Origin of the sequence: Pseudoalteromonas sp. Ld20, assembly GCF_045064175.1 — a bacterium.
In the GTDB taxonomy this organism is placed as follows: domain Bacteria; phylum Pseudomonadota; class Gammaproteobacteria; order Enterobacterales; family Alteromonadaceae; genus Pseudoalteromonas; species Pseudoalteromonas neustonica.
In genome coordinates this window covers 57672-115342 of the sequence record NZ_JBISHB010000027.1, presented here as the reverse complement: position 1 = coordinate 115342, position 57671 = coordinate 57672, and the positions used below count along the sequence as shown (strand labels likewise).

The following is a 57671-nucleotide window of genomic DNA, read 5'->3' as shown; positions in this document are numbered from 1 at the left end:
AATTAGATATAGAAGAAGTGGCTTTTAATTTACCTAAATTACTCGGTGAAGTAGTCGAATCTTTTGCCTTGAAAGTAGAGCAAAACAATACTAAATTAATTTTAGACGCCACTCGAATAAACGTTAATAAGATCGTTAGTGATCCGAATAGATTACGCCAAATTATTAATAATCTATTAGGCAACGCAGTAAAATTTACCACCGATGGTGAAATTATTGTGATTGCTGACTTAAAAGACACCACCGATGGGACTTTCCTACATTGTTCTATTATTGATACTGGAATTGGGATTAAACTAAATAAACAAGCCACTTTATTTGATTCATTTACTCAAGCTGACACCTCAACTACACGCCAATATGGTGGTACGGGCCTTGGTTTAGCTATTGTAAAGCAGCTATGCCAATTAATGGATGGAGAAATTAATGTTACCAGCGTGCATGGACAAGGAAGCACTTTCACATTCTCCATCAAAGTAAAACCATTGCTCAGTAAAGCCAGTGACTTGCCAAGCCATATCATTAAAAATAAACATATATTAATTATTGAAAACTGCCCATTAAATAGCACGATTGCAAAAAAACAGTTAACGACATGGGGAGCTGAAGCAGAAATCATTAATGATTATTCACTAGTGGTTGAAATAATAAATGAGGAGCATAAAAATCCAGACGCCATCTTGCTCGACTATTATTACTTTAAACAAGTAAATAATCATGATATCCAACGCTTAAAAGCATACATTAGCAAACATAAAATCAAGCTTATCTTAATGGCGCCTATGAGCTTATCTCAAGAAGATGCCAAACTAGAAATCAATGTAGATTGCATGATTTTCAAACCCCTTACTCCTTCAGATTTATTTGACTCTTTAGCAAATGAGAAGTTTATTGAGCAACAGCTTAGTAATAGCTCGCCAATCACTGATATTAAACTAACCAACCAAGGCACTGAAAATATTTCCACCTTATTGCTTGTTGAAGATAATAAAGTCAACCAAGTAGTCGCTTCTGCACTACTCAAACAAGCGGGTGTTAATTTCGATATTGCTGAAAATGGTTTGCAAGCTATTAACCAGTTAAAAGAGCGAGTCAAACAACCCTACCAATTGATATTAATGGATTGCCAGATGCCAGAAATGGATGGCTACCAAGCGACGCAAGCGATTCGTAATGGGGACGCCGGCGAGCTTTATAAAAACATAACGATCATTGCCTTAACAGCAAATGCAATGCAAGGCGATAGAGAAAAGTGCCTAACAGCAGGAATGGACGATTATTTAACTAAACCACTCGATGCAGGCGCACTTAACCCCAAACTACAGCAATGGCTTGGCAAACAATAAACGTGTAAGCTCAGAGTCAGTAATTTGAATTCAGGATAATAAAGCTATCTCCTGCGGCTATTTTAAACGCTAACTGCGTTGAACTCACTTGCAATAGGCCTGCTTAAAGGATAGTAAATAATTAAATCAATGTGTTAATAAATATCTTAACCCCAGTTTAGGTTAAGTAACAAAAAGAGAACATTTATTATGCTACTTAGCGCAATTCAACAACGAGTCATTGGTTGTTTGCTTGAAAAACAAAGTACAACACCCGAACATTATCCACTTTCACTTAATGGATTGACCAATGCCTGTAATCAAAAATCGAATCGCGACCCCGTACTCGCTCTAAGTGAAGCACAGGTGCAAGATGCACTTGATGAACTTACTACACAACGCTTGGTAACAACCGATGAGGGTATTTCTGGGCGAGTAAATAAATACGCTCACCGTTTTTGCAATACCGAATTTGGTAGCCTGCAACTGACTGAACAACAACGTGCAATTATTTGTTTACTGCTTTTACGAGGCCCACAAACACCGGGTGAACTACGAACGCGTAGTAACCGCTTAGCTGAGTTTACTAATGTAAATGAGGTTGAAGCTGCACTTAATGAGTTAATTGGCGCAGAGCATGTTGTTAAACACCCTCGCGAGCCGGGTAAGCGAGAAAGCCGCTACAGTCATTTGTTTGCCGATCAACAAAGTGCACTTGAAGTTCAACCAAGTGCAGCTATTTCACCAGAACTAAAAGGTGATGACCTGAATGATTTACTTACTGAAATAAACGAGCTAAAAAGCGAACTGCAAAAAATAAAACTGCATTTGGGGCTTTAAATCCCCCCTTTTGAATTACATTATAATAGTGACAACCAGCATATTTAATTAGGAGCCCTGCATGCGCGCCCAGATCATGGCAGAAATGAAAGTTCAGCCAAATATTAACGTAGCAACCGAAATTACTCGTCGTGTTAACTTCATTAAAAGTCGCTTAATAGCCGCCCACTCTCGCTCTCTAGTGTTGGGTATTAGCGGCGGTGTGGATTCCTCAACATGCGGGCGTTTATGTCAACTTGCTGTCGATGAATTGAACAACGAGCAACAAACAGACCGCTACCAATTTATTGCCGTACGCTTACCCTATGGCGTGCAAGCGGATGAAGATGAGGCACAACTTGCAGTTGAGTTCATTCAGCCAAGTAAACGCATGACTGTGAATATAAAACCTGCCGCTGATGGTATGCATGACCAAGCGCTTGAGGCTGTTGTTGGCTGTGGTGAAGCACTGCCTGAGCAAGCACAAATTGACTTTATAAAAGGCAATGTAAAAGCTCGCCAACGCATGGTTGCCCAATATGAAATTGCTGGACTGTGTCAAGGCTTGGTTGTGGGCACTGACCACAGCGCAGAAAACATTACCGGTTTTTACACTAAGTTTGGTGATGGTGCATGTGACTTAGCGCCTTTATTTGGCTTATCAAAACGTCAGGTTCGTGCGTTAGCGCATCAATTAGGAGCGCCTGACTTACTCGTAAATAAAGCACCTACAGCCGATTTAGAATGTGATCGACCAGGCCTTACTGATGAAGAAGCGTTAGGTTTAAGCTACGAACAAATTGATGATTTTTTAGAAGGCAAAAATGTAAGTGACGACGTAAACGAAAAGCTCATCGCCATTTATCTGCGTACTCAACATAAACGTCAAGCGATCCCAACTGTTTACGACGAGCTTTAAGCAATCAATACTCAACCAGCATGGCTTCAAGGGCAATTAATAGCAGTGAAAACGAATTAATTGCCCTGTTTTTACTTTTGTACACACTCACTGCCAGTGATTAAAGTGTAATGGCTGATCCCCGTAATTATTTTTTACGTATATCAAATACATCTTTACGCTATAGGTGAAATATTACTGTAATTTAGTTTATAGTTAATGGCACTGAAATATAGCGTTAAACAGAGAACACTGAATTTTATGACATCGCCCATTTTGATAACAGGCGCAGGCCAACGCATTGGTTTGGCGTTAGCAGAGCATTTGCTCGCGACAGGACAAGACATCATCGTCACTTATCGTACTCGTCACTTGTCTATTGATGATTTAGAGCGTAAAGGCGCTACATGCCTGTACGCTGACTTTAGCCAGGATGGTGCTATTTACTCATTCATTAATGAATTGAAGCACCACACAACAAGTTTAAAGGCGATCATTCATAATGCATCAAGCTGGGACTGCGAAGCGAACAACCCTGACAGCGCTGCACTTTTTGATAACATGATGCGCATTCATGCAAAAACACCATACCTAATCAATTTGCAGTGTGCTGATCTACTATTGGCTTATCAAAATAAAAATAATACTCCCGCTGATATTATTCATCTAACCGATTATGTTGTCGAAACAGGCAGTCCAAAACACTTAGCTTATGCTGCCAGTAAAGCTGCTTTACATAATTTAACTAAATCATTTGCCGCTAAATATGCGCCACATATAAAAGTAAATGCCATTGCACCATCGCTGATAATTTTTAATGACGATGACGACGAACATTACCGTGCTAAAACCTTAAAAAAATCGCTAATGGGTATTGAGCCAGGCTGTGGTGAAATAATTAACAGTGTCGAATTATTACTAAATAGTCATTACATCACAGGGCGCTCCTTACCTGTTGATGGTGGCCGACACTTAAAATAAATAATTTAAAAGGATTGAGAGATTTATGCATAACGAATTAAAAAATAGTTACCAAGAAATTATTAGTGCTGTGGGCGAAGATCCACAACGTGAAGGCTTACTAGATACACCAAAACGCGCAGCAAAAGCGATGGAGTATTTAACAAAAGGGTATCGTCAAACATTAGATGAAATCACTAATAACGCCGTATTTACGTCAGATGCGGATGACATGGTGTTAATTCAAGATATTGAACTTTACTCTATGTGTGAGCATCATTTACTGCCATTTGTAGGGCGTTGTCATATTGCTTACATTCCTAACGGTAAGGTATTAGGTTTGTCTAAATTCGCGCGCATTGTAGATATGTACGCACGTCGTTTTCAAATTCAAGAACAACTTACCCACCAAATTGCCAAAGCCGTTGAAGAAGTAACAGGCGCCAAGGGTGTTGGTGTTATTGTTGAAGCAAAACACATGTGTATGATGATGCGCGGTGTTGAAAAGCAAAACTCAAGTATGCGAACATCTGTTATGCTGGGTAACTTTAGAGCCGATCCAAAAACCCGCAATGAGTTTTTACAGCTAATAAAGGGCTAATAGCATGGCGAATGCGATTATTAACGTCACCAATTTACGATTACGCACGTTTATTGGCTTTAACCCAGAAGAACGTGAAAAGAAGCAAGACGTAGTGATCAATCTTGAGATTCACTACCCTGCAGATGAAGCCTGTGAAACTGATGAAGTCGACCAAGCGCTAAATTATAAAGTGATCACAAAAGAAGTAATCACTATCGTCGAGCAAGGGCACTTTTTGTTATTAGAAAAGCTCGTTGCTGAGATATTAGCCGTATGTCATAGCCACAGCAGTGTGAATTACGCAAAAGTACGCGTTGATAAACCCCATGCTTTGCGTTTTGCAGACTCAGTATCTCTGACATTAGATTGGGTTAAAGCCTAAACTAGTGTGTCTAAACCTAGGGCAAAGGCCAGCACCACTAGATAGCGTGCGCCTTTGCCAAGACTTACAATCCACAAAAATGTCCACCAGCGTACTTTAAAAATCCCCCCGACAACGGTCAGTGGATCGCCAACAATGGGCAGCCATGCAAACAACAAGCTATACACACCATATTTTTCAAAGTGAGCTGTAGCCTTATCAATATTTTTCTGCGAAACAGGAAACCACTTACGCTCCTTAAAACGCATAACTTGCGTGCCTAACCAATAATTTACGCAACTCCCTAATACATTACCAAGCGTCGCGCACAACCATAATAACCAAAGCAAATACTCTCCTTTGGCAACCATTGCCGTTAGTATCACTTCCGATGAACCGGGCAGTAAAGTTGCCGAAAAAAACGCAGTAAAAAATAGGGTTATATAAGCCATGCCAACCTTTAAATTAAGCAAATAAAAACCCAGCAATTTGCTGGGTTTTATAATACGACTAATAGTAACTTAAAATAACGAGTGAGCTATGTAATTACTTAATCAAATTTAAGCTCAGCGGATAATTAAACTCTTTTCCATCATTGGTTTTAATTGCGCCAACAACCACCATAATGAACGAAAAGATAGCCACTAGAGGCAATAAGATAACGCCAATTACAGCGAACATTAAAATAAAACATACAATATAAGCAATTAGCATCGTAATTTGAAAGTTTAATGATTTACGACCATGCTCAGCAACAAGTGGCATTTCATCTTTTTTTATTAACCACACTATCAATGGGCCAATAATGCTACCCATAGGCACAATAAACCCCGTTAACGCACTCAAGTGACATAACATCGCCCACATACGCTCATCTTTAGTCGTTACAACTGGTTCAACCTGTTGATTATCTTCCATTATCATCTCCTTGTTTATTTATCCTTTATCCTGAGTGTTTTCTGGCATAATGTCTAGATTATAATCAACATAAATAAAAGGAACTTAAAATGAAACCCCTATTAAGCCATATAGCTGCATTATGTTTAACCTCTTTTGCCTTAACGGCCTGTAGTAATAATGCTCATACACCAGAGCAAATGCCAGCTGCCACTGCAACCACTAACGACAAAGGTTATCAAACTTACATCCACGCAGGTGAACATTTTAAGCAAAACACCTTTACTGATATTGATAATCAAGAAGTGAAACTAGGTGATAATAAAAAGCTGGTTATTTTATTTGCCACATGGTGCTCTGACTCACAGCGGGTTATTAAGCAAATTCAAGCATCGCCACTGATCAATGATACTCAACTACAAATCATTGCCATAGGCCGAGAGGAAACAACACAGTCTCTTACCCAATTTGCACAAGATTATAACCTTGAATTTTCACTCATTGCCGACCCTGAGCGTGCCATTTACAGTCAATATGCAAATAAAGGGATCCCACGCTTAATTTTACTTGATGAGCATAACAAAGTAATAAAAACACTCATTGGTGAAGATCCTAATACCCTCCAACAGGTTGTTTGGTAAGGTTTAACTATACTGTGATAAAAAAGTGATAAGTTTGTGAGGCTTTCATGATGTCGGTATTTGATACTCGTACTCGAATCATCAATTACAGGAACTAAAAATGAAAGCTTCTACCCTATCTCTCGCTGCAATTGCAGTACTAGCAAGTCAATCAGTTATGGCTGCAGAACTTGAATTAAAACTTACTAACCTTACTCAAGGCATTCACTTCACGCCGATTTTAATTACTGCACACAATAACGAAGAGCACTTATTTGAAGTTGCAATGCCTGCATCAACGGCACTGCAAACAATGGCTGAAGGCGGAAATCTTGATCCATTAGTTGCACAGGCAACTGCCGCTGGCAGTGATATGGCAGCTAATCCAGCTGCAGGGTTATTAGCCCCGACCACATCAACAATGACTACACTTATGACAACTGACGGTAATGATTACCTGTCGGTTACTGCAATGTTACTGCCTACCAATGATGGTTTTGTTGGTCTTGATAGCTGGAAAATCCCAACAGAAGCAGGTACCTACACTGTTTATTTAAATGGTTATGATGCTGGTACTGAAGCAAACGATGAACTTGTCGTAGCGGGTTCTGGCGCGCCGGGCACACCAGGTATCCCAGCAGCTCCAGGTGGTAATGCAGGAGCTGGCGGGGCAGGTTTAACCAGTACCGAAAGCAACACGAATGTACATATCCACGCAGGTAATTTAGGTGATGACGATCTAAGTGCTGGTGCCAGTGATTTAAGCAATACAGTGCATAGATGGTTGAACCCTGTTGCGAAACTCACCGTTACGGTTAAGTAGGAGCGCTGTTATGTTACGTTTTAATAAAAGCTTAATTATTATTGCCCTTGGAGCGAGTTTAGCTGCATGTGGCGATTCAAATAACAATGAAGTCGTTACACCGCCGACTCCTGAACCTGTTAGTTATCAATTTAGCGTAGAAGTAAGTAACTTAACCGCTGGGCAACCGTTCTCACCTGTTGCACTCATCGCACACAATGAAGGTAACTTATGGCAAATAGGTGAAAGTTCATCAGCAGCATTAGAGTTAATGGCTGAAGGGGGTGATAATTCAGAGTTACTAAATTTTGCCTCTGCAATTGCTACCAGCTCGGGTGATGCACCGGTAGGCCCTGGCGCGCAAACGACCTTAACAGTCACAACCAGCAGCCTAGAAGAATTAAAATTATCACTTGCGACAATGATGGTGAATACAAATGATGGTTTTACCGGTCTTAACTCTATTGATGTGTCCGCATTAACTGTAGACGAAGCATTAACTCACTTCACATTCGCGTATGACGCAGGAACTGAAGCAAACTCAGAAGCAGAAGGTTCAATTCCAGGTCCTGCAGATGGGGGGGAAGGGTTTAATGAAGCACGCGACGATATAGACCTTGTTTCTATGCATCCAGGTGTTGTAAGCCAACAAGACGGGCTGTCTGGCTCCACCTTAAACAGCGAACACAAGTTTGATAATCCGCTAGCTAAAATCGTTATTACACGGACACAGTAATCATTAAACTGCCTAGCAGTTTAGGGGGAAGTTAGAGCTCATGGATGGGCTTTTTCCATTAGGATGACTGTATGCGCCATGAAAAAATATTAATCGTTGAAGACGATCGAGCTATCGGCCAATTAATTATTACCCAGCTTGAACCACTTAACTTACACATTGAACATGTAGAAAGCGCAGAGTTAGCGCTAAAAAAAATAGCAAAACAACCTTACGGTTTAATTTTACTCGATATTAATTTGCCACAAATGGATGGCTTAAGTTTGTGTCGTAAAATTAAAGAGCACTATCCCACCACGTCGGTTATTTTACTCACCGCGCTAAGCTCAGATATGGATCGAGTCATTGGCCTTGAAATGGGTGCTGATGATTATATCTGCAAGCCTTTTTTTGCACGTGAGTTACAAGCGCGTATAAAAACTCAATTACGCCACCGCGCCCAAATACTTGCTGCAAATCCTAGTGTTGAGGAAGCTATCGCGACTGAAAAAAATATTCAGCTAGGATCGTTAAATATTGAGTTTTCTAGCCACCAAGTATACCTCGCTGAGCGGGCTTTAAATCTCACAGCCACAGAATTTGATTTGCTCGCCTACTTTGCTCGCCACCCAAACCATGTTTTTAGTCGCCAACAATTACTCGATAAAGTATGGGGTTATCAACATAGTGGTTATGAGCATACCGTAAATTCTCATATTAACCGATTACGCGCTAAGCTTGAACTACACCATCAAGCACCTTTTATCGAAACAGTTTGGGGAGTCGGCTATAAATTAAATCCGACTCAACTGAGTAACTGATTAACTGATTAACTGATTAACGAAATAACACAGCTCAAAAAGCAACGGGTGAAAATCACATGAATTTATCTCTGTATCAAAAACTAGCATGGTCTTTAGTGGTTATTTTTTGTTTTATTTGCGCACTTGTTTACGGTTGGAGTAAGCAACTTGAACAAACTTCTCAGCATCATGGCGAGCAAAATTTACATCTACAACTTGCGGAACATTTAGTACAAGATAACCCGCTCATAAAACAGGGTATTTATGACTATAAAGCGCTTGAAAACCTATTTCATACTTTAATGTTATTAGGCCCTGCTTTTGAATTTTATTTTGTTGATCCACAAGGAAAAATCCTCACTTACTCAGCCGAACCAGGAAAAGTAAAGCGTAGCCATATAAACCTCACACCATTAAAGCGATTAATTACCGATCCAACAATTACGCCTTTATATGGCGATGACCCGCGAGATAATAATAAACAAAAAATATTTTCTGTTGCACCTGTTTATAATCAAGACTCATTGCAGGGTTATTTATATGTGATTATTGGTGGAGAAGCCTATGACACCACTCTTAACAATATCAAAGCCAATGATAGTCTGTGGCTGGCTGTACTTTGGTTAGCGGCAGCTTTGTTATTTTTGTTTGTTGCAATGCTGGTTTTATTCCGCTTTTTTACCGCTCCAATTAAGAAGTTAGCAGCCGAAGTAAGTCTTATTGAAGCCGCTAATTACAGCTTAACCGATAGCAAACTATCTGCCTATTCAAATAAAAATAATGAAGTAGATAATCTTGGTAGAGGCATTCAAGCTATGCTCACGCGCATTGATGAGCAATTCAAAGCCCTAGAACAAAGCGACAAGCAACGCCGCGAATTACTCACTCATTTATCACATGATCTGCGTACGCCGCTGGCATCATTGCAAGGGTTTTTAGAGGTGCTAAACCAGCCTCATCGCCAATTAAGCACGCAAGAGCGTCAGCACTACCTTGACGTTTCTAGTGATAACTGTCAGCAGCTAAAACAATTAATAGAGCAAATATTTGAGTTAGCAAACCTAGAAAATGGCCAAGTGAAAATTCACCCAGAAACCCTTAATTTAGGTGAGCTAATTTACGATTGTGTTGCTAAGTTTTGTTTAACAGCCGATCACAAAGAAATTAATTTAAGTGTTGAGCCCGCGATTTGCGATTTTACCGTCGTTGCCGACATCGCCAAACTGGAGCGGGTTTTAAGTAACTTAATTGATAATGCGATTCGCCATACCCCTAGGGGTGGAAAAATCATTGTACATGTGCAGGATGTAGGATCTGAGCAGCTTTATGTGGATGTTAGTGATACGGGCGTTGGAATTAATCAAGATGAATTAACGGCAATATTTGAACCTCATTATCAAGCCAGTAATTCAAATAAAGCGGGCCGTCAACAAGGTGGCTTAGGCTTAGCTATTTGCAAAGGCTTATTGCAACTAATGAACAGCGAGATTAACGTTCAAAGTGAGTTGGGCAAAGGTACTCAGTTTCGATTTAATCTACCGCAAAAAATCAAGGCGTAACCTCTGTCACGCCTTGATTAATCGTTACTTTTTAATACCTGCTAGATCTAACATAAAGGCATAATTAAGCGCCGTATCTTCAAGGCTTTTAAAACGCCCTGATGCACCGCCATGACCTGCTTCCATATCGATTTTAAACAGGAGTTTGTTATCATCTGTCTTAAAGTCACGTAGTTTCGCGACCCACTTTGCAGGTTCAAAATACTGCACCTGCGAGTCATGTAAACCAGTAGTAACCAACATATTTGGATACGCTTGCTTACTTACTTGGTCATACGGAGAATACGACAGCATATAATCATAATATACTTTGTCGTTTGGATTGCCCCACTCGCCGTATTCATTGGTTGTTAATGGCAAGCTTGCATCAAGCATCGTCGTAACTACATCAACAAATGGTACAGCCGCTACCATCCCTTGATAAAGCTCTGGCGCTTGATTTGCCACAGCCCCCATTAATAATCCACCCGCACTGCCGCCCATAGCAAAAATTTGCTCTTCATTGCCATACTGCTGAGTAACTAAGCCTTTGGTAACATCAACAAAGTCATTAAAGGTATTCTTTTTATTTAGTAGCTTGCCGTCTTCATACCAAGGGCGACCAAGCATTTGAGAACCACGAATATGCGCAATTGCAAATACAAAACCACGATCAAGCAAGCTCAAGCGACCACTTGAAAAACTTGGGTCCATTGTTGCGCCATATGATCCATAAGCATATTGCAATAATGGGTTAGTACCGTCTTTTTTGAATTTATCTTTACGATAAACCAAACTTACGGGTACTTTTACGCCATCACGTGCGGTAATAAATAGTCGCTCTGATGCGTAGTTATCTGCGTCAAAATCCCCCATAACTTGTTGTTGTTTTAACAGTGTTTTAGCGGTGCTATTTAAGTCAATATCATACGTTGAACCAGGGGTTGTCATACTGGCGTAATATACACGCAAACTTTGGCTATCTAATTCATTATTGCCGTAAGCATGAATCATATAACTGCTATCGTTAAAGCTCAGTTGTTGCTCATCGCCAGATGTTAAATTACGTATCGTTAAACGAGACTGACCCATTTCACGCTCTTTATACACCAGGTGATCGGCAAACAAGTCGATACCTTCAAGTTTAATGTCATCACGTGCCGGGATCAGCATTCGCCAATTCGCTTTATCATGTGCTTTGTCTTTGTGCACAGTCATAAGCTGAAAATTCACCGCGTTAAGATTAGTGACGATATAATAAGTATCGCCATGTTTGGCAATGTCATACTCAAGGTTTTCTTCGCGTTCGATTAAGCGTGTTGGTTTTGATTTGGCATCGTTAGCATCAATCACAGAGACGCCTGAGGCACTCGTACTACCATGCCAAATATAAATTTCTTGCTTGTCTTTACTTTTACCAAGGCCAGTGTAATAGCTGGTATTTGTCTCTTCGTACACTAATTCATCTTGTGCTTGTGGCGTACCTAAGGTATGGCGGTAGACCTGATAGCCAAGCAACGTTTGTAAGTCTTTTTTAATGTAATAGAAGGTCTTATTGTCGTTAGCCCAGACAATATCGCCATCGGTCCCTTCGAGCTTATCTTCTAGTAATTTACCCGTGTTTAAATCTTTCACTAAAATAGTGTAAATACGACGACTTACCGTGTCCTCACCGTACGCTAACAAATTACCATTTGGGCTTACAGACAAACCTGTAGCCGAATAATAATCGTGATCTTTGGCAAGCTCATTTACATCTAATATAACTTTTTGATCAGTACCTTTAGCATCGCTACTGCGAACATAAGTTGGGTACTCGTTTTCACCACGCGTTTGCGATGAATAATAAAAGTCACCACTTTTAGTGGGCACTGAATCATCGTCTTTTTGAATACGCCCTTTTAACTCTTCAAACAGCGTAGCCTGCAACGTTTTAGTGTGTGCTAGCATTGCGTCTGTATACGTATTTTCAGCATTCAGATGTGCAATAACAGCCGGATCTTTTCGCTCATCATCACGCATCCAATAATAATTATCGGTACGAGTATCACCATGAATTTCCATTGCAAATGGTATTTTATTAGCCACTGGCGCCGTTACACCTGCCATATTAATTTCCTGAGATACGCTAGCTTCACTAGCATTTTTTTGCTCTGGTGCTTTATTGCACCCCGCTAGTACAGCCAAAGATAATGCTGCCAGCGCAAAAGATTGAACAACTTTCATGATAAATAAATTCCCTTAAGTTATATAAACCAATTAGGCAGGCTCTTTAAGCTTCACTGCTATTGAATTGGTCTATTATTTTTATTCCTTAAGCAATATATCTGATTACAGAGAACTTACTATATTGCTTTGTAACAGAATGTAAAAAGGGAGCCTAAGCTCCCTTTTATTTTTTAATTCTCAATTACTCATTAGTAATTGTTAATTATAACTTCTTATTTTTGTTTACGACGACGCATAAATGCGAATGGTGCCGCTAATAAAGTTAACCAAGCTAAAGAACCTGAACTTTTCTTCTTAGGTTCTGGAACCGGTGTAACAACAACATTTTCATCGAGGTCAGTAATATTAACTGTGATAAGTGCAGGTGCTGATACGTTACCTTGAACATCAATAGCAACAACTACTAATTCAGCTGATTGAACGCCTGTTTCAAAGTCAATCATCTCACTGTTGCTAACAACAACTTCACCATCATTATTAACATCAAACCCTTGGTGCGTTTTAGATTTAACGTAAAACTCTGAAATAGCTAAATCTTTATTTGACTCAACAACAGCAATTGTACCAATAACTAAACCGTTTTCAGAATTTTCAACTACGCTAAACGTCGCATTTTCAAGCGTTGGAGCTGAAATGCTAGGAACCGCTAGATCTGCAGTAGTAACAAGCTTAACTACATCTTTTAATGATGTAGATGTAAATGCAAATGGTGCTGTTGCATTCACGACAGCTCTTTCACCTGGAGCAAGTTCAGTAACAGGTGTATTTTCACCATCAAGTGTAGTTAGGCTAACAGGTGCAGAAGTACTGAACGGCGTAGACCCTACGATACTATCTGTTTCATAATATACACCACCTCTATATGATGCATAACCAGCAGATGCTTTAATATTTAACGTATCACCTAAGTTATCTTGCGTTAGGCCAATTAAGTTACTACATGCTGAAAAAGTAATAGTATCTTCACCAGCTGACTGATAAAGAGGTGTTACATACTGTAAGGTTTCCACGCCATCAGCACCAATAGTACCAATTACTGTTCTTGCACGACCTGGAGTTGCCGTAGCACGACCGCGGTCATTGTAGTTTTGCACTAAAAAGTCATAAGCGCCATCGTTGTTAGTATCAATATCTAAACGGTAGCCAGCTTGGAACACATGTGTAAGCTCATCACGCAATTGAATTGACGCTGTAAACAATACGCCTGACTCACACCCTGAAGCAGCCAATGCATTGAATGTCGTAGAAAGAATGTTAAATGGCGCTTCTTCTACTGATTTTTCAACGCCTACAGCTACGATGTTTTCAGCTAATGTAGAGACAGTTGTTGCACCTGTATTTTCAACAATTAGCTGCATTGAATTACCTACAACTTCTGAAGCAAGACTTAGTTCAGTTGCCGCTTTCGGTAGTGCATGGTAAACAATGTGTAAAGCATGATCTGAATCTGCATCGTCTACATCATCAAATACTAATGCACCATCAAACTCAGCTAGCGTCAATGCTGGACTGCGCGCTGTAATATCTTCAGCACTAAATGGATTATCAAGTGTCCATGCATGTAATTTGCTTGGATCAACAGTTAACGTTACATCAAACTTACTAACTTGTCCTGGAACGATTGTTACGCTCGCAGGGATATCCCAGCTAATCGCGCCACTATCTTCATCGTTCGTATAGCGTGCTTCTGTACGTAAGTTATATGTCTTCGCTTTATTTGAAAAATTCTTAACTGTTACAGTTTTTGTGAATGATGTTACTTCACTGAAACGTTCAAGACCAAATGATAAAGCTGCTTGTTGAGTGCTATATTCAACACTATCAACCCATGCTGCTACTGGTAAGTTAACTGCCTTCTCAACGTCAACTAGACCTGCACCGATCATACTGATTGGTGCCAACTCGCTGTCAGGTGCTATGCTAACTGGCTCATTTGTAACATTTAAGTTTGCTGAGTTCATCAATGTTGCTTTAATCTCAAGCGCATTACGCTCTGGGTGCGCTTCACGTACTAATGCGATTGCACCCGCTGTGATTGGTCCTGAGAATGAAGTACCTGAAGCAGGTGCCAACTTATCTTGCGTACCTGTCGCAGCAACCATAATACTTGTACCTGGCGCTGTAATTTCTGGCTTTAATAGACCATCCATAGAAGGACCACGTGAAGAGAAAGTAGCTACTGCACCAGCTTTAATTACTTTTTTACCAGTAAAACTATAAACTGGTTGCTCACCTGCTGCTAATTTTTCTTTTAACAACACACCTACTTCTTGTGTTACAGAAACAGTACGAATTGTTACAGCTTCAGCACCTGGACTTGCGCCCATTCCTGGAGCTTCACCCGCCGTATTGTTGGCTAAAACAACAAACGCAGCACCTTTCTTTTGTGCATTTAATGCTTTAACTGAGAAACCACAGCCGCCACGGTCAATAACCACCGCTTTGCCCGTAAAGTCAACATCATCAGCAAATGCATCACAACCATTTTGATTTGCATCAGGGTAAACTAATTCAGCGTCATCACTACCAAATGTAAATTCACCTTGCGCACCGAAGCTTGCAGAACCTAATTCAACTTCGGCACCATCAACAGTCCCACTTAATACGTCTGATTCTAATGTTGGGTGCGTCATCGCGCCTACAGATAAAGCATTAGGCGTAGTACTTGGTCCACCAACACGGAAAGGATGGTCGCTATCATTACCCGCTGAAATAACAACATTAACACCTAAATCTACAGCTTTTTGGATAAGAAGCTGTGCGCCACCATCAATATAAGTGCCACCAAACTCACCACCAAGTGACATATTTATTACATCAACACGGTCAGAAATATCGCCATCACCATTTGGATCCATTGCAGATTCTAAAGCAGCCGCCTGTGCTGCACCAGAACACCCACCACCACATACTGAATAAACATAAAGCTCAACTTCTGGGGCTATACCTGTTACAGAATGAGAAACCGAAGTACCGTGACTTGTAGGTGCATTTGCCTCCGTTGGTTCAGCCGGATCATTTTCAATTGGGTCGGCATCATCACGCACGTAATCGTAACCACCTTGCACTTGACCTTGTGGCCATGCAACTGATGTAGGATCTGCTTGTGCAGCGTCATAAGCTTCGACAGTACCAGCACCACCAAAGATTTTGTGAGTGTAATCAATACCAGTATCTAATACTGCAACTGTTTGACCCTTACCTGTCACTACACCAGTGCTAACTAAAGGAGAGGCATTTAAATAATCAGCCGATGCAGCTACATGTAATTCATAGTCATACATAGGTAGCACTTTCGCTACTCGTGGATCTAATGCAATTTTAGCTAAAGCTTCAGGAGTTGCTTCTACTATTAGTGTAGGTGCTAACACTTTAGTGCGACCGATAATTTTTGCATCGAAATCAAAGCTGCTAAGTTCAAGTGTTACTTCTGATTGTACTTGCTCAATTTGCGCCATTGTTGCGCGGCTATCACCTGCTTGATAAATACCTTGTGTCATCAAATCTGCAGCTGTCGTTGCATTTAACACAATCATGTGAGCCGAAGGTGACTGCTCTTGCACATTATCAGCTGTATAAGCTGTTGTTGTGTAGTTATTTAATGCAGCTACGCTGTTTACTGTTTGTGCGTTCACAGCTGTTGCCATTAACGCTGATGAGACAGCAAGAGATAAGGCTGTTTTTGTAATTAACTTGTTAGACATAAATTCCCCAGACGAGATTATTGTTATTAAGTGTTCCTTAAAAGGAACTGACAGTTCCGAATACTACACCATCAATAAACAAAAAAACAACATCTAAACAATAAATGTAACAGTCGTTACTTATGATTACAGGTTAAAACAAAAACACCGCCAATTGGCGGTGCTTTAATTCAGGTAAATATTACCTAATAAAAACCAGATTATTTTTGCTTACGACGACGCATAAATGCAAATGGCGCAGCAAATAACGTCAACCAAGCAAGTGAACCACCTGAACTTTTCTTCTCTGGTGTTGGTACAACAACATCTTCGGCTGGGTCTTGTGTCACTGCAATAATGACCTCCACAGCTTCAGATGTATGACCCATAGAATCGACCGCAGCTACCATTACTTTAATCTCAGTTATTGCTTCATAGTCAATACTGCCTGCGACTTTCAGTTCACCTGTAGCTGAAATACTTACAAGCTCACTGCCCGTCACAGTATAACTAGCAATTGGTGTCGCATCCGCATCAGGGTCTGTTGCTGTTACTGAACCAATTACAGTATCCACTGCTGCATTTTCTTGCACAGAGAAACTTTGTTCTGCATCAACAACGGGTGTTACTTCAGCGCCTTCATCTGCAATATTATTTATAGTGACAGTAACCATCGCCGACTCAGAAATATTTCCAGCGGTATCAGTCGCAACGACTTCCAGTTCAACCATCATCAGACCTGCTTCGTAGTTAAGCATATCTTGATTCATCACAGTAACTTCACCCATTTTTGAAACAGATATAGCCGTAGAAGTAGAGCTTAAAACAATGAACTCCGACACTGGATTAGCTAAGTCAGCGCCATATGTTACTTCAAGCATACCGATAACAGTGCCATTTACCGTATTTTCATCAACCGAGAACGCTGCATCAGTAACCATTGGTGCTGTACCACTGTCTGCGCGAGGTGTCGCAACTAAAGGTGCTGAACCTGAACTAGACAGGACCATAAAGTCTTGTCCTGCATTCATCAATGTTCCTGACTCGCCGGGTTGCAACTCAGTGATTTGATTTTCATTACTATCAACCACAGCTGCTAACACGTCGTTAGATGCGTCTCTAAATGTATAAGTACCCATTACGGTATCACCAGAACCCGTCGCGATAGGTGTCCATGTCGCTTCTTCTGTTCTAAAGCGAACATTGGCTGTTACTGTATCGATGCTTTCAGCAGTTAAACCAAATGCACCTAAACAACTTTGCATTGTGAAATGATTATTACCGATAACTTGATAGATATTATTTAGATTACCACTGCCTGAACCATAACCATGTGTAAAGGTAAGTGCACTTCCTGGTTCTACATCGTCAGAAAACCATTCGTTTTTACCATTTTGAACCGTGATGTCATAAGTGCCATCTTGATCTAAGTCAAAATCAGCCATGAACCCACCCACGTATGTGTGAGTAATACCTTCATTGAAGATCATTGTTGTTAGTGTTACAAAACCGTCTGCACATATATCAGTAGAAACTGCGAATGTTTCAATTGATCCACCGACAATATCAAAGCGCTGATCTTCATCAACCTCACCTGTTGCTACAACTGGCGCAAATACTGGTTTAAGCACTGTCGCACCGGTATTTGTCAATTTATGCATTGGACCTTTCTCAGTCATTTCAGGTGTTACCGTTACCTGTGCATTTGCTTTTGGTAATACGTGATACACAAGGTGGAACGCTTTCATATCCCCTTCAGAGAAAACAAGCGCACCGTCTAATTCAAGGTTCGTTAAATCTGCTGTGACAGCCTCAGAACCAACATTAGATGCATCCAATGTCCACTCTGGCAAGGTTGAAGGATCAATTTTTGCCATTACGTCAAATGACATTGTTTGACCTGCAGGCACAGTGATTGTTGCAGGGTATTGCATTGTTAACGAGTTACGCTCTACATCATTTGCATAACGCTGTTCTAATGAAAGTGTATAAACTTTATCAACGTTTGAGAAGTTCTTCACTTGAACCGTTTTAGTCAGCTCTACCATTTCAGCGGCATTAACTAAACCAAACGAAAGCGCAGCTTGTTTAGTGTCTTTAGCCCAGGCTGCAACTGGTAATTCAGCTGCTTTTTTAACATCAACCAAGCCAGCACCGATATAACTAATTGGCGCAAGTTCGGCATCTGGATTAATTGCGCGAGGCTCCATTGTTACATCAAGATTAGCAGCATTCATTAATGTCGCTTTAAGCTCAAATGCATTGCGTTCTGGGTGTGCTTCTTTAAGAAGGCTCATCGCACCAGCGGTTATAGGGCCAGAGAATGAAGTACCAGTAGCACCTGTCAAGCCATCACCTAAACCTGGGTGAGCAGTCATGATATTTACACCTGGAGCGGTAATTTCAGGTTTTAGTAATCCACCCATTGAAGGACCACGTGATGTAAAGTCAGCAATTGCCCCAGCTAGTACAAGGCGCTCTACAGCAAGGGTAAATTCTTTCCCTTCTTTAAGTGCCATACCCGTTTCTAAGTTAACACCAACTGATGGAATCGTTACGGCAGCATCAGAGCCCCCCATAGGTGCCGGTGTACCATCATCTGAATTATTGGCGATAATCACAAATGCAGCGCCTTTAGCTTGTGCTGCCAATACTTTTGTTGTAAATGCACAGCCACCGCGGTCAATAATCACGCCTTTACCTGTAAAATCAATACCCTCAGCAAAGTCGACACACGCAGTTTGATTTTCAGCTGGGTAAACCAGCTCAATATCACCCGTGGCAAAACTAAATGCTGTTTGAGGACCGAAACTAGCTGGTTGCACGGTGACATCTTTACCATCAACCATGCCATTACCGATACCTTGGTCGCCCGTTGGGTGAGTCATTGCACCTACAGACAGTGCATTTTCAGATGTACTAGGTCCGCCAACAATAAATGGATATGCGCCGTCATTACCCGCTGAAATAACAACGTTAGTACCTAGTTTAACCGCTTTATTAATAAATAGACCTACCGCGTCATTTGCAAAGTCACCATAATCACCACCCAGTGACATGTTAATAACATCAACACGGTCGGAAATGTCACCATCTTTATTCGGATCCATTGCATTTTCAAGAGCAAGTAACTGGGCTAAACCAGGACAACCACTGTTACATACTGAATATACGTAAAGATCAACATTTGGGGCAATACCATTTACTGAATTAGAAACGTGTGTACCGTGGTTAGTGTTAACATCGATTGGATCGGCATCATCATTTATATAGTCATAGCCGCCTTTGATTTGCGCTTGCGGCCAATCAACACTTGCTGGATCTGCCACTGCAGCATCATATGCTTCTTTAGTGCCCGCCCCACCAAATGCTGCGTGGGTATAATCAACACCAGTATCAAGCACAGCAACTTTAATGCCTTGGCCTGATGCAACACCACTTTCAACTAATGGTGTCGCCATTATGTAATCAGCGCTATCTGCAACACTTAGCTCGTAATCATATACTGGGTAAATCGCCTCTACTTGTTGATTGTTCAATAAACGTGCTACGTCTTCTTGATTACCGTTAACGACGATTGAACTCACTAGAGTAGATGTTTTTGCAATGACTTGTAGCTGCAAGTCCATAGAAGAAATAGCTTGCTCAACACTTGTTTGCGCTACTAAAGCTTGCGTACGAACAGCTGAAACGTCTGTACTTACTACTTGAGCTGTTGCAGGGGCATGCAGTTTAATCAACCAGCTAGATGCTTCGCCGCGAACCTGTTCTTTTTTTACGCCAGCTGTAGATTGGACATTTTTTTGAGACGTCAGATTATATTTTTCAAAATTATTAGCATGAGCTGATGCGCAAAAAGCACTTGCGACAGCAAGAGCAACCGCCGTTCGCTTAATTGAATTAGAATTCATAGTATTCCCCTGGATATATAATGGTTATGATTGTTTTTATTCGAGACTTTAAGTCATGTACAATATAAAACCATAATGTCGTAAATAACAACTATTTTATTACTTACCGTTTACACTTTGTTTCTACAAACAAAACAATAAATCTCAAAACGCTGATTATAATGAAATTTTAAATATTCACCCTTGTAAATGAATGTAAACACAAACGCAACAATACCCAAAAGAGAAACTAATGAACAATGAAGTTATCAATATATTAACAATGGCTAAGGTAATACAGACAGCTGTAGCGCCGGTATTTTTGATCACAGGTATTGCCGCAACGTTGGGCGTATTATCAAATCGTTTAGCACGAATAACTGACCGAGCCCGCCAACTTGAACGTAAATTGAAGGTCAGTACTGATGAGGAATTTAATACCTCGCTAACCACAGAGCTCAGAGCACTACTAAAACGATCTCGCTTTATCCATATCGCATTTAGTTTAAGTGTATTAAGTGCTGTACTTGTGTGTGCCGTGGTTATGCTGCTGTTTTTATCGCATATTCAGGCAGTTAATTTAGGAGTCACTATCGGTAGTTGTTTTGTCGGCGCCATGGCGTTACTGATTTGTGCGTTTATGTCACTCCTTGGTGAAGTATTCTTAGCCACGCGCAGTATGCGCAGAGGAATGATATTTGCCGACATAGATATCAATGACTAAAAATATGAATCAAAAACGATAACTTAAGTTTAATGGTTAAAGCTCAGTTAAGTTTAACCGCAATAAACTTGAATAATATGACCTACTGATATACAACAACGGTTGTTAACGCTATGAATACAATTAAGGGGCGAAAGGAATGAAATTAAAACAGCTATTTTTAGGCACAGTATTATCAACATTAGCGCTGGGCGCATCAGCTGAATCTGTATTTGAAGAGCCAAGTGATGCGATTGAATATCGCCAAGCTGCATTTTCAATGATCCGTGTACAAATTGGTGATATGGGCGACATGCTAAAAGGCAAAGTAGAGTTTGATGCACAACGCTTTCAAAAGCGTGCAAATAATGCAGCAGCATTGTCTAAAATGCCATGGGAAGCATTTGGCGCTGGCACTGATAAAGGCGATACATCTGCCCTTCCAGCAATTTGGAGTGATAACGAAACCTTTATGAAAAAAGCAACTGCATTTCAGCAATATGCTGATGAGCTAGCCGTTGCTGCACAATCTGGTGATAAAAAGCTAATTGCCAAAGCGTTTGGTCCTTGGGCTAAAGGATGTAAAGATTGCCACACATCATTTAAAGATTAATCTTTGAACCGATAAGCTTTAAACAAAATGGCGCTCAATCAGCGCCATTTTTGTTTTTTAATTGCTAACTAACTAAATAACTTAGCGGCTCTGCGCCCCATGTCATCAATAGTCCACTTAGTAATACAACAAAAATAACAATTGCTAACCAAGGCGATTTGGTTACTTTAACCTCTGTATTAGCTGCTTCTTTGTCCGTATACCCGGTGACCATCGCTTTAACTAACTTTTTGCCTTTAATGCGGTAAATAACAATTGCCACAACGTGTAAAATAATCGCATAAAATAATAAGTCGAAATTTGTGTGGTGCAACCAGCCCGCCCACTCAACCACATTATTAGAGGCATATTGCACCAATGGTCCGTCGGTTAAAATATCGTCCGTGGTCATTAAGCCACTCACTAACTGCACCAATAACAATGCAAAAAAAGCGAGCACCATATAACTGCCCGCAGCACCATGACCCACTGGCTCATTAGTTTGTTTAAACGATTTGATTGCCGCAATAGGAGAATGTAGTAATGCACTTAACTTCGCCGTTTTACTACCAATTAAGCCCCATATAAGACGCGTTAACAGCAGCGCTAATGTAAAAAAACCTGCGATAAAATGCAGTTCCATCATGCCTTCTTCAGCACTAAAATACAGTGTGGCAATTGCTATTACGAGTAGCCAGTGAAAGCTACGAATAAACCCATCCCATACTTTAATACGTTTAACCACTTGATCATCCATCGTAATAACTACCTCTTAAATATATACTCTATAATAATGCCACAGACTGCTTTACACGACTATTTCAACGCGGCGAATAACCGCAGGTATAACGCGCAATTTTTTACAAGCTTTGTATATTGGTTTAGATATACTCAAAGCTATAAGAGCTAAAATAACAAAAGCGGCGCCAATGAAAGATGAACAATCAACTTTTTATCACCATGAGAAATTAGGCGGGTTAGAGGCTTTACAAGCACGCTTTACTCATCAGAATTTTTCACGCCATAGCCATGAAGGCTACACCATTGGTTTAATTGATTGCGGCGCGCAAAAGTTTTATCGCAGTGGCAGTGACCATATCGCACCAAAAAATAGTATTATTTTAGTCAATGCCGACCAAATTCATAATGGCCAAACAGCAACCGAAGCAGGCTGGTCATACAGAGCAATGTATCCGCATCCAGAGCAATTTGACGCACTTTCTCAAGAGTTAATAGGTATTCGCTGTGGCGCACCTTATTTTGATTTTGCTGTTTACAACAATCGCTCACTTACACACGAATTAAATCAACTACTTAATTGCTTAACAACTACAGTGAAAAATAATAACCAACTGCATACTGAAAGCTTATTTTACAGTGTGATGACTCAGTTAATGCTGTCATTTAAACAAGATTGCCGACAATTAAAACAACTAAAACCCAAAGCAAACCTTACACATGCACAGCAATACCTTGATGAATATTGCTGTGAAGAGATAAGCCTTGAGCGAATAGCCGCCCTGAGTCACATGAGTCCATTTCATTTTATTCGTCAGTATAAAAAACAATATGGTTTAACTCCTCATGCATACCAAATACAGCGCCGTATTCGCCATGCAAAGACATTGTTAAAACATGGTTTAAATGTCAGCCAAACAGCAAACGAATGTGGCTTTCATGATCAAAGTCACTTACATCATCACTTTAAATCTCGCATTGGCATTACGCCTGGCCAATATAGAAATCTATTTAGCAGTTCATTAACGAAGGATACACAGTGAAAAAGGCATTACTTAAAGGTTTTTTAGATATGCTACCGCTGTGTTTAGCGGTGATCCCATGGGGGATTTTATGTGGATCGTTAGCGGTACAGAATGGTTTTACAGCTCTCGAAACACAAGCTATGTCACTATTGGTTTTTGCAGGCTCAGCGCAACTGGTTGCCATTGAACTAATGGCTGGTAATACGCCGTTATTAACTATTTTATTTACTACTTTTATTATTAGTTCACGGCATTTTTTATATGGGTTAGCGGTACGCCACAAAGTAATAGATCAACCTTTGCGTTGGCGCCTACCTGTAAGCTTTGTACTCACTGATGAATTATTTGCATTTTCTCACCACCGCAAAGCCTACCGTACAAAAACGCGTTTAACCTATGCGCTAAGTGCCGGATTTAGTTTTTATATAGCGTGGAATTTATGGACTTTTATTGGCATTGTAGCAGGGAGTTTATTGCCCGATTTAACCACCCTCGGGTTAGATTTTGCCATTGCCGCAACATTTATAGCGCTGGTTATTCCTGGCATAAAAAACCTTGCAACCTTAGCAACGGTTGTAACCGCAGGCATAGTTGCTAGCGTTTTAAAAAGCCAAGGGTTTGAGTTGTGGTTGGTTGTTGCTGCACTGAGTGCTATGACCGTGGGGTATATTATTAGCCGTGTTATTAGTCGCACAAATAGCCAAATACATATAAAACAGGCGCCTAAATCATGATGACAACTATTTTATTAATGGCCTGTATTACTTTTTTTACCCGTTACTTATTTTTACACCGCGCTTTGCCCTTTAAAGTCGGACCAAAAATGCAGCAATTTTTAAGCTTTAGCGCCCCTGCAGTGCTCACTGCTATTTGGGTGCCTATCGTATTTGTAACAGATAATGGTATTAACCTAAACTGGCAAAACCCATACCTCAGCGCTGCAGTTGTCGCAATTATTGTCGCGTATAAAACGCATAATATTTACTACACAACGCTGGCTGGTATGGGCCTGTTTTTAATTTTGAATTAGCGCCAGATCAATGCGCCAATTCAATTGCCGATACTGGCGCTAAACACTGGCAAGTAAAACAGCGCGGCTCTTTTCAAGAGTAACCTGCTCTCGCTCACCGAGCGCCGTCATGCCGTGGCGCTCAAGCTGCTTAACAATTATATCTGCCACTTCTTCACCTAAGTTGTAATCACTTAGACGAGTTGGCATGTTTACACTATGGAAAAACGCCTCTGTTGCAGCAATTGCTTGCTCAATAGCGGCATCTTCATCGCTAATATCAAGGCCTAAAACACGTTGTGCATATTGTAAAATTTTACCGCGTTTCGTTTCTTTTTGCTCAGCCATCATACGTGGCAATACAATCGCTAACGTTTGTGCATGATCAAGGCCATACACTGCCGTCATTTCGTGCCCTAGCATATGCGTTGACCAATCTTGCGGCACACCAGCACCAATTAATCCATTTAAGGCCATCGTTGCCGACCACATAATATTAGCGCGCACTTTGTAGTTGTCTGGCTCACTGAATGCTTTTGGGCCTTCTTCAAGTAAGGTCATTAAAATACCTTCAGCAAAACGATCTTGTAACTTAGCGTCTACATCGTACGTTAAGTATTGTTCCATAGTATGAACAAACGCATCAACAATACCGTTAGCTACTTGGCGTTTAGGCAATGAGTAAGTCACTGCAGGGTCAAGCACAGCAAATTGCGGTTGTACAAATGGGCTAGCAAATGGCAATTTGTCATGACTATCAAGGTTAGATACAACACTAAAGGTATTTGACTCAGACCCCGTTGCTGGCAAAGTTAGCACTACACCTAACGAAATCGCTGACTTAATTTCACCACCTTTAGCTAAAATATCCCACGGTTCACCTTCATAATTTGCCGCTGCAGCAATAAATTTACTGCCGTCAATAACAGAACCGCCACCAACAGCTAAAATATAGTCAATCTGTTTCTCTTTAACTAAAGCAACCGCTTTCATGCACGTTTGATAACTTGGGTTTGGCTCGATACCTGCAAATTCAAACCAAGTATGCTCACTTAACGCATTACTTACTTGTTCATAAATACCATTTTTTTTGATGCTGCCGCCGCCATACGTAACCAGTACTTTTGCGTCAGTTGGGATCTCACTTTTAATTAATGCGATTTGTTGTTCGCCAAAATGAATTTTTGTTGGGTTTGCAAAACTAAAATTTAACATGCTTGCTCCATTAATTGATTATGCATAATGCGTGGTGACCAAATGATTGTAGACTTTTAACGTTTAAATTAAAGATTAAGATCAGGCAATCACTTTTGCACAGCTGCAACAATGAATGATATAAACTATAATTACTTAATATTTTGAGAACATAATATATGTGGCAAGGCCTTGATGAATTTTTACATGTCGTTGAACATGGCAGCTTTACCCATGCAGCAAAAGCTATGGAAGTGTCAACATCTCATATTAGTCGCCAAGTACAACAATTAGAAAACCGCTTAGGCTCAGTGCTGTTTCAGCGTACCACCCGTAAAATAAGCTTAACTGACGCAGGGCGTGAATACGCAGTTAAACTCAAAGCCATAAAACAAGAACTTATAGACGCTAATAATCAATTACAAGGCGAACAACGCAGACCCAAAGGCCTTATTCGCATTACCGGCGCGGGGGAATTTGTCGCAACTAATGTAGCACCCAAAATTGTTGAATTCGTAAAACGCTACCCTGACGTGGAAGTCGATATGGACTTTAATAATCGCAACGTTGACCTCGTAGAAGAAGGTTTTGATTTAGCCATTCGTTTTGGGCGTATGCAAGACTCGAATTTAATCGCGAGACCACTATGCCCTCGCATCATGACGCTCGTTGCAAGCCCTGACTATTTACAACAAAACCCCGCTCCTACAACACCTCACCAGCTCACTAAACATAATTGCTTAGTGGCAATGGGTAAACGCTGGCGATTTAATTTTAATGGCGAAATCAAAGAAGTAAAAATTACTGGAAACTGGCGCAGTAATCATCCACGCGCATTACTCAGTGCAACATTGGGTGGATTAGGGATTGCCCACTTAGCTTGCGATATTGTTGAACAATACGTGCAACAAGGCCAATTAGTAACGCTGCTTGATGAATTTCAAGTCACTGATAATGCATCTTGGTTAGTATACCCACGCAAAGATTTAATGCCGTATAGAGTACGTTTATTGATTGAATATTTACTCACAAGTTTTAGGGCGTGTTGACCTTTGCAGATTAAAATTCGTTCAATCCAAAGGCGATTTAATCGCGGCGCGAGGTTTGTAACCGAGTGGGCTAAGTAAAAATCGAGCAAAGCTAGATTTAAGCTGTATGTCTGTCACAACTCAGGATAGAATTTACCAAACAACAATAATAAAGTGAGCATCATGAACGACTTTCACCAACTTTCAGCCACAAACTTACAGGGCCAAACATTTGATTTTAGCAACCTTGAAGGCAAAGTGGTTTTAATTATTAATACCGCCAGCAAATGTGGCTTTACACCGCAATACGAAGGCCTGCAACAATTGCATGCAAAATACGCCGAGCAAGGATTGGTTATTATTGGTTTTCCATGTAATCAATTTGGTCAACAAGAACCTGGAAACGCTAAGGATATCGAGCAGGGCTGTTTAATTAATTATGGCGTTGACTTTGTGATGATGGGCAAAGTAGATGTAAACGGCGAACATGCACACCCCGTGTTTAGGCATTTAAAATCAGCCTTACCAGGGTTTTTGAGTCGTAAAATAAAATGGAATTTCACAAAATTTTTAATCGGCCGCAATGGCGAACCTATTAAACGTTTCGCTCCTTTTACCAAGCCGCAACAAATCGAAAGCACGATCATTAAAGCACTTAAAAACTAAAAGCAATAAAGAGGCATACGCCTCTTTATTTTAAACTGTTGCTTAGTGATTCATGTACTCATCAAAGTCATCATCACCTAAGTTTTTACGCAAGCGTTTTTGCTCCAGGTAGTCTTCCAACTTTTTCTTCACCTTTTGCTTATTCTTGTCGTGTTGATTACGCCCAACCATTTCGTACTCGTCTTCAACAAAAGCGTCATCTAGCGCATCGTAACTAAATGTCTTACCCACAACCCACTCCATAAAGTGTTTGAGACCAATGTAGGATTTTTATCACTGCCATTGGTAAAATTAAAATGTTCAGTGCGCTTATTCAACATAGTGAAGCGCACCAAAGTAAAGCCACAACCCATTCTAAAATGATGTTATGTCAGTAATGTGAATAAATAGCGTTAAATTTGAATTCTGGAAAGTGAGACTTTTTTATCGAAACGATAAACATTATTTATGCTTATAAATTTTTTAGTCATTTTGACTAAAAATTAGTTTTTTTATCATTTAATAGACCAATCAAAAAATAAAGAAAAGACCCTAACAACATGATTATTAATATTAATTTTTTTTGGCATCAAACTTGATAACAACTAAGTAAGCATTCGTTATAATCAACACATTAGCAGGATATAAAAATGAAAAAATTACTTTTAGTAGGTTCTTTATTTATTGCCACAGGGGCAATGGCGCACAATGATAACGACTCGCATATTTCATTTAGCGGCGATTCGTGCAAAGTAGAGTTTCAAAATGATGTTCGCATTAAACCAAACGAACTCGAAATTTTTACCGCTAACGATCACACCATGACTTTCACTAACAATGGCGAGCTCATTGTTGATGGCCAAACATTGGCATTAGATGAGCAGCAGCGTCAAGCAATCAGCGACTACTCAGACAGCCTACGAGGCCAGCTACCTGAAGTTGCTAACATTGCACTTGAAGGTGTAAAAATTGCCGGCGTTGCAATTGAAGAAGTCGCCAATGCATTTAACATCCAAGGTCTAGACAGTATTAATGACCTAATGGCAGAGATTCAGGTTGAGGTAGAAAATACCTTTTATCAACAAGGTGCCTTTGTAATGGGCCAGCAAAGTTTCAATGACTTTGGCGAAAATTTTGAAAGCCATTTTGATGAACAAATTGAAAGTGCCGTTGAATCAGCAATGATGCAATCAATGGGCAGTATTTTGATGGCATTAGGGTCTGAGTTAATGGGTGCCGGCGGCGATATGCAAGCCTTTGAACAGCGTATGGAAAATATGGGTGCACAAATAGAAGAAAAGGTAGAACTGCAAGCAAACGCACTGGAAAAACGTGCTGATGCATTATGTGATAATTTTTCAACGATTGCAGCGCAAGAGCAGCAACTTGTTAAATTAGTACCAGAGCTAAAAAATTATCAATTATTTAGCTACAAACAAAACAACTAAACTCATATAACAATTTGATATCCCTTTAGCAGCACTCTTTTAAACGTGCTGCTTTTTTACTTTTTAGCTAAATGTATTAACTCACCAAGTTTAATAATTGCTTGCTCGACTCGTTCATTCCAAGGCAAGCCATAACTTAACCGTATACAGCTGCGATACTTATTCGTTGCCGAAAATATATAACCCGGTGTAATACTAATACCATTTTCTAACGCGAGTTGAAATAGCTTAATACTGTCAAAGCTTGGCCCTAAATCAACCCAGACCACACAGCCACCTTGCGGATCACTAATACGTGCCGTGGCAGGAAAAGCTTGCTGCAAACACCAAATCATCCGCTCTTTATTGGTACGCAGACGCTGCCTAAGTAATTTTAAGTTACGCTCATAATCACCACTGGCCACAAACTCATATAACGTCCATTGATTAATTAAAGATGTTGAGCAGCTTAGTGCTCGTTTATAACGCCTTGCGCGCGCTGCAAACTTTCCCGCAATTAACCAACCAACCCGATAACTCGGAGCCGCTGTTTTTGAAAACGAAGAACACGTTAACACGAGCCCCTTTTTTGAATACGCTTGTGCAGGTATGCCTCGCTCGGGAGTAAAATGCAAATCGCCGTACACATCATCTTCAATAAGCACTACATCTTGTGATTCTAATAGTTCAACCAATTGTTTACGCTTATGATCCGGCATAAAGCTGCCAACCGGATTGTTGATCGAAGTTGAAAACACACAGGCTTTAATATCGTGATCTTGCAAAGCTTGGTTCAGATCATCAAGCCAGATCCCATCATCAGGACATAGCGGGATCTCCAGTGCTTTAAGGCCTAAACTCTCGATCAATTCAATGATCCCAAAATAACAAGGTGACTCGATCGCAATCACATCCCCCGGCTTTGTCGCACATTTTAACGCGATCGCTAGAGCCTCTTGTGCGCCATTGGTGATCACTAATTCATGGCTATCAACCCCAATACCAAAATCTAAATAACGATGGATCAACTGCTTTTTAAGCGGCGCAAAACCATCCATCGCCCCATAGTTTATTGCACGACTCCCTGCAATCGACATTACCCGACGCATGGTCCGGCTAAGCATTTTATCGGTTGGGGCTGCCGCAACAGGGTTTGCAATACCAAAAGGCACCACATTCGCTTGATGGATGGCATCGTATACTTGCTCAATTAACACCTGCATATTAACTGATACAGGCGCGCGACTCAGCTTTACCCGTTTAGGCCGAGCAAGTTGTGTATTAACTGTTTTTAAAAAGTAACCAGACTTTTCCCGCGCTTCAACAAGACCTTGTGCCTCAAGAGACTGATAAGCCAATTTTACAGTCGGGATGCTCACATTGAGTTTTTCGGCCATTTTGCGTAATGAAGGCAGTTTCTCACCAGGGAGCAGTGTGCCCTGCTCACTTAAATCGCGAACAAGTTGCATGACTTGCTGGTATAAAAAATCATGATTAGTTTTACTGATCACTAACGACATTGCATTTACCTTTCACTCAAAGCACCCCAAATCTGTATAGGTTGCATTTATAGTTTTCTGTGTATGTTAAGTATACAGAAGCGAACTAAAATGAACACTTCATCTTCACACTTGGACCAAGGCCATGAAAAGTATCGCGCTGTACACTCTCACCGTTTTGATTTGGGGCTCTACTTGGCTCGCTATTGAATTTCAATTAGGTGACATCGCCGTTGAAGTTTCGCTATTCTATCGCTTTAGCCTTGCAGCTATTTTGATGTGGATGTGGGTGGGCGTAAAAAAACTCCCCATGAATTACACCCGCCGAGACCATGGTTTTTTTGTTTTATTAGCGCTGTGTAATTTTGGACTTAATTATTTGGTTCTTTACTGGGCACAAAATTACTTAACGTCAGCCATGACATCCATTGCTTTTTCAATGCTGCTCATAATGAATATTATTAATACCCGCTTATTCTTTGGTAAACCTATCGCCAAACGTATTTACAGCGGCGCTATTTTAGGTGTTTTAGGCATCATTTGCTTGTTTTGGCCACAGTTACAGCAGTTCGACTTGAGTAACGGGGTGTTGGTCGGGTTACTACTTGCTCTAAGTGGTACCTTTGTGGCTTCATTAGGGAATATGGTCAGTGTTCGCAATTCTCACCAGCAAATAGGTGTTATGCAAGGTAATGCGTGGGGCATGCTATATAGCGCGATTGGGCTATTATTTTACGTCATTATTAGCGATGCTCAGTTTAGCTTGTCGGCACCTGCAAGCTATTGGTATTCATTAGTTTATTTATCTGTATTTGGCACTGTTATCGCATTTGCTTGTTACTTTGCATTACTAAGAAACATAGGCCCAGAACGCGCCAGTTATGTGATTGTATTATTTCCTTTAGTTGCCGTTGCACTGAGCACATTATTTGAAGGGTTTATCTGGCAAACGAATACGTTTATAGGCTTTAGTTTAGTGCTGGTAGGTAACGCCATTGTACTAACCCCAACAAAACGAATTAAAGCATTTTTTGCAGCGCGGTCATTGCAGCAAAAAAGCTCCATCCCCGGTTAGAATACGTTTTAAACGTAACTAACCCCAAAGCGCCTACTTGTTAGGCGCTTTTTTTATTTTTAACTGCATACTTTTTTTATCTCTAACTGTATAGAGGTACACGTTGGCACACAAAAACGTAGGGCTCGTGGATGCACTTGAATAGAAGCAGGTGTTACACCAATCAACTCGCCATCGGCTTCAATAGGTAAATTAGGTGTATTAATGGTTGCAACCGTCACGCGTTGATACTCAAGCCCTGTCATTGTATGGTGATTGCGTAGTAATAAACGCATAAAACTATATAGGTTGCCCAACAACCCACGCGCAGGCATGGCATAGCATTCCAAGTAACCACTGTTCAATCGTGCCTTAGGTGCAATAGCCAAGCCACCACCAAAATAACGATGGTTCGCAAATACAGTGATTAGATTTTTATACGCATACTCACGCCCTGAAAAATCACTGGTGATATGCGTACCTTTATAACCTAATAGATATTTAAATCCTGCCAAGCTATAACCAAGCGAGGACCGAGCAGGTTTTGTCTGCAATGCTTTGACAACATGAGCGTCAAAACCAACCCCTGCAATATTCACAAAATAACGGTCATTTATTTGCCCAACATCTATTTTGACATCACCTTGACTAAAAACCGCCGTGCGCCACTCTTTATCAGAGCAGCCAAAGCCTCGTGAAAAATCATTCCCTGTACCTAATGGCAATAACGCCAACGAACACGAAAGTCCCACAAGTGCATTAACAGCTAAATTGAGTGTACCATCCCCTCCAACCACCACTGCACGTTGATAATATTCCGCGCGTTGAGTTATTTTTTTGCAATCTGGATGAAAATTTCCCGTGGTATATATTATTTCAGTACTTATTTGTCGTTGATTGCACTCATGGAGTAACCAATCACATACTTTTTTATGATTTTTATTTGTACTTGGTTTAATAATTATCAACATCGTAATATCAATCTACCCACCCATTTAAAAAAACACATTAACAAAAGATAAATTAATCTGAATAATTAGTCACTTTTTTTATTTCACAATGCATAAAAAATAAAAAATAAAATTAAAAGCCTTTAAATACAGACAAAAAACAACAACCAACCTTCATAACCATGCAGTTACCACAGATCATAAAATCTGAACTGCACGTTAAAAAAATATATTCAGATTAGTTATTTCTATCCGACCACCCTAATTTTTATCGTTTTATTTTTGTGCAATTAAGCGTCAGAATAGCCCTGTTGTCAAAACAGACATAACCCGGAGCAAAGTAATGAACCCAGTAAATACATTAAATGAAAATGCAGCAACGCATGTTGCCGTAAAACCAACCAATCGCAAAGCAAAAATGCTCGCTAAACTTAACCGTTATGGTAAAAAGCTAGCACTTGGCGGCGCAGTTCAATATAAGTAACCACCCAACCATGGTTACTTTAGCGGTGCAGCAAACACCCAACCACTAAATGAAAACACTTATTTAGCTCCCTCGTTTGCTGCAACCCCTTCTTAAAACACCTCAAAAACACTTAATTTCAAAAAAAAACCACTTTTTAGAACAAAAAACCAGCAAACGATCTTTTTCCTATTTACACAGCCCACACACCTAAGTATTATCTTGCGTCAACGGAGAGATGGCAGAGTGGTCGAATGCACCGGTCTTGAAAACCGGCAGGGGTTTATAGCCCCTCTAGGGTTCAAATCCCTATCTCTCCACCATTATTACTTTTTGGTGGTTCACTCGACTATCAAAATGAAAAGTTTATGCGCCGGAGAGGTGGCCGAGTGGCCGAAGGCGCTCCCCTGCTAAGGGAGTATAGGGTTTGTAGCTCTATCGAGGGTTCGAATCCCTCCTTCTCCGCCATTTATTAAATTAAACCGCTTAATTGCGGTTTTTTTATGCCCGCAACCTTTACACCGGTGAAGGAGGGTGAGAATCCTCGACTAGGGTTCGATAAAATGTCAGGAACATTTTAGGCCGCTGCAAGCGTCGCGAAGCGATTGATTACATGGATGTAAGCAAGCCCATCCCTCCTTCTCCGCCATTTAATAACGAAGAAAGCCCCGCAATTTATTGCGGGGCTTTTTTTGTTGTTAAAAATGGCAGAAGGAGGGTGAGAACCCTCGACCAGAGTTCGACCAAACTTTATCGGGAACAAAGTTAAACGCGCGCAGTGCGGTCAAAAAACTAAACTCTAGCTCCTTTCCGCTAAATTGTGTAATGTAATAACAAATACAACGCATCAACTTTTAAACCAAATTCAAAAATCGTTCTCATTTTCTTTTCAGAAACACCAAAATATTTCCTAAGGCTACAAGTTGAGTAACAAAGAGGACAAAGAAAGTGGTATTTTATATGCAGTTTTTACAACTGTATTATTGTACTTCCTTTTCAAAATTACTTTAATTTACACAATAGTTTCAGATAGACATATTTCTTGTCTAAGCTCTCACTGGGACAACATTGAAGTAGTTATTACTCCTTTTTCTGCATTCTTAATTTTAGCAATATTAAGTTGTATTTGGTTGTTCCTTAGTTGTTTAAAATATAAAAAGAAGGTAGGTAAAGCAGCCTATCTAATATTTTTTGTTGCAGCAGTATTCTATTATTTTTGGTTTAAAGGTTTTTACGGCTTTTGGTTACTAATAGAATATGAGCAGGACAAAATAACCCTCTCACAATTTTTTAACCAAACTGGAAGCGATGAGTTATTTAAATTATATGAAGGGCATCACGAAATTCAAATGTTCTGCCAATCATATGATCACAATTCAGATAAAAAATCTGATAACTAAATATTTCACTATAGTGATTAACCGCTGCAAGCGCCTCCCGCGATTGATTACATGGACGTAAGCAAGCCCATCCCCACGTTTGACTCGCATCTCAGTATAAATTCTCCAAGCTTTATGACATTCACGGTGGTAAGCCACTCGCCTACAAGTAGTATCTACCGTGATTCTGTAGATACGTCATTTATAACGAAAACTATGCCCTACCACTTCTTTTTGCTAGTGTGCTTAGATAACTCAATTTAAGCACTAGAAACTATGACTAACACCATGACCGAACTTGAAAAAATGCAGCTGGGCTTATCTTATATAGCCTCAGATCCAGAACTCGCAAAAGCACGTACACATGCAAAGTTACTCTGCCATCAATTTAATTTAGCAGATCCAACAACACCGTATGAGTGAGTTAAAATTCTTGGTGCCTTATTAAAGTTTAAAGGTAAGGCCTACCTTGAACCGATGTTTTATTGCGGTTTTGGTTTTAATATAGAGCTTGGCGATAATTGTGTGATTGGCGCAGGCAGTGTAGTGACAAAAGATATTCCGGCCAATTCGGTGGCCGTTGTAATCCCTGCAAAGTGATTAGGGCGATAAAAACTAAATAGTCGCCCTGGTTGTTAACGCAGGTTAATCTTGCAAACTAAACCCATCTGCATCTAAATGCGCGGGGAAACTTTGCTTAAATAGTTCAAGCGGCTCTTTCTTTAAAGTGGTAATTACAATGTCTGATTCATTGTCTATTGCAGCGACTAGCACATCACCTTTGAAATCATACACTGCAGTGCCGCCATTATGCGCAACGCCATTGCCATCTTCCCCCACACGGTTCACACCAACCACATAGCACTGGTTTTCCATCGCACGCGCCATTAATAGGGTATCCCATACATTACGCCTTGCTGCGGGCCAATTGGCGACATTTATCATCACATCGTAATCGTTACGATTACGTTGAAAAACCGGGAAGCGTAGGTCATAACACACTTGCGGTAAAACCCTAAAACCATTAATGGTGAATATTTGCCGCTGCTGCCCAGCTTTTACAAAATCACCTTCTTTACCCAAACAAAATAGGTGGCGTTTGTCGTAAAACTTAACCTCACCACTGGGCCACACCCAGTAAAAACGATTGGCTTTTTTGTCACCTTGCTCTACTAATACGGAGCCTGCAACCACTGCATTGGCCGATTTAGCTGTCGCGATTAACCAAGCAAGTACTTGACCGTTTTCCGGTTCAGCGCAATCGAGGCTTATCGCAAAGCCGGTGGCGAACGTTTCGGGTAATAAAATAAGATCAACCGCTTTATCTATATTAGCTATTTTATTGCCAAAATTTTCCAAGTTAGCAGCTTTATCTAACCAGTTAAGCGAGGTTTGCACCAAAGCGAGCGTTAAAGTTGACATAAAATCTCCGCAGCTTGCAGCAAAGTTTCATCGCTTTTAGCAAAGCACAAACGAATTACTTTATCGTGACTTGGTTGTTGATAAAACACACTCAATGGGATAGCAGCAACGCTCGCCTGTTCAACTAGCCATTGGCAAAACTCAACATCATTTAACTCAGACACATCACTGTAATCGAGTAGCAAAAAGTAAGTGCCTTCGCTGGGCAAAATAGTAAAGCGGCTACCTTTAAGAGCATTACTGAGCACATCGCGTTTTTGTTGATAAAACTCACTAAGCTCATCCACATGCTCTCCTTGTTGCTCTAACATATCGGCTAATGCATGTTGTGCAGGCGTAAAACTTGAAAAGGTCACATATTGATGGATTTTACGAAACTCCACAGCCAAGCTTGCTGGTGCGATGCAATATCCCATTTTCCAACCCGTACTGTGAAATGTTTTACCGAAACTTGAAATAACAAAGCTTTTTGCAAATAGCGCATCATCACGCAGTACACTTAAGTGAGGCTGCCCATCAAAGGTAATGTGCTCGTATACTTCATCGCTGATGACATATAAATCATGCGCTGAAACTATCGCTTTAAGGGCATTTATATCTTGCTGCTTTAATGTTTTCCCACTGGGATTATGTGGGGTATTTATAATTATTGCGCGGGTGTTTTTATTTACGGCACTGGCAACAGCTTGCCAATCAATCACATAATCTGGCGCATGTAGCGCAATATTAACCGACTTACCGCCTGCCAGCTCTATTGCCGGTTGATAAGAGTCATAAGCGGGGTCAAATATAATGACCTCATCGCCGCGACGTACAATAGCTTGAATTGCAACAAATAATGCCTCTGTAGCGCCTGATGTAACGGTTACCTGCTGATCGGCATTAATTTCTGCACCGTATTTTCGCTGTGCTAATTCAGCTATTTGTTGCTGTAGTCGCGGCACGCCACTTGAAGGCGAATATTGATTCATTCCTTCTAATACATAATGGTTCAGCTGTTTTTTTAGCAGCTCTGGCGCGTCAAATTCAGGGAAACCCTGCGATAAATTAATTGCTTCATATTGATTTGCTAAAGTGGTCATTTGACTAAAAATACTGGTGCCTAAATTTGGCAATTTACTTTCAAACACTGGTTACCCTTAATGATGGTTTTGCGCCCAAAGCGATGCTATCATTGCTTATAAAAGAAGTATAGCCGTCTAAATCGTTTTAGTAGCTCGAGGATTATATGCATAACAATACCGCTATTTCAGAACTTATAGAAGCAGGAAAATGGATCAGTCAACGTGGTTGGGTTCCTGCAACGGGTGGCAACTTTTCAGCTCGTACAACCACCGGATTTGTTGTAACTGCCAGCGGCTTTGATAAAGGTCAGCTCGGAACTCATACCTTTATTCAGTTAGACCATAATGGTGATCGCAGCGCGGGTTCAGCCAAACCTTCTGCCGAAACAGAGCTGCATTTATGCATGTACAAACTCATTCCTTCAGCTAACTTTGTATTGCATACCCACTCTGTTGCAGCCACGGTACTATCGCGGGTAGTTAAAGGCCACAGCCTTGATTTACAAGGCTACGAAATGCAAAAGTCAATTGCAGGCAATACGTCACATTTAGACACACTTAGTATTCCTATTTTTGATAACGACCAAGATATTGATCGCCTAAGCTTATTAGTAAGTGACCATCACTTACACACGCCGATTGAGTATGCAGTGCTTATTCGCGGCCATGGTCTATATGTTGTAGGGCGTGATATTCGTGAAGTACGTCGCCACTTAGAAGGCTTAGAGTTTTTATTTAGTTGTGAGCTTGAGCGTTTAAAATTAGAAGGTATTTCAGCAGAGGCAAAAGTATGATCAAGGCATTATTAACTGATATTGAAGGCACAATTACCCGAATTTCATTTGTTAAAGAAGTGCTGTTTCCTTATGCCGCTGCGCGGTTACCCGAATTTGTAAAAGCAAACCAGCAACAAGACGCCGTAGCTGAACAATTAAATGCCGTAAAAGAATTTATCGAGCAGCCAGATGCCCCTATAGATACGGTTATTAGCACCTTACTCAAATGGGTTGCCGACGATAAAAAAATTACCCCACTTAAGCAACTGCAAGGTTTGATTTGGCAGGCGGGTTACGAAAATGGTGATTTTACTGGTCACTTATATCCTGATGCCTACCAGTTTTTACAACAGCAAAAACTCGCAGGTCAGCAGCTTTATGTGTATTCGTCAGGTTCAGTAAAAGCACAACATTTGATTTTTCAATACTCCGATTTTGGTGACATCCGCCCACTATTTACTGATTACTTTGATACCAAGGTTGGTGCAAAACAAGAGCAATCATCGTATGAAAACATTATTACGCAACTGCCATTTGACGCAAATGAAGTGTTATTTTTGAGCGATGTGGTTAGCGAGCTTGATGCTGCTAAGGCCGCAGGCCTAAATACGTTGCACTTAATCCGCGATGGTCAAGCCTGCTCGGTTGAACATAATTACATTAACGATTTTAGCCAGTTTACAGCGGAGTATTTAGCATGAGCCAATTAACTATTTTTGCTGACTGTAATGGCGAAAATGCGCTTTTTACAAGTCATGACAACAACGAGATAGCCGCAGAGTTAAATAAGGTCGGTGTACGTTTTGAGCAGTGGCAAGCAAGTGCAGTGATCACCGCCACTACTAATAATGAGGAGATCATTGCATCTTATAACACCGATATCGAGCGCCTAAAGCAACAAGGGGGCTATCAAACTGTTGATGTAATTTCATTGGCTAAAGGTAACCCCTCAGCGGCGGATTTACGCGCTAAGTTTTTATTTGAGCACACCCATAGTGAAGATGAAGTACGCTTTTTTGTGAAAGGCCAAGGGTTGTTTTGCCTACACATTAACGACAAAGTTTACCAAGTGCTGTGCCAACAGGGTGACTTGATTTCAGTCCCTGAACTCACGCCGCATTGGTTTGATATGGGCAGCGATCCTGAGTTTACCGCGATTCGTTTGTTCAATAACACTGAGGGCTGGGTTGCACAAAGCACAGAATCAGAGATTGCCAAGCAATTTCCGTTATTAGATTAACGACCTGTTATTTAAAACCAAAAGGCTAAAAATGGAAAAGCTATTCTCATACGGTACGCTGCAATTAGAGCAAGTACAGCTTGATACCTTTGGCCGTTTGCTTGAAGGCCAAGCCGATACACTACAAGGTTACGTAATAGGTGAAGTTGAGATCTCCGATGCCGCCGTGCTGAAAAGCAGCGGCCAACGGTTTCATCCTGCATTAATTAAAACAGGACTGGCGACAGATACAGTAACCGGCACCATTTTTACTATCACCGCAGAAGAACTCGCCAACGCAGACAACTACGAAGTTAATGATTACGTACGAGTTGAAGAGATATTTAGCAGCGGTATTAATGCGTGGGTGTATGTAGCTAAAAGCCTAATATAGCTTACATTAGTTTACAAACACCCAACAAAAATACCCTAAAGACAAACAACTTCTGTTATTATTCTTTGTGATAAAAGCAATATATAATTAAAGGATTAGATATGGGGCTGGCGCGTTTTCTCACTCAAGGAAACTTAATATTAGTTGGCGAGTGGCAACTAAATATTGATCAGCAAAGTATTAGTGACGGTGATAACGTTAGGGAATTAGAACCCCTACTGTTCAAACTATTATGCTATTTTATTGAACATAATGAACGAATAATTCCTCGCCAAGAACTTGCTGAAAATATTTGGCAACAAAGTCATGTAGATGATAATGCTATTAACCGCGCCATCTCTGAGTTAAGAAAAGCCCTCAAGTCAGCAAAACAGCCCGGCCAGAGTATCAAAACTCATTACCGAGCTGGCTACAGTTTATTTATTTCAGTGAACTCAAGCGCAATTAGCGCTGAACCAGAACTTGCGGTAACCAAACCTATTATAACCCCTTTAGTTCCACCAACACTGCAACCGACGAGAACACCGATAAAAGTATATTGGCCTTGGACTATGGTCTTGCTGCTCTTAGTGATTTGCCTTTTTTGGTTTTATCAAGAGCAACCATCTGCCAGCAATGAAACACAAAGCTCCATGCCTTTTCTTACTTTAGAAGCTGAAACTATTTCTTGGCATAAGGGAAGTTACTATAACTTATTGCTTCCCCCTGATAAAAGTAAGCTGGCTTATATGGTTACCACTGCCAAACCAAGCGTAACAAGCGAAACAAGCAACATGTATGTGATGGACTTGGGCAGTAAAAAAGAATATTTGATTGATGCTGGCAAAGTTTATATTCAAGGTTGGTCAAGTGATGGTGAACGATTATTTTACATCAAGTGTAAGAAAAATAATAAATACCAGTGCCAGCAATGGCAAGCCAGTAATTTTATTTCTAAAGAGATAAAAAAGATGCCCCTACCGTATAGCATTACAGGGGGTGAAGAACTAACTCAGTACACGGAAATTGGCGATACAGCAATATTTCGTAGAAATAACTATCGTGGACTTACCCACCTCAATGCACTCTATGCCTATGATAAAAAAACAGGTGAGGAGCTGCGTATTACTACACCCAATATAACAGGTACTGGTGACTACTTATTAACATCGCTCTCAAATCCCGATAGAATTATCTTTGAGCGCCATAACGTTAGCCAATCTGAGATTTACATGGCTAACCTTGATGGGAGTTCGTTGAAGTTATTAACGACGTACACCCACAGAGCATGGGCGGCTACCTATGACAAAGATGACAACACTCTAATTTGGTACAACCGCTTTAATTCGACAATTGAGTCATTTTCGCTCGATACTATGCAGCTAGGGCAAGTGATTGAAGCCCCTGTAAAAGCGGCAAATTACGCATACCCACTTGATAAGCAAACCATATTAATCAGTACCGACTTACACGATTTAGATGTCAATATCTTTGATTTTAAAACGGCAAGCATGGAGCATATTGCCACAGCAAATAAACATGAGCGCGAGGGCGTAGCACTGAAAAATGGTGATATCTACTTTGCCGATGCTTATTACCACGATAAACGCGAACATTGGTTAAAAACGAGCAACCAATTTATCAACATTACTGATCAGTTAGGCACTGATAATATAATTATAGCTGCTGATGCTAATAGCTCGCATTTATTGAGCTACAACAAAAGTAGTTATCAACTCTCCATTTTGAATGCCACTGATTACCATGTGATAAAACAATGGACGATGCCTGGCCATATTCACAGTGCTGTAATGCGTAACAATAAAGTGGCTATAATCTATACGGATGCCACTAATCAAAACAACCAAATAATGCTGTTAAATACTGATAATGAAAACACTGTAATGAGTGACATCGACACTCCACTTGCGCTTGCTTGGCTTGATGACGATCAGTTAATTGTGCATACAAAAAACACGCAATTTTTAATACTTGATAGCCAAACCAATACTTATAAAGAATTTGCAACACCAGATAAACTAACGACAATCAAACCCTCTATAGTGGCTATAGCAAGCAATGATAAAACATTATTTGTGGCAACCGATTTAGAAATATACAGTACGACTTTAGATACAATGCAAGATGTTAAAAGTTTAGTAAAAATGAAGCCAACAAACTATGTAATGAAGCTAAATGCCCAGAATGATAAGTTAGCTATTTCACTTGTATCTACCTACAACCCAAATAGTATTGAACTTTACACAGAGCATAAACCAAATGACTAAAAGCCCCTCAAAGCGCCTCGCTTAATATCAGCTTGGCTATACACTCCAGTATCCAGTACCCAGCCCGTGATAAGCTTTGCGGGCGTTACGTCAAATGCTGGATTGTAAACTTTTGCGTTAGTCGGTGCCCAAAGCGCCTCGCCAAAACTGCCGCTGACACCGCGTACCTCTGCTCCATTACGCTGCTCTATTTCTATCTCTTTGCCGCACGCCGTGTTTATATCTAATGTGGTTAGCGGCGCAACAACATAAAATTCAATATCATGAAAGTGCGCAAGCACAGCTAAATTGTAAGTACCTACTTTATTTGCAAAATCGCCATTGGCGGCGATACGGTCTGCACCCACAAAAATTTTATCCACTTTGCCCGCGGCCATTAAACTTGCAGCCATGTTGTCGCAAATTAAAGTATAAGGGATTTGCCAGCGCTCTAATTCAAATGCAGTCAACCGCCCACCTTGTAACAATGGCCTAGTTTCGTCTACCCACACATGAATGTCACCATGGCGCTGCTGCGCTTTATAAATCACCCCAAGCGCAGTGCCTATGCCTGCAGTAGCTAACGCTCCCGTATTACAATGAGTCAGAATATTATCGCCACTGTTAACGAGTTTTGCTCCGTGAGTTGCCATTTTCTCGCACAGAGCAATGTCTTCGTTGAACAGCTTTACTGCTGTGTTTATAACTTCAGCTACATAATCTTGCTGCTGTAATGCCACCCTTAGTTTCGCCATGCAATGCATTAAATTAACAGCGGTGGGACGCGTAGCTTCAAGGTCATCAATGGCTTGCGCTAAAACAGCTTTGGTTGTGTCTTGTTCAGCCAAATAAGCAATTAATAAACTAGCACCTAAACCAATCAATGGAGCACCACGAATTTTTAAACTCAAAATTAGCTCTCTCATGGTTTTTACATCACGGCATTCATGCCACACCTGTTGATGGGGCAATAAATACTGATCCAATACCATTAAGGTATTATTTTGGAATTTTAAGCTGCTAGCGATTAAATCTTGCATATGAGTTGGACCTACCAATATAAAATCTGCTGCTATTTTACATCAGTTTTAAAAACCCACAAGGCGGAAGTGTAGACTTCCAAACGGTTAAAGGTATAGAATGCTATTGTTCCTGAATTAATAAGAGAAGCCCGATGGCCAAATACTTTGCGTTTAATGCCCAGCATGCGATTGATTATATTAAAAATCTTGTAAAAGAAGAGGGATATGATTTTTTTCAGCCAGATCAAACTTTAACTGCGTATGAGTTTGGTGATGGTAATTTAAACTTAGTATTTAGAATCAGTGATGAGCAAAATAACAGCGTTATATTAAAACAAGCACTGCCTTATGCTCGCTGCGTAGGAGAATCATGGCCATTAACACTTGATAGAGCACGAATTGAAGCTGAAGTGTTAGTTAATCATGGCGCTATTTGCCCTGAACACACAGCCAATGTATTGCATTATAACCCCGTATCAGCGTTAACTATTTTAGAAGATCTGGGTCATTTACAAATTTTACGCACCGCACAAATTAACGCAGAACACTTTCCATTGCTTGGCCAGCATGTAGCCCGCTATTTAAGTTATACGGGATTTTATAATTCAGATTTTTACTTAGCCGCTCAGGATAAAAAAGCGAAAGTCACTCAGTTTACCAACCCTGAACTTTGCCAAATTACTGAAGACTTATTTTTTAACGATATTCTGCGTGAGCATGAGCGAAATAACTACCCTGCACAATTACAAAGCACGGTGAGTAAATTACAAAGTAACGCTGCGCTACATTTAGCAATCGCAAAACTCAAAGCGCAATTTTTATCATGCCCGCAAACTCTGCTCCACGGTGATATGCATAGCGGCAGCATTTTTGCAGATCAAAGCACCACTAAGATAATCGATCCTGAGTTTGGTTTTTTTGGCCCTATAGGCTTTGATATCGGCTCATTTATCGGCAACTTATTATTAAATTACTGCGCTCAAAACGCCCGCATTAGTGAGTTTGTTATTCGCCGCAACTATCACAGCCACTTACTGACTTGCCTGCAAGAAAGCTATAGCTTATTTGAACAACAGTGGCTTGCGCTAATTGTAAAGCAAAGTACTGATTTGAATTTGCAAGCAAATGGCTACGCTGAACACTTTATGCAACAAGTTTTGCAAGATGCTATTGGCTACTGTGGTGTTGAGCTTATTCGCCGTACGATTGGCTTGGCTCATGTTGCCGATATTGATGGTATTGAAGATGAACAAGCCCGCTTAGATGTACAGCGTCACACCTTAGCGCTGGGCGAGCAGTTAGTACTCAACGCCCATACCTGCAATAACAAAGAGGAATTTTTCTCTTTATTAATAAGCCAACTAAATTAAGTGTATAAATATAGCAAAAGGCACTTTATTAAGTGCCTTTTTATCAACCTACTTTGGGCGGGCCCTATTACCTAGCCCCTTTAAATTACTGATAATTTTCATACATTTTATCTAGTGGTTCTGATAAGCCATTTTCCTGCACAACCCGAACATGTTCACGGCTGAGTTCTCGAGCACTAAATACACCACATGAGTGCGCAATTAACCCCGCCCCATAATGAATATACTTGTTGTAATTAGCGACACGCTGCGCCTTGTCAGCTACATCAAGGCCGCGCTGCAAGCGTTCATCGTGTGTTGTTATACCTGTTGGGCAAGTGTCCTTATTGCACTGCAATGCTTGAATACAGCCCAGGGCAAACATATGACCACGTGCAGAAACAACAAAATCTGCGCCAAGCGCCAGTGCCCAAGCCACTTTTGACGGCACAATTAATTTACCCGATGCAATCACCTTAACCCGCTCTCGTAAGCCATGTTTTTCAAGCATGCTAACGACTAAAGGTAGACTCTCTTTTAAGGGTAATCCAACCGAGTCCATTAAAGGTTGAGGTGCCGCGCCGGTGCCACCATCAGCACTATCGATAGTAATAAAATCGGGCGCTGATTCGATACCGCGATGGTTTATTTCTGCAAACAAGGTTTCTAGCCATGCATAAGCGCCTATAACGGCTTTAAAACCGGTAGGCTTACCTGTTGTTTCACGGACTTTTGCAATCATATCAAGTAAGTCTGACGGATTTTTAACCTCTGGATGACCATTTGGGCTGATTGAATCTTGCCCCTGTGGAATGCCCCGAATAGCTGCAATTTCAGCATTAACTTTTTTACCGGGTAGCATGCCTCCTTTGCCCGGTTTTGCTCCTTGGCTCATTTTTATTTCAAACATCTTAACTTGCTCATAAGCCGCAATCTCTTGAAGCTTTTTAATGCTCAAATTGCCTTGCCCATCACGCACACCATACTTAGCCGTGCCTATTTGGAAAACTATATCTGCGCCCCCCTCTAAATGATAAGGGCTTAAACCGCCTTCGCCTGTATTCATCCAGCATCCTGCAAGCTTTGCACCTTTTGATAAAGCACGCACTGCAGGTTTAGATAAGGCACCAAAACTCATACCTGAGATATTAAATAAGGAGTTTGTTGCATAAGGTACAGTACAATAAGGCCCAATTATTACAGCGCTTGGCTCGAGGGCTTCTTCGTCTAAGGTAGGAAACGCACAGTTCATAAACATAACTGTACCAGTGACTTCTAAACTCTGTGTTGAACCAAACGCTGATGTACGGTCAACATTCTTAGCCGCTTTGTACACCCAACTGCGATCAGCACGGTTGAAAGGCATTTCCTCACGATCCATGGCAAAGAAATACTGACGAAAAAACTCGCCTTGGCGCTCAAAAAAATATCGAAACCGGCCAATCACCGGGTAGTTACGCCTAATAGCTTGTTTTGATTGAGTTACATCTGCAATATAAAAATAAATAACCACTAATACAAACAAACCCAATGCCACAATAAATAAACTGGCAAACACATCTATACTAAAAATTATAAAATCACTCATCCAACGCCCCTTGCTGGTTATTTTATTCCAGCAAAGAGCATATAAGCAGATCAAATTTCAAGCAAAGAGTTTTATACCCTAGGACTTCAAATTGTTGGGCCTACACTGAATAACGGTTAGCTTTTCTGTTTAGCTAATTCAGCTTGAATATACAAACGAATTTGTTCCTCAAGAACTGACAAAGGGACTGAACCATGGCGAAGTATTTGATGATGGAATTCACGAATATCAAAGTTCTGCCCTAGTGCTTGCTCTGTTTCTTGGCGTAAACGCTTAATGGTTAACTCACCGATTTTGTAAGATAACGCTTGCGCTGGCCATGATATATAACGGTCAGTTTCTGTTTTAACGTTATGTAACGACAGGGCCGTATTTTCACTCATAAAGTTCATTGCACGCTCACGGCTCCAGCCATACATATGCATACCCGTATCAACAACTAAACGTGCAGCACGCCACATTTCATACGTTAAACGGCCAAAGTTACTATATGGGTCTTGATAAAAACCAGCCTCAAGTCCTAAATATTCAGAGTATAAACCCCAGCCTTCACCAAATGCTGACAAGTAAGCGTCGCGGCGATAACTTGGTAAATACTCTAACTCTGCGTTGAGCGATATTTGTAAGTGATGGCCTGGCACTGCTTCGTGCAAAGTTAACGCCTCTAATACATACAAAGGACGTTTATCCAGCGCATAGGTGTTTACCCAATAAAAACCGGCTTGATCGTCACGGCTTGAACCAGAATAACGTCCGGTTGTATATTTTGGCGCAATACTCGCAGGTACTGGGGCTACACCGTAAGGCATACGCGGTAAGGTATGAAATAGTTTAGGTAATTGTGCATCCATTTTTTTAGCGATAAACGATGCTTCTTTTAATAACTCTTCAGGAGTTGTTGCGTAAAATTGTGGATCCGTACGTAAAAAGTGCACAAATTCGGCAAACGTGCCTTCAAAACCAACTTGCTTAATCACCTCATCCATTTCACCACGAATACGCGCAACTTCTTTTAAGCCAAGCTCATGGATTTCTTTTGGCGTCATATCTGTAGTGGTGTAATACTTGGCGCGATTAGCATAAAACGCCTCACCATTTGGTGTAGTTGAAATGCCTATTTCGCTACGCGCACCCGGTTGATACTCTTCATTAAAAAACGTTAAATACCCCTTGTAAGCGACAATCACCTGATCTTTAATTATTTTTTTGGCTTGTCGTTGTAAAACTGAAAACTCATTATCACTTAATCCGGCAGTGTTAGTTAAAAATGGCTTATAAAATTCCGATTGCGTTACATCGTCAACAATGTAGGCGTTAATTGAGTCTTGATACCCGATTAAGACGGCTTTCGGTTGTGTTAAACCAGCTTGCAAGCCTTTACGCATCCAGCCAATATTTTGCTCAAAAAAGCGGGGAACTTGCTGCAAACGTTTAAGGTAAAGCTGGTAGTCAGCAGCTGTCTTATAATCTGAGCGCGATACCATAAACGACAAACTCGAATGAAAACCATATTCAGATGTCAGTGGCATGTAGTGTGCATTAAACACATATTCATCGACACTGTTTTGCACTTGAGCGCGGATTATAGTGAGGTTTATTCGATTTTCTTCATTGAGTTTATCTTTATCTATCGCGTCTAATTGCGCTAATAGCTGAATATTTCCTTGGTATTTTTTTTCAAGAAACTCAGCTGATAAATTACTTAATAAGTAGCCATCTACTCCTGCGGGGTTACTGTACGGGCTAATACTTTTACGATAGTCAACAATCGCTTCAGCGGCATCCGTAAATTGTTGGTCGCTGTTTATATCGGTCATTTGACACGCACTCAACGAACACACAAGAGCTAGGCTCAATAATGAGTGATGGAAAATATTTGAGCGTGGTTTTTTCATAGTTTTAGAGCTCTGTGGCGTTAATAGTAAGGCTAAGCTAACCCAGTAAGACTAAAACAATCAAAAAAATGCGACTAAGAGGCTTTAAAACAAGGCTAAATTAACAGCAATTATTGCCTAGTACTTAATCAGTATTTTTTTACATTAGTGCTATTGTTGAGAAAATCAGCGATTGGAAAGCAAAAATGCAACTTTTGCTTCTAAATTGTGTTTTTTAGCTTTTAAATTCACTCGATACAGATTAATGTATTGAGGAAATAAATGCTAGGATAGCCCAGATGTCTCATGGATTGAGTTATTTAATTTAGCTGTTACGCGTATTTAGTTGGTATAAACAATGATGTTCCATGATTCCATGGCTATTGCTCAAGAAAAAATGACCAAGGTATGTATCTTTTTAGAACATCATAGTTTACCGCCGTCACCTCTAAATTATCAGGTAGTTTACACTTTCGTTAGCCAAGTCAATTCCGACCTAAGCACAACGATTGATCGCGCAATTGCCCAAGGGCAAATAATTGATTCTGTTTATATCGAACAACTTTATTTTGACTACATCGATCAGGCTCACAAAGCTGAAACCTCCATGGTTCGCAATGTCGATGGTGTTATTAATTCATTGTCGCGCTCAGCACACTCCACTGAAAAAGAAATAATTCGTTTTGCCAGCCAAGTGAGTGACTGCGTTCATTCACTTGATGAAAATAACGTTAAGCAAAGCCGCTTAGCATTAGAGACGCTAAGCAAACAGACTGCCCATTTACTCACACAGCATAAGCAATTTAAGCGAGAGCTTATCAAAGCTAAACGATTACAAGAAAGAACCCAGCAACAACTCCTACAATTACGTAAACAACACATCACTGATCACCAAACTGGTCTGTATAAGCGCCACTACTTAAACCAGCAAACACAATTATGGTTAGGTAAAAACAAATCAGTATGTGCAATCGCCATTCAAATTGATAATTTAGATCACTTTATTGATAACTACGGCGATATGATTGGTGAAGTTATTTTAAATAAAGTTGCTAAACAAATTCAAAAGTACGTATTTGAAAGCGGTTTACCCGGACGTACAGGTAAAGATGCATTTACCATTTTACTTGCTGATATTGACCCAGAAACAGCCAATGTTATAGCTGAAAAAGTCCGCAATGGAGTCGAGAAGTTACGCTTTGTAAGCTCAAAAAATGGTATTAAACTTCCACCAATTAGTTTATCCCTTGGTATTGCTAAGCATCACGACGAGAAAGATTTTAATAAATTAGCGCGCAAAGCATCGAATGCTGCATATAAAGCAAAATCTCTTGGTCAAAGCAGCTTTATCGCTGGTCAATAAACCATATAAAGTTGTTACCTGCGAACAATTTAACCATATTCAAATTGCACCTCACGGTCACAATCAAGTACACTAGTCTTTATTGCCACGATAGAGATTAATCATGAACGAGAATCCAGAAAAGACCGCGCATTTTGGCTATAAAACTGTTGCCGAAACCGAAAAAGCTTCCATGGTCGCCGATGTATTTCACTCCGTTGCGACTAAATATGACGTAATGAATGATCTTATGTCTTTTGGTATTCATCGTTTATGGAAACGCCAAACTATTGCCAGCTCTGGCGTACGTAAAGGTCATTATGTACTTGATTTAGCCGGCGGCACCGGTGATTTAACAGCTAAATTTAGCCAACTCGTTGGTGATACAGGCCAAGTGGTATTAGGTGACATTAACTCATCGATGCTCAAAGTAGGCCGTGAAAAACTGCACAACTTAGGTCTTGTAGGAAATATCGACTACGTGCAAATGAATGCTGAAGCACTGCCTTTCCCTGATAATAGCTTTGATTTAATTACTATCGCATTTGGTTTGCGTAATGTGACCGATCAAAATAAAGCGCTGCGCTCAATGTACCGCATTTTAAAGCCAGGTGGTCGGTTGTTGGTATTAGAGTTTTCTAAACCAGAACATGAGTTGCTCAATAAAGCCTATGATTTTTACTCATTCAACCTGCTACCAAAAATGGGTGAATTAGTTGCTAACGACGGCGAATCATACAAATATTTGGCTGAATCAATTCGCATGCATCCAGATCAAGAAACACTCAAAACCATGATGAATGATGCTGGCTTTGAACAAACAACGTATCAAAATCTAACTGGTGGCATTGTCGCGTTACATCGTGGTTTTAAATATTAAGCGCTAGCTTGGACACTGAAAAAGGTAAAGGTGCTGTTATGTTAACGAATTTTCTAGTCGCTGTAGTTGAGCGTATTTTAAATACAGCGCTAGTGCTTGATAGTACTTTAATAGTCAAGCTAAAACCTGTCACTCAACAGCGTTTATTAATTGATATACGTGACTGGCAACAACAATTTGTAGTGGTGTTCACCGGCCAAAATTTACATTTATACAATACCAAAGAAACACTGTATGACTGCATGATCAGCGCTAATATCGATACCTTAATGGCATTACAAAATCCAGCGATGTTGACGCAGCTGATCCGCCAGGACAAACTCGACCTCCAAGGTGATTTAAATATTGCTCAAGGCTACAGTAATGCTTTTGCTGCAATGGATATTGACTGGCCTGAACACCTTTCTCGTTATATTGGTGATGTCCCTGCACAACAAGTTTGGCAGCTTATTACGCAATTGAAAAGCCAAGGCGATAAAACACAGCTTAAGCTTAACAATACGATTACTCATTTATGCCAAGATGAGTTAGCGGTCACCATTCACCCGATAGAGCTTGAACAATTTAAACAACACACCCGCCAATTAAAAGGCCAAGTTGCTCAGCTTGAAATGCGTATAAACCAATTACTTCAATCTAACTAAATCTGTAAGGATTATTTGTGTCAGCTGCTCGGTTATATTACATCACCCAAACCCTACTCAACTATGGTTTAGATGAACTGATCCCTGCCAATAAAATACCTTGGTATGCTAAAGCTGGCCGCTCATGCTTGTTCTGGCTTAAAAACAAACACACAGATAAACCAGCTGGATTACGACTGCGCTTGGCGCTGCAACAGTTAGGCCCTGTATGGATTAAGTTTGGCCAAATGCTCTCTACGCGTCGCGATTTATTACCGCTCGATATAGCAATAGAGCTTGCGCACCTACAAGATCAAGTACTCCCTTTTGAAGGTGCATTAGCACAAAAGCTCATTGAAGAAGCATTAGAGATCAATGACATTAGTGAATGCTTTAGTGACTTTGAACAAACTCCTTTAGCCTCTGCATCTATTGCACAAGTTCACACAGCGACCTTAATCGATGAACATCAACAACCGCAAGATGTGGTGATAAAAGTAATTCGCCCAGATATAAAAGGCCAAATTGATGCCGACCTAGCCTTGATGGAGCAATTTGCTAAAGTCGTGGCTAAATTAGTAAATGAAGCAAAAAGATTACGCCCTGTAGAAGTGGTTAAAGAGTATAAAAAAACCTTACTCGATGAACTAGACTTAATGCGTGAAGGCGCTAATGCTATTCAATTAAAGCGTAACTTTGAAGGTTCAGATTCGCTTTATATCCCTTATGTTTACAGTGACTACAGTCGTGTTAATGTACTCGTAATGGAGCGTATTTACGGTATTCCAGTTTCGGATACTGACGCATTAGTTGCGCAAAACACCAATATGAAATTGCTAGCTGAACGAGGCGTGGAAGTGTTTTTCACCCAAGTATTCCGTGATAGCTTTTTTCATGCTGACATGCATCCAGGGAACGTGTTTGTATCATACGACACGCCTGAAAACCCCAAATTTATTGGGATCGACTGCGGGATTGTTGGCACCTTAAACAAAGAAGATAAACGTTACCTTGCAGAGAACTTTATTGCCTTTTTTAATCGTGACTACCGTCAAGTCGCCCAGCTGCATGTTGACTCAGGGTGGGTTCCAAAGGATACCAGCGTTGAAGAGTTTGAGTTTGCGATTCGTACAGTGTGCGAGCCGATTTTTAATAAGCCATTAGCTGAAATTTCATTTGGTCACGTTTTAGTCAACCTGTTTAATACAGCTCGTCGCTTTAATATGCAAGTTCAACCCCAATTAGTTCTACTGCAAAAAACCTTACTGTATGTTGAAGGATTAGGGCGTCAGTTATATCCACAATTAGATTTATGGAAAACAGCAAAACCCTTCTTAGAAGACTGGGTAAAGCAACAAGTCGGCCCTTGGTCGGTACTTAAGCAGGTATATGCAAATTTACCTTTTTGGGCAGAAAAAATGCCCGAATTGCCTGATTTAATTTACCATAATTTAAAGCAGCAACAGCAGTATCAAGTACAGACTCCAATCACTCAGCCGTCGCACAAGCCATTATTACTTGGTGTATTTGCGGGAGCTGCAATGATAGTGTCGGGACTATGCTATTTACAGCACGATATGATAGCAGCAAGTATTGCAGCAGTTTGCTCGCTAAGTGGCTTTATCCTCGCTTGGCGCAATGCGTCATAAACTAAGTGCTATTTAGTGCTCGGTGAGTATAATCAATACAATAACTTTAATTCACAGTATTTAATTAAGTGGAGAACATCATGGGTTTTGGCGGTATTAGTATTTGGCAATTACTGATTGTTTTGGCAATCATTGTGTTACTTTTTGGTACAAAAAAATTACGCGGAATTGGTGGTGATTTAGGGAATGCTGTAAAAGGGTTTAAAAAAGCAGTATCTGAAGAAGAACAACCTAAACCTACTGATAACATAGAACAAAGTAATAGTCCCATTCAAAATAAAGAGTCTATTGATAAAAGCAAAGAAGACCATAAGGCTTAATTAAAATGGGCATGTGGGAACTTGTTGTTGTTTTAATCGTTGGGCTCGTTGTACTGGGGCCTGAACGCTTGCCCGTTGCTATTCGCACAGTAAGTCGCTGGATAAAAACTATAAAATCATTAGCTAACTCAGTCAAAGCTGAAGTTAACGAAGAGCTTCGCGTACACGAACTGCATCAAAATTTAAAAAAAGCAGAGCAACAAAGTATGCAAGATTTAAGTCCTGCGCTCAAAAGTTCTGTTGATGAACTGCAAAAAGCGGCCGATTCTGTCACTCATAGTTATAAAAAAGAATCTTCAGATCAAAACAATAAAGTGAGTAACGATGAACAAAAGTGAATTATTTTTGTTGTCTTTGGTCTACTCATTGGTAGCGAGTTAAGTTATGGCTGAACAAACACAATCTGGCTTCGTGAGTCATTTAATTGAGTTACGAAATCGTCTAATGAAAGCTTTATTAACTATTTTATTATTTTTTATTGCTCTCGTTTACTTTGCCAATGATATTTATAGCTTTGTTGCTGCACCATTAGTTGCTCACTTACCAAGTACAGCAACAATGATCGCAACAGATGTAACGGCACCATTTTTTGCACCATTTAAATTAACTTTATTTGTTGCTTTATTTGCTTCTATACCACTGATATTACATCAAATCTGGGGGTTCATTGCACCAGGTTTGTATCAACATGAAAAACGTATGCTGATGCCTATTTTAGCATCAAGCATTATACTTTTTTATGGTGGTATCGCATTTTGTTATTTTATCGTATTGCCGATTATTCTTGGTTTTTTTACCAGTGCCGGTCCCGAAATGATGACACTTGCACCCGATATCAGCAGTTACTTGAGCTTTGCATTAAAGTTATTCTTTGCTTTTGGCGTCGCCTTTGAAATCCCAGTAGCTATTATGCTGCTATGCTGGAGTGGTGCGACAACCACGCAAAGTTTAAAAGAAAAACGACCGTATATTGTCGTTGGTGTATTTGTCGTTGCTATGTTTTTAACGCCACCTGACGTACTCTCGCAATCATTATTAGCGCTTCCGATGCTAGTATTATTTGAAATTGGTTTAATTTTAGCGACTTTTTACACCGCTAAACCTGAACAATATGAGTCTAAGGAATAAAATGAAAAAACAACTACTACCATTATTAGCTCTGTTAAGTGTCCCTATCGCTAATGCTAATGAAGTTAACCTACAAGCATTGCAAGCGTGTACTTTTGTTGAAAATGACTTTAATCGTTTACTTTGCTACGACAATATCATGGCTGGTAAACCATTGAGTAAACCAGTAACAACGTCACAATCGTTAAAAGACGCAGCACCCGCCTCAATAGTTGAGTCTAAAAATACGGCAAAAGCAAAAAATGAAGATTTTGGCTTAGAGCACAAAGAAGCGGCTAAAGACAATGATGATGAAATTACCGCAGTGATTAGCAGCATAGAAGAAGCGCCGTATGGTGAATTAATCATTAACTTGGAAAATGGCCAGCAATGGCGTCAAGTGGGCTCTGATAGCATACGCCTGAGGGCTAACGATACAGTCGAAATCACACGCGGTATGTTCAATTCATTCCTATTGAAAAAAGCAGGTTATAATCGTTCAATTCGCGTTAAACGAACAAATTAATGTCAACAATGCTTATTGATGCGGGTGTAAACCTCACAAATCACCAATTTGATGCTCAGCATGAAGCTATCATCACACGCGCGAAAGCGCATGATGTTGGCCAAATGCTGTTAATTGGATGCGATGTTAGCACCAGCCAACAAGCACTTACGTTAGCTCAAGATTATGATCTGCTTGCTACCGCGGGCGTTCACCCGCATGATGCTAAATCTGTCGATGAGCAGCTAGAGACTCAACTTCGTCATTTAGCAGCAAACTCGAAAGTCGTTGCTATTGGCGAGTGTGGTTTAGATTATAATCGTGATTTTTCACCTCGGGATGTTCAGCGTTCAGTTTTACATCGTCAATTAACGCTAGCAGAACAACTTGATTTACCTGTTTACCTACATGAACGTGATGCTAGCGAGGATATGCTCGCTATTTTAAAAATGTATTCTGTTCGTGGTGTACTCCATTGCTTTACCGGTGATCAGCAGGCATTAGAGCAATACTTAGCACTAGGCTTACACATAGGGATCACTGGTTGGGTATGTGATGAAAGAAGAGGCAAAGAGTTACAGCAGCTAGTGCCATTGATACCACTTGATAAATTATTAATTGAAACAGATGCACCTTTTCTTATACCGCGCACTATTACACCTAAACCCAAATCTCGACGTAATGAGCCCTGTTTTTTACCTTATATTTGCCAAACTATTGCGTCACTGAAAAACATTGAATTTACAGCCGTTGCAGAGCAAACTACACTTAATTTTCAACAATTGTTCAACCGCAAGGGCTAGCAATGAAGTGTGCTTGGTTGTTTTTTGGTGGTTTTACGCTGCTGTTAATATCAGTTGCTTCTCACGCTAAAGGCATCACTTTAGATAAACACTTTAAACACCTTCAAGACATTTCTTTTGCTTACACACAGCAGCCTCTCACGCCTGAGCAAGCTAAACTATTACCCGCTAAATCATGGCAACAACTTAATCAACAGAGCCTAAACCTTGGCATTGCTAATCACGCTGTTTGGATTAAGTTTATAATGACTAACGCTGAGAGTTATGAATTACCAGCTTTGCTCTCTATTGATAACCCATTACTTGATAAAGTAACTGTGTTTCATTATCACAAAGGTAGCACCCTATTATTTAAAGAAATTGGTGATGCACTGCCGCTGGATAATCGCCAAATTAAGAACGAATCTTTACTGGTTAAATTAAGCTTGCCACCATTAAGCAGCAGTGAAGTATTTCTTCGGGTTGAAACTAAAGGCGGTGTTCGCGTTCCAATTAGCGTATGGCAGCACGATGAATATCTAAAATATAAAAGTAAATTTAACCTGTTGTATGGGTTGTTAATTGGTTTTGTTCTATCTCTGGCTATTACATGTTTTGTATTATTTGGTTTTTCTCGAAAAAGCTATTTTGCCTTGAGTGGCTGTATATTAATTACTTTATGGTTGCAACTCGTTTACTTGTATGGCTTTGGTTATCGCTATTTTCACCCATCAATACCGAGCTTACAACAACTTGCTATTCCTTGCATGCTCATAATTACAACAGGTTTGTTCCAACCTTTATTTAATCGCATGCGCCAATCTAACAAGTCTCCTATACAGTCTCTGCAACGATGGAGCAATCACTTATTATTAAGCAGCCTACTGGTTATCTGGCTACTACCAACAAGTTTATTAGTAAGTTACACCCTAATAGCTAGCTCTTTAATCATGTTAATCCATTGCACCGCAATCGTATATGACGTAAAGCAAAGCCGCAGCCATCCAACTAGTGCCCTATTATGTGGTGCCATCTCATTTTTTGCCGCACTGGTTTATCTCAATATTGTGGTTTTTGGTTTGTTTGATTTTAATACCCGCGGCCTGCCCTTCATGTTTATCAGCTTTTTAGTGTGCGCTTTGAGTTTAAGCTTTGCGACCATTAAATACTTTTTAATTGAACGTGATGCACAAATTGCTTCTCAGCAAGCACGTATTGCCCAAAGCGAGGCGCAAGATGCCTTATTACAAGAGCGTATTGAGCTGCAAGAACAGGCTCATTTAGATCTTGAAGCAAACATAGAAGAACGTACTTTTGAATTACAAGTTACCCTGCGAGAGCTAGAAGAAAAAAACCGCGCATTAGAACAGATGAATATGGAAGATGCACTCACGCAAGTAAAAAACCGCCGCTACTTCGATAAAAAACTGGTCATGGATTTACGCCGCTCACGCAGAGAACAAACCCCACTGAGCGTGATAATGTTCGATATAGATCACTTTAAAAAAATCAATGACACATACGGACATTTAACCGGCGATCAGGCCATACAAGCCGTTGCACAAATAATCAAAAGCCATTTAAAGCGTCCGCTTGATGAAGTCGCCCGCTATGGTGGTGAAGAATTTGTTGTATTACTGCCAAACACACCTCTCGATGGTGCCCTTGAGATAGCGCAGAATATACGCCAAGCAATCATGGATGCTGCGATAAAAGTGGCAAGCACAGAGATAAAATTTACCATTAGTGCGGGGGTATACTGTGCCGTCGCTGAAGATATAAATAACCCGGGATTATTCACTGATTGTGCAGATAAAGCGCTTTATCACGCAAAACAAAGTGGCAGAAATCGCGTGGTTAGCTTTCCAATTTTAGACTAGGAGCAAACAATGGCCCAATCAGGTCTCGACCTTTTCCCTTATACACGCATGCGTAGAATGCGCCGTAGTGATTTTTCTCGTCGTCTTATGGCTGAAAATCAACTCAGCGTCAATGATTTAATTTACCCTGTCTTTGTGCTTGAGGGTGAGAACCGCCGCGAAGCAATTGAGTCAATGCCAGGCATTGAACGCCTATCTATCGATTTACTTCTAGACGAAGCAAAAGAGTTGGTTGAATTAGGCATTCCTGCTGTCGCCATTTTTCCCGTTACACCTGTAGACAAAAAATCATTGCTCGCAGAAGAAGCCTACAGCGATGATGGCCTTGCACAACGCACTGTACGCGCACTTAAAGCTGCGTTCCCTGAGCTTGGTGTGATCACCGATGTAGCGCTTGACCCATTCACTGTGCATGGCCAAGACGGCATCATTGATGATGAAGGCTATGTCATTAACGATGTCACAACTGAAATACTTGTTAAGCAAGCACTTTCACATGCAGAAGCTGGCGCCGATGTAGTTGCACCTTCAGACATGATGGATGGCCGTATTGCCGCTATTCGTGAAGCACTCGAAGCGGATGGCTTTATTCATACCCGTATTATGGCTTACTCTGCAAAATATGCGTCTAGCTACTACGGCCCATTTCGTGATGCAGTTGGCTCAGCAGGGAATTTAAAAGGAGCAGATAAAAAAACCTATCAAATGGACCCTGCAAATTCAGATGAAGCTATCCGTGAAGTTGCCCTTGATCTGCAAGAAGGCGCTGATATGGTCATGGTAAAACCTGGTATGCCGTATTTAGACATTGTGCGCCGCGTAAAAGATGAGTTTGGTGTGCCAACTTTTGCTTATCAAGTAAGTGGTGAGTACGCGATGCACAAAGCAGCGATTGATAACGGCTGGCTCGCTGAAGAGGCAACCATAATGGAATCATTACTGGCATTTAAACGTGCTGGTGCTGATGGTATTTTGACCTACTTCGCAAAACAAGCAGCCCAGTGGCTTAAAAAATAAGCTTTCCCTTTGAAAAGAGTGAGCCCTCGCTCTTTTCACTTTCATTTTATTAACATTTTGTATTTTATTTGTCATAAAAAATCCCTAAACTAGTTCCCCCAATTGGGATCCACACACACGGGAATAAAATGATAAATACAAAAATAACACCTCTGGCACTTGTTATTGCAAGTCTCAGTGCACCAGCATCCGCTAATCTAATCATTTCAGAATATGTTGAAGGTGGCTCTAACAATAAAGCTATTGAGCTTTATAACAACTCAGGCGCTGAATTATCTCTTAACGGCTATAACATCTCTCTTTATTCAAATGGGAACGGCGATCTAACCAGTCCAAATAATACACTTGACCTATCTGGTAGTTTAGCTGCAAATAGCACCTATGTAATTGTTAACGCAGGCTCTGTAGACGAACTTAAAGCGAAAGCTGATATTGAAGCAACTGTTACCTATTTTAATGGTGATGATGCTTTAATACTTACTAAAGATGGCACTATCGTTGATAGTTTTGGTCAACTAGGCGTTGATCCTGGCCAAGAGTGGTCTGCCGGCGGTGTTGCCACTAAAGATAAATCACTGCGTCGCAATCTCAGTATTACAATAGGCCGTACAGATGCCACGGCAGAATTTGATCCAAGTGCACAATGGGTGCAGTTTGATAAAGATGACTTTTCAGGCATTGGTTTTCATGGCGAAAGCACAGAACCAACACCAGACCCTGATCCAGAACCGGTTACTCCATTAGAGTGCGGCGCTGCTAAAACTACGATTAACGCCATTCAAG

57 protein-coding genes and 2 tRNA genes (2 of these 59 cut by a window edge) are annotated in these 57671 nt (G+C 40.5%); 44 read left to right on the top strand and 15 right to left on the bottom strand.

The features are described 5' to 3' along the window. The 6 genes from ACJJVX_RS04640 to folX form a co-directional block, all read left to right on the top strand. Nucleotides 1-1346, top strand: the 3' portion of a protein-coding gene (locus tag ACJJVX_RS04640; RefSeq protein WP_405630408.1) for an ATP-binding protein. Its footprint begins 2017 nt before the window's first position; the window shows 1346 of its 3363 coding nt (coding positions 2018-3363); the start codon falls outside the window, past its left edge; its stop codon occupies nt 1344-1346. Nucleotides 1347-1535: 189 nt separating this feature from the next. Beyond that, on the top strand, nt 1536-2165 hold the full coding sequence (locus ACJJVX_RS04635; protein WP_405630407.1) for a YceH family protein: 630 nt from the start codon (nt 1536-1538) through the stop codon (nt 2163-2165). 61 nt (nt 2166-2226) lie between these two features. Beyond that, entirely contained in the window at nt 2227-3063 is an 837-nt protein-coding gene (gene nadE / locus ACJJVX_RS04630) for an ammonia-dependent NAD(+) synthetase (RefSeq protein WP_405630404.1), read from the top strand. A gap of 240 nt (nt 3064-3303) precedes the next feature. Continuing rightward, the gene (gene folM, locus ACJJVX_RS04625; protein ID WP_405630401.1) at nt 3304-4023 is read left to right on the top strand and encodes a dihydromonapterin reductase; all 720 of its coding nucleotides are present in this window, start codon (nt 3304-3306) and stop codon (nt 4021-4023) included. A 25-nt stretch (nt 4024-4048) separates the two neighbouring features. After that, complete coding sequence (folE, locus tag ACJJVX_RS04620; RefSeq protein WP_054205260.1) at nt 4049-4603, top strand: GTP cyclohydrolase I FolE; 555 nt, start codon at nt 4049-4051, stop codon at nt 4601-4603. 4 nt (nt 4604-4607) lie between these two features. Beyond that, nucleotides 4608-4967, top strand: coding sequence for a dihydroneopterin triphosphate 2'-epimerase (gene folX / locus ACJJVX_RS04615; protein ID WP_054205261.1), 360 nt, complete (start codon nt 4608-4610; stop codon nt 4965-4967). Here the strand turns inward: folX and ACJJVX_RS04610 are convergent. After that, entirely contained in the window at nt 4964-5398 is a 435-nt protein-coding gene (locus ACJJVX_RS04610) for a YqaA family protein (protein ID WP_405630398.1), read from the bottom strand. The genes folX and ACJJVX_RS04610 overlap by 4 nt on opposite strands. 94 nt (nt 5399-5492) lie before the next feature. Further along, nucleotides 5493-5864, bottom strand: coding sequence for a DUF4870 domain-containing protein (locus tag ACJJVX_RS04605; protein WP_054205263.1), 372 nt, complete (start codon nt 5862-5864; stop codon nt 5493-5495). An 89-nt stretch (nt 5865-5953) separates the two neighbouring features. Between ACJJVX_RS04605 and ACJJVX_RS04600 the strand changes: the two genes are divergently transcribed. From ACJJVX_RS04600 to ACJJVX_RS04580, 5 genes are all read left to right on the top strand, one after another. Next, on the top strand, nt 5954-6484 hold the full coding sequence (locus tag ACJJVX_RS04600; protein WP_054454444.1) for a TlpA disulfide reductase family protein: 531 nt from the start codon (nt 5954-5956) through the stop codon (nt 6482-6484). 100 nt (nt 6485-6584) lie between these two features. After that, nucleotides 6585-7286, top strand: a complete 702-nt coding sequence (locus ACJJVX_RS04595; protein ID WP_405630395.1) for a spondin domain-containing protein — start codon at nt 6585-6587, stop codon at nt 7284-7286. 10 nt (nt 7287-7296) lie between these two features. Continuing rightward, complete coding sequence (locus ACJJVX_RS04590) at nt 7297-8001, top strand: spondin domain-containing protein (protein ID WP_054205266.1); 705 nt, start codon at nt 7297-7299, stop codon at nt 7999-8001. Between the two features lie 71 nt (nt 8002-8072). After that, complete coding sequence (locus ACJJVX_RS04585; RefSeq protein ID WP_054205267.1) at nt 8073-8801, top strand: response regulator transcription factor; 729 nt, start codon at nt 8073-8075, stop codon at nt 8799-8801. 59 nt (nt 8802-8860) lie between these two features. Continuing rightward, on the top strand, nt 8861-10342 hold the full coding sequence (locus ACJJVX_RS04580) for a sensor histidine kinase KdpD (RefSeq protein WP_054205268.1): 1482 nt from the start codon (nt 8861-8863) through the stop codon (nt 10340-10342). A 24-nt stretch (nt 10343-10366) separates the two neighbouring features. Here ACJJVX_RS04580 and ACJJVX_RS04575 read toward each other — a convergent pair whose 3' ends face one another. From ACJJVX_RS04575 to ACJJVX_RS04565, 3 genes are all read right to left on the bottom strand, one after another. Beyond that, entirely contained in the window at nt 10367-12547 is a 2181-nt protein-coding gene (locus ACJJVX_RS04575) for a S9 family peptidase (RefSeq protein WP_405630391.1), read from the bottom strand. Nucleotides 12548-12762: 215 nt separating this feature from the next. Beyond that, complete coding sequence (locus ACJJVX_RS04570) at nt 12763-16254, bottom strand: S8 family serine peptidase (protein ID WP_405630389.1); 3492 nt, start codon at nt 16252-16254, stop codon at nt 12763-12765. Nucleotides 16255-16454: 200 nt separating this feature from the next. Beyond that, complete coding sequence (locus ACJJVX_RS04565) at nt 16455-20144, bottom strand: S8 family serine peptidase (RefSeq protein ID WP_054205271.1); 3690 nt, start codon at nt 20142-20144, stop codon at nt 16455-16457. A 232-nt stretch (nt 20145-20376) separates the two neighbouring features. On the opposite strand from ACJJVX_RS04565, the gene ACJJVX_RS04560 reads away from it, so the two are divergent. Together ACJJVX_RS04560 and ACJJVX_RS04555 are read left to right on the top strand one after the other, a co-directional pair. Further along, a complete protein-coding gene (locus ACJJVX_RS04560; protein ID WP_054205272.1) occupies nt 20377-20847 on the top strand; it encodes a DUF2721 domain-containing protein in 471 nt (156 codons plus the stop codon). Nucleotides 20848-20986: 139 nt separating this feature from the next. Next, nucleotides 20987-21439 (top strand): cytochrome c, encoded by a 453-nt coding sequence (locus tag ACJJVX_RS04555; protein ID WP_054205273.1) that lies wholly within the window; start codon nt 20987-20989, stop codon nt 21437-21439. 64 nt (nt 21440-21503) lie between these two features. On the opposite strand, the gene ACJJVX_RS04550 is transcribed toward ACJJVX_RS04555, so the two are convergent. After that, nucleotides 21504-22175 (bottom strand): cytochrome b/b6 domain-containing protein, encoded by a 672-nt coding sequence (locus ACJJVX_RS04550; RefSeq protein WP_405630386.1) that lies wholly within the window; start codon nt 22173-22175, stop codon nt 21504-21506. Nucleotides 22176-22347: 172 nt separating this feature from the next. On the opposite strand from ACJJVX_RS04550, the gene ACJJVX_RS04545 reads away from it, so the two are divergent. From ACJJVX_RS04545 to ACJJVX_RS04535, 3 genes are read left to right on the top strand one after another with little or no spacing between them, the layout of a single operon-like run. Further along, a complete protein-coding gene (locus ACJJVX_RS04545; protein WP_405630384.1) occupies nt 22348-23199 on the top strand; it encodes an AraC family transcriptional regulator in 852 nt (283 codons plus the stop codon). A 29-nt stretch (nt 23200-23228) separates the two neighbouring features. Further along, nucleotides 23229-23915 (top strand): AzlC family ABC transporter permease, encoded by a 687-nt coding sequence (locus ACJJVX_RS04540; protein WP_054205319.1) that lies wholly within the window; start codon nt 23229-23231, stop codon nt 23913-23915. After that, a complete protein-coding gene (locus ACJJVX_RS04535; protein ID WP_054205275.1) occupies nt 23912-24211 on the top strand; it encodes an AzlD domain-containing protein in 300 nt (99 codons plus the stop codon). Before ACJJVX_RS04540 ends, ACJJVX_RS04535 begins: the two co-directional genes overlap by 4 nt. 39 nt (nt 24212-24250) lie before the next feature. On the opposite strand, the gene ACJJVX_RS04530 is transcribed toward ACJJVX_RS04535, so the two are convergent. After that, entirely contained in the window at nt 24251-25405 is a 1155-nt protein-coding gene (locus tag ACJJVX_RS04530; protein WP_405630380.1) for an iron-containing alcohol dehydrogenase, read from the bottom strand. Between the two features lie 158 nt (nt 25406-25563). Here ACJJVX_RS04530 and ACJJVX_RS04525 point away from each other — a divergent pair, with 158 nt between their 5' ends. Beyond that, a complete protein-coding gene (locus ACJJVX_RS04525) occupies nt 25564-26433 on the top strand; it encodes a LysR family transcriptional regulator (protein WP_054205277.1) in 870 nt (289 codons plus the stop codon). Between the two features lie 162 nt (nt 26434-26595). After that, nucleotides 26596-27078: a glutathione peroxidase gene (locus ACJJVX_RS04520; protein WP_054454461.1), complete on the top strand. Its 483-nt coding sequence runs from the start codon at nt 26596-26598 to the stop codon at nt 27076-27078. Nucleotides 27079-27120: 42 nt separating this feature from the next. Here ACJJVX_RS04520 and ACJJVX_RS04515 read toward each other — a convergent pair whose 3' ends face one another. Then, nucleotides 27121-27309, bottom strand: coding sequence for a PA3496 family putative envelope integrity protein (locus tag ACJJVX_RS04515; protein ID WP_082355672.1), 189 nt, complete (start codon nt 27307-27309; stop codon nt 27121-27123). A 398-nt stretch (nt 27310-27707) separates the two neighbouring features. On the opposite strand from ACJJVX_RS04515, the gene ACJJVX_RS04510 reads away from it, so the two are divergent. Beyond that, complete coding sequence (locus ACJJVX_RS04510) at nt 27708-28505, top strand: YggN family protein (RefSeq protein WP_054205280.1); 798 nt, start codon at nt 27708-27710, stop codon at nt 28503-28505. Between the two features lie 56 nt (nt 28506-28561). Here ACJJVX_RS04510 and ACJJVX_RS04505 read toward each other — a convergent pair whose 3' ends face one another. Beyond that, a complete protein-coding gene (locus ACJJVX_RS04505) occupies nt 28562-30004 on the bottom strand; it encodes a PLP-dependent aminotransferase family protein (protein ID WP_170173318.1) in 1443 nt (480 codons plus the stop codon). Nucleotides 30005-30128: 124 nt separating this feature from the next. Here ACJJVX_RS04505 and ACJJVX_RS04500 point away from each other — a divergent pair, with 124 nt between their 5' ends. Next, complete coding sequence (locus ACJJVX_RS04500) at nt 30129-31058, top strand: DMT family transporter (RefSeq protein ID WP_054454465.1); 930 nt, start codon at nt 30129-30131, stop codon at nt 31056-31058. A 59-nt stretch (nt 31059-31117) separates the two neighbouring features. On the opposite strand, the gene ACJJVX_RS04495 is transcribed toward ACJJVX_RS04500, so the two are convergent. Further along, on the bottom strand, nt 31118-32008 hold the full coding sequence (locus ACJJVX_RS04495) for a diacylglycerol kinase family protein (protein ID WP_082355671.1): 891 nt from the start codon (nt 32006-32008) through the stop codon (nt 31118-31120). Between the two features lie 322 nt (nt 32009-32330). Between ACJJVX_RS04495 and ACJJVX_RS04490 the strand changes: the two genes are divergently transcribed. The 6 genes from ACJJVX_RS04490 to ACJJVX_RS04465 all read left to right on the top strand — a co-directional run bounded on the left by ACJJVX_RS04490 (nt 32331) and on the right by ACJJVX_RS04465 (nt 34429). Next, entirely contained in the window at nt 32331-32471 is a 141-nt protein-coding gene (locus ACJJVX_RS04490) for a hypothetical protein (protein ID WP_167349695.1), read from the top strand. A gap of 211 nt (nt 32472-32682) precedes the next feature. Beyond that, nucleotides 32683-32773: transfer RNA gene (locus tag ACJJVX_RS04485), tRNA-Ser, on the top strand. Between the two features lie 52 nt (nt 32774-32825). Further along, nucleotides 32826-32918 (top strand) — tRNA-Ser (locus ACJJVX_RS04480). Nucleotides 32919-33373: 455 nt separating this feature from the next. After that, nucleotides 33374-33850, top strand: coding sequence for a hypothetical protein (locus ACJJVX_RS04475; protein ID WP_054454469.1), 477 nt, complete (start codon nt 33374-33376; stop codon nt 33848-33850). Between the two features lie 255 nt (nt 33851-34105). Then, nucleotides 34106-34252 carry a maltose acetyltransferase domain-containing protein gene (locus tag ACJJVX_RS04470; protein WP_405630374.1) on the top strand — a complete coding sequence of 49 codons (147 nt, stop codon included), beginning with the start codon at nt 34106-34108 and terminating at the stop codon, nt 34250-34252. Between the two features lie 54 nt (nt 34253-34306). After that, the gene (locus tag ACJJVX_RS04465) at nt 34307-34429 is read left to right on the top strand and encodes a DapH/DapD/GlmU-related protein (RefSeq protein WP_152960612.1); all 123 of its coding nucleotides are present in this window, start codon (nt 34307-34309) and stop codon (nt 34427-34429) included. A gap of 45 nt (nt 34430-34474) precedes the next feature. Here the strand turns inward: ACJJVX_RS04465 and ACJJVX_RS04460 are convergent, their stop codons facing one another. Together ACJJVX_RS04460 and ACJJVX_RS04455 are read right to left on the bottom strand one after the other, a co-directional pair. Beyond that, nucleotides 34475-35251, bottom strand: coding sequence for an amidohydrolase (locus ACJJVX_RS04460; protein ID WP_169326625.1), 777 nt, complete (start codon nt 35249-35251; stop codon nt 34475-34477). After that, on the bottom strand, nt 35239-36381 hold the full coding sequence (locus ACJJVX_RS04455; RefSeq protein ID WP_054205285.1) for a methionine aminotransferase: 1143 nt from the start codon (nt 36379-36381) through the stop codon (nt 35239-35241). The genes ACJJVX_RS04460 and ACJJVX_RS04455 overlap by 13 nt, the downstream gene beginning before the upstream one ends. Before the next feature lie 98 nt (nt 36382-36479). Here ACJJVX_RS04455 and ACJJVX_RS04450 point away from each other — a divergent pair, with 98 nt between their 5' ends. The 5 genes from ACJJVX_RS04450 (at nt 36480) to ACJJVX_RS04430 (ending at nt 40971) form a co-directional block, all read left to right on the top strand. Continuing rightward, nucleotides 36480-37109 (top strand): methylthioribulose 1-phosphate dehydratase, encoded by a 630-nt coding sequence (locus ACJJVX_RS04450; protein WP_054205286.1) that lies wholly within the window; start codon nt 36480-36482, stop codon nt 37107-37109. Continuing rightward, entirely contained in the window at nt 37106-37792 is a 687-nt protein-coding gene (gene mtnC, locus ACJJVX_RS04445) for an acireductone synthase (protein ID WP_054205287.1), read from the top strand. Before ACJJVX_RS04450 ends, mtnC begins: the two co-directional genes overlap by 4 nt. Beyond that, nucleotides 37789-38331, top strand: coding sequence for an acireductone dioxygenase (locus tag ACJJVX_RS04440; protein WP_054205288.1), 543 nt, complete (start codon nt 37789-37791; stop codon nt 38329-38331). Before mtnC ends, ACJJVX_RS04440 begins: the two co-directional genes overlap by 4 nt. A gap of 31 nt (nt 38332-38362) precedes the next feature. Further along, nucleotides 38363-38704 carry a gamma-glutamylcyclotransferase family protein gene (locus ACJJVX_RS04435; RefSeq protein WP_054205289.1) on the top strand — a complete coding sequence of 114 codons (342 nt, stop codon included), beginning with the start codon at nt 38363-38365 and terminating at the stop codon, nt 38702-38704. A gap of 101 nt (nt 38705-38805) precedes the next feature. Then, the gene (locus ACJJVX_RS04430; RefSeq protein WP_054454476.1) at nt 38806-40971 is read left to right on the top strand and encodes a winged helix-turn-helix domain-containing protein; all 2166 of its coding nucleotides are present in this window, start codon (nt 38806-38808) and stop codon (nt 40969-40971) included. On the opposite strand, the gene mtnA is transcribed toward ACJJVX_RS04430, so the two are convergent. Next, nucleotides 40968-41990: an S-methyl-5-thioribose-1-phosphate isomerase gene (mtnA, locus tag ACJJVX_RS04425; protein WP_054205291.1), complete on the bottom strand. Its 1023-nt coding sequence runs from the start codon at nt 41988-41990 to the stop codon at nt 40968-40970. The two genes, ACJJVX_RS04430 and mtnA, sit on opposite strands and share 4 nt — an antisense overlap. A 134-nt stretch (nt 41991-42124) precedes the next feature. On the opposite strand from mtnA, the gene mtnK reads away from it, so the two are divergent. Further along, nucleotides 42125-43342, top strand: coding sequence for an S-methyl-5-thioribose kinase (mtnK, locus tag ACJJVX_RS04420; RefSeq protein ID WP_054205292.1), 1218 nt, complete (start codon nt 42125-42127; stop codon nt 43340-43342). 85 nt (nt 43343-43427) lie between these two features. Here mtnK and ACJJVX_RS04415 read toward each other — a convergent pair whose 3' ends face one another. Together ACJJVX_RS04415 and ACJJVX_RS04410 are read right to left on the bottom strand one after the other, a co-directional pair. Further along, the gene (locus ACJJVX_RS04415; protein ID WP_054205293.1) at nt 43428-44909 is read right to left on the bottom strand and encodes an FMN-binding glutamate synthase family protein; all 1482 of its coding nucleotides are present in this window, start codon (nt 44907-44909) and stop codon (nt 43428-43430) included. Nucleotides 44910-45025: 116 nt separating this feature from the next. Further along, nucleotides 45026-46804: a DUF885 family protein gene (locus ACJJVX_RS04410; RefSeq protein ID WP_054205294.1), complete on the bottom strand. Its 1779-nt coding sequence runs from the start codon at nt 46802-46804 to the stop codon at nt 45026-45028. Nucleotides 46805-47159: 355 nt separating this feature from the next. Between ACJJVX_RS04410 and ACJJVX_RS04405 the strand changes: the two genes are divergently transcribed. The 12 genes from ACJJVX_RS04405 to ACJJVX_RS04350 all read left to right on the top strand — a co-directional run. Beyond that, on the top strand, nt 47160-48146 hold the full coding sequence (locus tag ACJJVX_RS04405) for a GGDEF domain-containing protein (protein ID WP_054205295.1): 987 nt from the start codon (nt 47160-47162) through the stop codon (nt 48144-48146). A gap of 103 nt (nt 48147-48249) precedes the next feature. Next, the gene (ubiE, locus tag ACJJVX_RS04400; RefSeq protein ID WP_054205296.1) at nt 48250-49005 is read left to right on the top strand and encodes a bifunctional demethylmenaquinone methyltransferase/2-methoxy-6-polyprenyl-1,4-benzoquinol methylase UbiE; all 756 of its coding nucleotides are present in this window, start codon (nt 48250-48252) and stop codon (nt 49003-49005) included. A gap of 38 nt (nt 49006-49043) precedes the next feature. Continuing rightward, nucleotides 49044-49649, top strand: a complete 606-nt coding sequence (locus tag ACJJVX_RS04395; protein ID WP_405630365.1) for an SCP2 domain-containing protein — start codon at nt 49044-49046, stop codon at nt 49647-49649. A 17-nt stretch (nt 49650-49666) separates the two neighbouring features. Then, a complete protein-coding gene (ubiB, locus tag ACJJVX_RS04390; RefSeq protein WP_169326636.1) occupies nt 49667-51277 on the top strand; it encodes a ubiquinone biosynthesis regulatory protein kinase UbiB in 1611 nt (536 codons plus the stop codon). A gap of 80 nt (nt 51278-51357) precedes the next feature. Next, complete coding sequence (tatA, locus tag ACJJVX_RS04385) at nt 51358-51597, top strand: Sec-independent protein translocase subunit TatA (RefSeq protein ID WP_054205298.1); 240 nt, start codon at nt 51358-51360, stop codon at nt 51595-51597. A gap of 5 nt (nt 51598-51602) precedes the next feature. Continuing rightward, nucleotides 51603-51935 (top strand): Sec-independent protein translocase protein TatB, encoded by a 333-nt coding sequence (gene tatB, locus ACJJVX_RS04380; RefSeq protein ID WP_054205299.1) that lies wholly within the window; start codon nt 51603-51605, stop codon nt 51933-51935. A gap of 46 nt (nt 51936-51981) precedes the next feature. Then, nucleotides 51982-52725, top strand: a complete 744-nt coding sequence (tatC, locus tag ACJJVX_RS04375; RefSeq protein ID WP_405630361.1) for a twin-arginine translocase subunit TatC — start codon at nt 51982-51984, stop codon at nt 52723-52725. Between the two features lies 1 nt (nt 52726). After that, nucleotides 52727-53230 (top strand): hypothetical protein, encoded by a 504-nt coding sequence (locus ACJJVX_RS04370; RefSeq protein ID WP_405630358.1) that lies wholly within the window; start codon nt 52727-52729, stop codon nt 53228-53230. Then, complete coding sequence (locus ACJJVX_RS04365) at nt 53230-54012, top strand: TatD family hydrolase (protein ID WP_054205302.1); 783 nt, start codon at nt 53230-53232, stop codon at nt 54010-54012. Before ACJJVX_RS04370 ends, ACJJVX_RS04365 begins: the two co-directional genes overlap by 1 nt. A 2-nt stretch (nt 54013-54014) precedes the next feature. Then, on the top strand, nt 54015-55871 hold the full coding sequence (locus ACJJVX_RS04360; RefSeq protein WP_054205303.1) for a diguanylate cyclase: 1857 nt from the start codon (nt 54015-54017) through the stop codon (nt 55869-55871). A gap of 9 nt (nt 55872-55880) precedes the next feature. Further along, complete coding sequence (hemB, locus tag ACJJVX_RS04355; RefSeq protein WP_054205304.1) at nt 55881-56888, top strand: porphobilinogen synthase; 1008 nt, start codon at nt 55881-55883, stop codon at nt 56886-56888. Nucleotides 56889-57016: 128 nt separating this feature from the next. Further along, nucleotides 57017-57671, top strand: partial view of an ExeM/NucH family extracellular endonuclease gene (locus ACJJVX_RS04350; RefSeq protein WP_054205305.1) — the start only. Its footprint extends 2084 nt past the window's final position; only the first 655 of its 2739 coding nucleotides appear in the window; it begins with the start codon at nt 57017-57019; the stop codon falls past the right edge of the window.

Bases quoted from the DNA above. Each gene is read 5' to 3' on its own strand.
- ACJJVX_RS04465 (WP_152960612.1), top strand. From the start codon at position 34,307: ATGTTTTATTGCGGTTTTGGTTTTAATATAGAGCTTGGCGATAATTGT.
- ACJJVX_RS04500 (WP_054454465.1), top strand. From the start codon at position 30,129: ATGAAAAGTATCGCGCTGTACACTCTCACCGTTTTGATTTGGGGCTCT.
- ACJJVX_RS04405 (WP_054205295.1), top strand. From the start codon at position 47,160: ATGGCTATTGCTCAAGAAAAAATGACCAAGGTATGTATCTTTTTAGAA.
- folX (WP_054205261.1), top strand. From the start codon at position 4,608: ATGGCGAATGCGATTATTAACGTCACCAATTTACGATTACGCACGTTT.
- ACJJVX_RS04585 (WP_054205267.1), top strand. From the start codon at position 8,073: ATGCGCCATGAAAAAATATTAATCGTTGAAGACGATCGAGCTATCGGC.
- tatA (WP_054205298.1), top strand. From the start codon at position 51,358: ATGGGTTTTGGCGGTATTAGTATTTGGCAATTACTGATTGTTTTGGCA.
- ACJJVX_RS04555 (WP_054205273.1), top strand. From the start codon at position 20,987: ATGAAATTAAAACAGCTATTTTTAGGCACAGTATTATCAACATTAGCG.
- ACJJVX_RS04610 (WP_405630398.1), bottom strand. From the start codon at position 5,398: ATGGCTTATATAACCCTATTTTTTACTGCGTTTTTTTCGGCAACTTTA.
- nadE (WP_405630404.1), top strand. From the start codon at position 2,227: ATGCGCGCCCAGATCATGGCAGAAATGAAAGTTCAGCCAAATATTAAC.
- ACJJVX_RS04545 (WP_405630384.1), top strand. From the start codon at position 22,348: ATGAAAGATGAACAATCAACTTTTTATCACCATGAGAAATTAGGCGGG.
- ACJJVX_RS04590 (WP_054205266.1), top strand. From the start codon at position 7,297: ATGTTACGTTTTAATAAAAGCTTAATTATTATTGCCCTTGGAGCGAGT.
- ACJJVX_RS04580 (WP_054205268.1), top strand. From the start codon at position 8,861: ATGAATTTATCTCTGTATCAAAAACTAGCATGGTCTTTAGTGGTTATT.
- mtnC (WP_054205287.1), top strand. From the start codon at position 37,106: ATGATCAAGGCATTATTAACTGATATTGAAGGCACAATTACCCGAATT.
- ubiE (WP_054205296.1), top strand. From the start codon at position 48,250: ATGAACGAGAATCCAGAAAAGACCGCGCATTTTGGCTATAAAACTGTT.
- ACJJVX_RS04440 (WP_054205288.1), top strand. From the start codon at position 37,789: ATGAGCCAATTAACTATTTTTGCTGACTGTAATGGCGAAAATGCGCTT.
- ACJJVX_RS04505 (WP_170173318.1), bottom strand. From the start codon at position 30,004: ATGTCGTTAGTGATCAGTAAAACTAATCATGATTTTTTATACCAGCAA.
- ACJJVX_RS04635 (WP_405630407.1), top strand. From the start codon at position 1,536: ATGCTACTTAGCGCAATTCAACAACGAGTCATTGGTTGTTTGCTTGAA.
- mtnK (WP_054205292.1), top strand. From the start codon at position 42,125: ATGGCCAAATACTTTGCGTTTAATGCCCAGCATGCGATTGATTATATT.
- ACJJVX_RS04550 (WP_405630386.1), bottom strand. From the start codon at position 22,175: ATGGATGATCAAGTGGTTAAACGTATTAAAGTATGGGATGGGTTTATT.
- hemB (WP_054205304.1), top strand. From the start codon at position 55,881: ATGGCCCAATCAGGTCTCGACCTTTTCCCTTATACACGCATGCGTAGA.
- ACJJVX_RS04365 (WP_054205302.1), top strand. From the start codon at position 53,230: ATGTCAACAATGCTTATTGATGCGGGTGTAAACCTCACAAATCACCAA.
- ACJJVX_RS04395 (WP_405630365.1), top strand. From the start codon at position 49,044: ATGTTAACGAATTTTCTAGTCGCTGTAGTTGAGCGTATTTTAAATACA.
- ACJJVX_RS04410 (WP_054205294.1), bottom strand. From the start codon at position 46,804: ATGAAAAAACCACGCTCAAATATTTTCCATCACTCATTATTGAGCCTA.
- ACJJVX_RS04415 (WP_054205293.1), bottom strand. From the start codon at position 44,909: ATGAGTGATTTTATAATTTTTAGTATAGATGTGTTTGCCAGTTTATTT.
- ACJJVX_RS04450 (WP_054205286.1), top strand. From the start codon at position 36,480: ATGCATAACAATACCGCTATTTCAGAACTTATAGAAGCAGGAAAATGG.
- ACJJVX_RS04605 (WP_054205263.1), bottom strand. From the start codon at position 5,864: ATGGAAGATAATCAACAGGTTGAACCAGTTGTAACGACTAAAGATGAG.
- ACJJVX_RS04470 (WP_405630374.1), top strand. From the start codon at position 34,106: ATGACTAACACCATGACCGAACTTGAAAAAATGCAGCTGGGCTTATCT.
- tatB (WP_054205299.1), top strand. From the start codon at position 51,603: ATGGGCATGTGGGAACTTGTTGTTGTTTTAATCGTTGGGCTCGTTGTA.
- ACJJVX_RS04535 (WP_054205275.1), top strand. From the start codon at position 23,912: ATGATGACAACTATTTTATTAATGGCCTGTATTACTTTTTTTACCCGT.
- ACJJVX_RS04600 (WP_054454444.1), top strand. From the start codon at position 5,954: ATGAAACCCCTATTAAGCCATATAGCTGCATTATGTTTAACCTCTTTT.
- ACJJVX_RS04430 (WP_054454476.1), top strand. From the start codon at position 38,806: ATGGGGCTGGCGCGTTTTCTCACTCAAGGAAACTTAATATTAGTTGGC.
- ACJJVX_RS04495 (WP_082355671.1), bottom strand. From the start codon at position 32,008: ATGTTGATAATTATTAAACCAAGTACAAATAAAAATCATAAAAAAGTA.
- folE (WP_054205260.1), top strand. From the start codon at position 4,049: ATGCATAACGAATTAAAAAATAGTTACCAAGAAATTATTAGTGCTGTG.
- ACJJVX_RS04565 (WP_054205271.1), bottom strand. From the start codon at position 20,144: ATGAATTCTAATTCAATTAAGCGAACGGCGGTTGCTCTTGCTGTCGCA.
- ACJJVX_RS04460 (WP_169326625.1), bottom strand. From the start codon at position 35,251: ATGTCAACTTTAACGCTCGCTTTGGTGCAAACCTCGCTTAACTGGTTA.
- ACJJVX_RS04570 (WP_405630389.1), bottom strand. From the start codon at position 16,254: ATGTCTAACAAGTTAATTACAAAAACAGCCTTATCTCTTGCTGTCTCA.
- ACJJVX_RS04595 (WP_405630395.1), top strand. From the start codon at position 6,585: ATGAAAGCTTCTACCCTATCTCTCGCTGCAATTGCAGTACTAGCAAGT.
- ACJJVX_RS04520 (WP_054454461.1), top strand. From the start codon at position 26,596: ATGAACGACTTTCACCAACTTTCAGCCACAAACTTACAGGGCCAAACA.
- folM (WP_405630401.1), top strand. From the start codon at position 3,304: ATGACATCGCCCATTTTGATAACAGGCGCAGGCCAACGCATTGGTTTG.
- ACJJVX_RS04510 (WP_054205280.1), top strand. From the start codon at position 27,708: ATGAAAAAATTACTTTTAGTAGGTTCTTTATTTATTGCCACAGGGGCA.
- ACJJVX_RS04530 (WP_405630380.1), bottom strand. From the start codon at position 25,405: ATGTTAAATTTTAGTTTTGCAAACCCAACAAAAATTCATTTTGGCGAA.
- mtnA (WP_054205291.1), bottom strand. From the start codon at position 41,990: ATGCAAGATTTAATCGCTAGCAGCTTAAAATTCCAAAATAATACCTTA.
- ACJJVX_RS04540 (WP_054205319.1), top strand. From the start codon at position 23,229: ATGCTACCGCTGTGTTTAGCGGTGATCCCATGGGGGATTTTATGTGGA.
- ACJJVX_RS04360 (WP_054205303.1), top strand. From the start codon at position 54,015: ATGAAGTGTGCTTGGTTGTTTTTTGGTGGTTTTACGCTGCTGTTAATA.
- ACJJVX_RS04370 (WP_405630358.1), top strand. From the start codon at position 52,727: ATGAAAAAACAACTACTACCATTATTAGCTCTGTTAAGTGTCCCTATC.
- ACJJVX_RS04435 (WP_054205289.1), top strand. From the start codon at position 38,363: ATGGAAAAGCTATTCTCATACGGTACGCTGCAATTAGAGCAAGTACAG.
- ACJJVX_RS04525 (WP_054205277.1), top strand. From the start codon at position 25,564: ATGTGGCAAGGCCTTGATGAATTTTTACATGTCGTTGAACATGGCAGC.
- tatC (WP_405630361.1), top strand. From the start codon at position 51,982: ATGGCTGAACAAACACAATCTGGCTTCGTGAGTCATTTAATTGAGTTA.
- ACJJVX_RS04560 (WP_054205272.1), top strand. From the start codon at position 20,377: ATGAACAATGAAGTTATCAATATATTAACAATGGCTAAGGTAATACAG.
- ACJJVX_RS04575 (WP_405630391.1), bottom strand. From the start codon at position 12,547: ATGAAAGTTGTTCAATCTTTTGCGCTGGCAGCATTATCTTTGGCTGTA.
- ACJJVX_RS04490 (WP_167349695.1), top strand. From the start codon at position 32,331: ATGAACCCAGTAAATACATTAAATGAAAATGCAGCAACGCATGTTGCC.